This window comes from Pantoea sp. LMR881 (genome assembly GCF_027157825.1).
GTDB lineage: Bacteria > Pseudomonadota > Gammaproteobacteria > Enterobacterales > Enterobacteriaceae > Pantoea > Pantoea haifensis.
The window spans coordinates 2,248,776-2,306,446 of record NZ_JAPVOK010000002.1 but is presented as its reverse complement, the minus strand read 5'-3'; the positions used below and the strand labels follow the sequence as shown (position 1 = coordinate 2,306,446).

Genomic DNA, 57,671 nt, shown 5'->3' with positions numbered 1-57,671 from the left:
AATTGAAGATAACGGCAGCGGCGTCAGCGATGCCGATCTTCAGCGATTAGGGGAGCGTTTCTGGCGGCCACCGGGCCAGGAGAAAAGCGGCAGCGGCCTGGGGTTATCTATAGTGCGAAATATCGCGCAGCTTCATGATATGCAGCTTGCTTTTAGCCAGCGACAAGGCGGCGGGTTGTGCGTTACCTTGCGCTGGTCTGCTCACGCCCAACCAGCGGGCGCATTGGGTTAAATCTCGACCTGCGTTCCCAGTTCGATAACCCGATTGGGCGGGATCTCAAACTGATCGGGTGCGCGCAACGCATTTCGCTGCAGCGCCATGAACAATTTACCGCGCAGGCGTAAATACCACGGACGTTTACCCATAATCAGCGATTCGTGCGACATAAAGAATGAGGTTTCCATCATGCGGCAATTTAATCCTTCCAGCCCACAGCGATGGAATACCTCTTCCACGTTCGGTGTTTCACGCCAGCCGTAGCTTGCCACAACGCGCCAGAAGGTGGGTGAAAGCTGTTCGATGGTAACGCGACGCACATTATGTACGTAAGGTGCATCTTCAGTGCGCAGCGTTAATAACACTACGCGCTCATGCAGCACTTTGTTGTGCTTCAGGTTATGCAACATGGCAAACGGGATGACATTCAGTGCACGCGACATATACACCGCTGTGCCCGGAACCCGTACCGGTGGATTTTTTTCCAGCGACGCAATCATCGCCTCCAGCGAATTGCCGTGTTCATGCAGGCGACGCAGCAGGCGGAAGCGTTCACTTTTCCAGGTTGTCATGATGATAAACATCACTAATCCCAGACAAAGAGGCAGCCAGCCACCGGAGAAAATTTTAATCAGGTTAGCGGTAAACAACGGGACATCAATGCACAACAGCAGCAGCAGAATCAAACCGACCGCCAGCTTTTGCCAGTGCCAGTTTTTCAGCGCCACCGTACAGGAAAGGAATGTGGTCAGCACCATGGTACCTGTTACCGCAATGCCGTAAGCCGCCGCCAGATTGCTGGAGTGTTCGAAGCTGATGATCACAATCAGCACCGCAAAATAGAGTACCCAGTTAATCGTCGGAATATAGATCTGACCCGACTCCATTTCTGAGGTGTGAATAATGCGCATGCCTGGCAGATAACCCAGACGAACCGCCTGACGCGTCAACGAGAACACCCCAGAAATGACCGCTTGCGATGCAATAACTGTCGCCAGCGTCGCAAGGATTAGCAATGGGATCAGCGCCCATTCCGGTGCCAGCAGGAAGAACGGGTTTTTAATCGCCGCAGGATCGCTCAGCAATAACGCCCCCTGACCAAAATAGTTCAGCACCAGCGACGGTAACACCACGGAAAACCAGGCAAGGCGAATCGGCACTTTACCGAAGTGACCCATGTCAGCATAGAGTGCTTCAACGCCGGTTATCGCCAGAACCACAGCGCCAAGCGCGAAGAAAGAGATCGTTTTGTAGTGCAGGAAAAAGTGAGCAGCATGCGCAGGATTCAGAGACTGCAAAACATCGGGGTTTTTCATAATGCCACTGACGCCGAGCACCGCCAGCACAAGGAACCACAACAGCATCACGGGAGCAAACAGCTTACCGACAATGCCGGTGCCGTGTTTCTGGATCACAAACAGCAGCGTCAATACGGCAATGGAGAGTGGCACAATAAAAGGATCGAGCGAGGGCGCGGCAATTTCTAACCCCTCTATCGCCGACATAACGGAGATAGCTGGCGTAATCACCACCTCGCCATAGAAAAAGCTGCCGCCGATCAGCCCCATAATCACCAGTACTGCCGTGGCGCGCCCGGTCGTATTGCGGCCTGCCAGCGACATCAGCGTCAAAATACCGCCTTCACCAGCATTATCAGCACGCATCACGTAGCTGATGTATTTAAGCGATACCACCAGCACTAACAGCCAGAAAATCAGGGATAAAAAGCCAAATACAGCTTCGCGTTCCACACCGAAACCAAACTGACCAGAAAGACATTCACGTAAGGTATACAACGGACTGGTGCCGATATCCCCGTAAACCACACCAATAGCGGCCAGCGTTAATCCACCGAGCGACTGCTTATTTTCCGAGCTCATAGCGTTATCTTTTGTTGGAGTCTAAGAGGCACAAAATCCTCTCGCTCATGCCATCAAAAAGCGCACAGTATGCACGTATTCGCAAAAAAACCTATACCCTGAAACTCTCTGCCTTTAAGCCACCCGGCATTTTTACCTGTTAAAACAGGTAATTAATGTATGTTTTAACCTTGCTGAACCTTCTGAAACAAAAAAGCTGACAGCTATCAACGCTTTCACGCATCATAATCGATAAAGTGTGGTGCTCGCTGAAGCGTGGCGGCTCGACGATAGAAAGGACAATGATGTGATTATGGCTCAACCCCATCTTTTGGCAGAAAGAATTTCTCGCCTTAGCAATGCATTAGAAAAAGGTTTATATGAGCGACATCATGCAATTCGCCTCTGTTTGCTGGCCGCGTTGAGCGGTGAAAGCGTTTTTCTGCTGGGGCCACCTGGCATTGCCAAAAGCCTGATTGCGCGTCGCCTGAAATATGCTTTCCAGAATGCCCGCGCTTTTGAATATTTAATGACCCGATTCTCAACGCCTGAAGAGGTGTTTGGACCTTTGTCGATTCAGGCACTGAAAGACGAAGGGCGTTATCAGCGGCTGACCAAAGGCTATCTGCCTGATGCTGAAATCGTTTTTCTTGATGAGATTTGGAAAGCCGGCCCGGCAATTTTGAATACCTTGCTGACGGCCATCAACGAACGCCGCTTTCGCAACGGTGATTGCGAAGAAAAAATTCCTATGCGACTGCTGGTGACGGCGTCCAATGAGTTACCGGAAGCTGACAGCGGGCTGGAAGCCCTGTATGACCGCATGTTAATTCGTCTGTGGCTGGATAACGTGCATGAAAAGCAAAACTTCCGCAGCATGTTAACGCATCAGCAGGATGAAAATGCTAATCCGGTCGCGGATACGTTGCGTATCAGCGACGAAGAGTATTTACAGTGGCAGCAAAGCATCAGCCAGGTCGGTTTGCCAGATAATGTGTTTGAACTGATCTATCAGCTACGCCAGCAGCTGGAAAATCAGCCCGATGCGCCTTACATTTCCGATCGTCGCTGGAAAAAAGCCATCCATTTATTGCAGGCCAGCGCATTTTACAGCGGGCGTACCACTATTGCGCCGATTGATCTGATCCTGCTGAAAGATTGCCTGTGGCACGACGTCGCATCAATGCAGTTGTTGGATCGTGAAATCGATCAGCTGATGACGCAATATGCGTGGCAGCAGCAACCTATGCTTCTAAAATTGCAGCAAATTAAGGCGCGACGTTTGGCGTTGCAGCAGCAGCAAAGCGTTGCGCAGGCGATTACGCTGGAGAAACACAGCGGCATGTTCAGCCGCAAACCCCATTACGAACTGCCCGACACCCTGACTGACGAACAGCTTACACTGATGCTGCAACAGCCGCTGACACTGCACGATATACAGGTCAACCATATTGTCATTGCCCGCGATGCGCTTAATCAGTGGTTGCTAAAAGGTGGCGATATTCGCGGCAAACTCAATGGCATCGGCTTTGCCCAGACGCTGGATTTACAGGTGGATGCCCAGCACTGTTTAGCGGTGCGCGATGTCAGCCTGCAAGCTGCACGCCTGACGCTGCCGGGCGCGAGTAATAACAACGATCTGCCCACTGAAATCACTGACGCACTGGATGAGCTGGATACTCAACTGCGCGCGCAGCGTCACCTTTTCAGCCAGCATCAGCGATGTCTGTTTATCAGTGATGACTGGCTGGCGCGGATTGAAACCAGCTTGCAGGATGTTGCGGAACAGTTGAAACAGGCGCGTAAATGATTTCGCTGGAAACCCTCAGCACCCTGCTTTCTGTTGGCGAAGCCGAGTTGATTGAGGAGTTGATCCTTGCGCTGCTGGCATCGCCACAACTTGCTCTGTTTTTTGAAAAATTTCCCGGTCTGAAAAAAGCCATGCTGCGGGATGTTCCACGCTGGAAGGCGGAAATTAATGCTGAGCTAAAAGCGACGCCAGTACCGGAAAATCTGACGCAGGAGTTTCATCTTTTTCAGCGTGTGCAACTGTTAAGCCACGCTGATTTTAACCATCAGCTTACTGAAACGCTGGATCTGCTGGCGCGCCTGCCCTCACCTTTTATCGAAGAAGCAAACCGACTTATCCAGCACAACGACGCGCATCAACTCAGCAGTGCGCAACATACCCTGTTTTTACAACGCTGGCGGCTCAGTCTGACGTTACAAACCCTGACGTTAAACGAGCAGTTGCTGGAGCAGCAGCGCGAACGCTTAATGGCTGAACTGCAACAGCGTATGGCGCTCAGCGGTCAGCTTGCGCCTGTGTTAAGTGACAATGATGAAGCGGCGGCGGGTCGCTTGTGGGATATGAGTAAGGCCTCACGGCAACACGGTGATTATCAGCTGATGCTGCAATATGGCGATTTTTTAGCGCAGCAGCCCGAGCTGATGAAACTGGCACAGCAGCTTGGCCGCAGCCGCGAGGCGAAATCGGTGCCTGCACAAGATGCGCCAATGGAGGCCTTTCATCATCTGGTGCATGAACCGGATACTGTACCGGAAGAGGTCAGCGGTATTCATCAAAGCGATGATGTGTTGCGTTTGCTGCCACCAGAGCTGGCGGCGCTGAGCATCAACGAACTGGAGCTGGAATTTTATCGTCGGCTGGTGGAAAAACGACTCCTTACCTACAGATTGCAGGGCGATACCTGGCATGAAAAGGTCACGCTGCGCCCGGTGAATCATCAACAGCACGAAGAACAACCTCGCGGCCCGTTTATCGTTTGTGTGGATACCTCCGGCTCGATGGGTGGATTCAATGAACGCTGCGCCAAAGCTTTTTGTCTGGCCTTACTAAAAGTGGCTCTGGCTGATCGTCGGCGCTGCTACATCATGCTGTTTGCGCATGAAGTTATTGGCTATGAGTTAACCGGTGATGATGGCCTGGAGCAGGCTATTCGTTTTCTGAGCCAGCGTTTTCGCGGTGGTACCGATCTTGCCGCTTGCCTCTCAGCAGTAGTGAAACGCATGGAAGGCCCGAGCTGGCAAGAAGCAGATGCGGTTATTGTCTCTGACTTTATCGCCCAGCGTTTGCCGGAAGAGGCCGTTCGGGTCATCAAACAGCGTCAGCAACAGCATCAACAGCGTTTTCATGCCGTCGCGATGTCAACGCACGGTAAACCCGGCATTATGCGTATCTTTGATCACATCTGGCGCTTTGATACCGGCATGAAAAGTCGCCTGTTGCGCCACTGGCGTCGTTAATCCCTCAGGCAGCGGCAATCGCCGCTGCCGATACATTGCCTAATCCCGCGTTTTGCTGCACATTCTCACCTGTTCAATGAAGAAGAATCACAACGAGGATGAAATGGCCGAACACCTGCAACTGGATAATCTCGATCGCGGCATTTTAAATGCTCTGCTGGAAAACGCCCGTACTGCGTATGCTGAATTAGCAAAACAGTTCAACGTCAGCCCTGGCACAATCCATGTACGGGTAGAAAAAATGAAACAGGCTGGGATTATTCTCGGCACCCGTGTTGAAATCGATCCTCGCCAGTTAGGTTTTGATGTCTGCTGCTTTATTGGCATTATCCTGAAAAGCGCGCGCGATTATCCTGCGGCGCTGAGTAAGCTTGAAGCTCTGGATGAAGTCGTAGAAGCCTGGTACACCACCGGCCATTACAGCATTTTTATCAAAGTGATGTGCCGCTCAATTGATGCCTTGCAACAGGTATTGATCAACAAGATTCAGACGATTGATGAAATTCAGTCCACAGAAACGTTGATCTCACTACAAAACCCGATCATGCGTACTATCAAGCCTTAATTGTCCCCTGCTTTGTGCACAACCTTATCCTCCATGAATGCGCCGTCTGACAACGGCTGCGTTCGGATCAATTGATCTATTACCCCTGTTTTCCACAGGTGGATCACGGCTTGATCACAGCGTACAATGCTCGCCTTTAGTCCGGGAGAGCATGATGGCCGATATTACGTTAATCACTGGCAGCACGCTGGGCAGCGCCGAATATGTCGCTGAGCATTTAGAAGAAAAACTGCAGGAAGCTGGCTTTTCAACGCAGCTGCTACATGGGCCAGAACTGGATGACGTGCCGCTGGAGGGCGTTTGGCTGATTGTCTCTTCAACTCACGGAGCCGGGGAGTTGCCGGATAACCTGCAACCGTTTTACGACGCGATCAATGAAACTCAGCCCGATCTCTCCTCGGTGCGTTTCGGTGCGGTGGGTATCGGTAATCACGAATACGATCTGTTTTGCGGTGCGATCCGTAATATTGAAGCACTGCTGATCGTCTGTGGCGCACAGCGGATCGGCGATCGCCTGGAAATTGATGTGCTTGAGCATGAGATCCCCGAAGATCCGGCTGGCGAATGGGTTGTTGGCTGGAAAAGTGAGATCTGATCTGGCAGGGGATCGGGAAATAGTGACGATCCCCAGTGAATGATGCTGAATTTATCCTGCTGAAAGTCATTCTTCTGTGGATAACTACCCCTTTTTCCTGCGTATAACCGGTAGTTATCCAAAGAGTAACCCGTGTTTGTTTTTTGAGCTGTGGATAATCAGCTATTTTGATCTCAGCTTATACGGAACAGGATCACCGATCATTCACAGCAAACGATCCTTGATAAGCTGCTGTTTCAATTTAACTTTTCGCAGATATCCACAAGAGGACGCGATCCTAATAAGAGATCTAACAGAAAGATCATATACAGAATAAAGATCCTTTCTTTTTAAACCCTGACGATCCCACCGCTTTCACCCTGAGCTGAATTTAAGTAGAATCCACGGCCCAGGGACAACGATCCTGAACGTCCATTAACGAGGTACCACTTCATGTTTTATCAAGATCCTTTTGACGTCATCGTAATTGGTGGTGGTCATGCGGGTACAGAAGCCGCTATGGCTGCTGCTCGAATGGGTCAGCAAACCCTGTTACTCACCCATAACATTGATACGCTTGGACAAATGTCCTGTAATCCGGCGATTGGTGGTATCGGAAAAGGACATTTGGTAAAGGAAGTGGATGCCTTAGGCGGTTTGATGGCCAGTGCAATAGACCAGGCCGGCATTCAGTTTAGGATACTAAACGCAAGCAAAGGGCCTGCCGTTCGTGCGACGCGCGCACAGGCAGACCGTGTGCTTTATCGCCAGGCGGTACGTACTGCGCTGGAGAATCAGCCCAACCTGATGATCTTTCAGCAGGCGGTAGATGATCTGATTGTTGAAAACGATCGTGTTGTTGGCGCGGTGACCCAGATGGGACTGAAATTCCGTGCTAAAACGGTTGTGCTTACCGTCGGCACCTTCCTTGACGGTAAAATTCATATTGGCCTGGATAATTACAGCGGTGGCCGTGCTGGTGATCCTCCTTCTGTCCCGCTGGCAAAACGTCTGCGTGCTTTACCGCTGCGCGTAAATCGCCTGAAAACAGGTACACCACCGCGTATCGATGCGCGCTCAATCGATTTTAGCGTGTTAACACCGCAGCACGGTGATAATCCTGTGCCGGTATTTTCATTCATGGGTAACGCTTCAAAACATCCTCAGCAGGTGCCGTGCTGGATTACCCATACCAATGAAAAAACGCATGACGTTATTCGCAATAACCTCGATCGCAGCCCAATGTATGCCGGGATCATCGAAGGGATCGGGCCACGCTACTGCCCGTCGATCGAAGACAAAGTGATGCGTTTTGCCGATCGTAATGCACACCAGATCTTTCTGGAGCCAGAAGGACTGACCAGTAATGAAATTTATCCGAACGGCATTTCAACCAGCCTGCCGTTTGATGTACAGATACAGATCGTTCGATCAATGCAAGGTCTGGAAAACGCGAAGATCGTGCGTCCGGGTTATGCCATTGAGTACGATTTCTTTGATCCCCGTGATCTGAAACCGACGCTGGAAAGCAAATTTATCCATGGACTGTTCTTTGCGGGCCAGATTAATGGCACGACAGGCTATGAAGAAGCTGCCGCGCAAGGATTACTGGCAGGCCTGAATGCTGCCCGTCTGTCAGCAGACAAAGAGGGCTGGGCACCACGTCGTGACCAGGCTTATCTTGGCGTGCTGGTTGACGATCTTTGTACGCTGGGAACCAAAGAGCCCTATCGTATGTTCACATCCCGGGCTGAATACCGTTTGATGCTGCGTGAAGACAATGCTGATTTACGTCTGACTGAAACCGGCCGTTCGCTGGGACTGGTGGATGACGAACGCTGGGCGCGCTTCAACCAGAAGCTGGAAGCGATTGAGCAAGAGCGTCAACGTCTGCGTGACATCTGGGTTCATCCGAAATCAGAGAATGTGGCTAACGTAAATACCGTGCTCAGTGCGCCGCTGACCAAAGAAGCCAGTGGTGAAGATCTGCTGCGCCGTCCGGAACTGACCTATCTGAAGTTAATGACGTTAGAAGGCTTTGGACCGGCTCTGGCTGACGAGCAGGCTGCTGAGCAGGTTGAAATTCAGGTCAAATATGAAGGATACATTGCGCGCCAGCAGGAAGAGATCGATCGCCAACTGCGTAATGAAAACACCTTGCTGCCTGCCGATCTCGATTATCGTCAGGTAAATGGTTTATCAAATGAAGTGATCGCTAAGCTGAATGATCATAAGCCAACATCAATTGGCCAGGCTTCGCGTATTTCCGGTATCACGCCGGCTGCAATCTCTATTTTGCTTATTTACCTGAAAAAACAAGGGCTGCTGCGCAAAAGCGCCTGACCTGAAACGGGGCGAGGTGACTCGCCCCCGCTGACTGGACTCACGCTGTGATTAACAAACTCACCTCGCTGCTGCAAGCGGCCAATATTTCCCTCTCCGATCAACAAAAACAGCAACTCGTGGCCTACGTCATGCTGTTGGACAAGTGGAACAAAGCGTACAACCTGACCTCGGTACGCGATCCGCAACAGATGCTGGTGCGCCATATTCTCGACAGTATCGTGGTTGCGCCGCATCTGAGCGGTACTCGTTTTATTGATGTGGGAACCGGCCCAGGATTACCCGGCATTCCACTGGCAATTGTAATGCCTGATGCACACTTCACTCTGCTTGACAGTCTGGGCAAACGTGTACGCTTCTTACGCCAGGTACAGCATGAGCTTGGCCTCGAAAACATTACGCCAGTGCAGAGTAGGGTAGAGGAGTTTCCTTCAGAACCGCCTTTTGATGGCGTGATTAGCCGGGCATTTGCCTCACTGGAAGATATGGTGAACTGGTGTCATCATCTCCCTGCGCCGGAAGGCCGCTTTTTTGCGCTGAAAGGGGTACGTCCTGATGATGAAATCGCGACGCTGCCCGCAGGTTATAAACTGCACTCTGTTGTCGCGCTTAACGTCCCTGAATTAGAAGGTGAGCGTCATTTAGTGATCATTGGCCGCGAGTAAGCCTTTTAATAGTGTGGATTTAACGGTAAAGCCGATTTGGCTTAACAAAATGGCTGGCTAAAAATTAAGCATTCGATTTTTTGAATAGCCCTGATTTTTAATTAACGTTCAGCCAAATTAGGTTAAAAAAGCCGACGGAAATTATCCGAAAATTTCTGTTACATTTAACGTTTAATTCACAATTTTTTATCAGGAAGATCACTTGTTTTCGCGGTTTATGGAATAAGGATAGTCACGCCAGAAAATATATCGCAGTAATTACTCGGCGTGCGTAATATGAATTACACACTTTTAATGCACGCTTCGATGTCAATAGCATGTTTTTATCAAAAATAAGCTGCGACACAGCGATGATTATTTATAACTGATTGATTATTTATGTTATTTGTTGGTTTATTAAACGGCGGAATTTGTACGTTTGTAAAACCTGGCCTGGCGTGAATGCTTATAATGTGATCTATCGCACGCTTTAAAAGCAAGTCGCAGGTGGGATTTCAGAAGCCAGCGGGCAAATTCTTTCAGGACAATCTTTGAAAAAATAGCCCTCCAGAAAGAAATTTAAATAATTGTTCACCTTTTCGCTACTTAGCGATTGAAATCGCAGGTGCGGCCCGTATAATTTGCACGGCTTTTGCTGCTTGACTCGAATGAGTAAAGGCAGTCTTATACGACACGCGACATACCCCTGACGGGGCAGGAGAGTTACAGCGTCATGTCAGTGTCTCTTTACAGTGTGAAATTCGCCCGAACTGTGTTGTTCATTCAGTTGGTGACGATTGTCATCAGTGGCGCTCTCTTTGCCCTGAAAGATGTCACCTGGGGCGTTTCTGCTCTTGCTGGCGGAGCGGCAGCCTGGCTGCCAAACGTGTTGTTTTTGTTTTTAGCCTGGCGCCTGCAGGGGCAAACCCCAGCTTCGGGGCGAGTCGCGTGGAGCTTCGCTTTGGGTGAAATAGCCAAAGTGTTCGCGACCATTATTTTGCTCATTGTGGCGTTGGGTGTTTTCGGGGCGGTCTTTTGGCCTCTCGGGATAACCTGGTTATCGGTGCTGGTGGTTCAAATGTTGGCACCGGCGGTAATTAACAACAAAGGGTAAGAGGCATCATGGCTGCAGGAGAAATCTCTACTCCGCAAGATTACATAGGACACCACCTGAACAACCTTCAGCTGGACCTGCGTACTTTCGAGTTAGTGAATCCGCACGACGCTCCCGCGACGTTCTGGGTATTAAATATCGATTCCATGTTTTTCTCTCTGGTGCTGGGACTTATTTTCCTGGTGTTGTTCCGTAAAGTGGCGAAAAGTGTCACCAGCGGTGTGCCAGGGAAATTACAAGCGGCTATCGAACTGGTTGTCGGTTTCGTTGATAACAACGTGCGCGACATGTATCACGGTAAGAGCAAACTTATCGCCCCGCTGGCTCTGACTATTTTTGTCTGGGTCTTCCTGATGAACTTCATGGATCTGCTGCCTATCGACCTGCTGCCTTATATTGGCGAGCATTTCTTAGGCCTGCCGGCGCTGCGCGTCGTGCCGTCTGCAGACGTGAACATCACGCTGTCTATGGCGTTGGGCGTATTTATTTTGATTCTGTTCTACAGCATCAAAATGAAAGGCATTGGCGGCTTCGCGAAAGAGCTGACGCTGCAGCCTTTTAATCACCCGATCTTCATCCCCATCAACCTGATTTTGGAAGGTGTGAGCCTGCTGTCTAAACCGGTTTCTCTCGGTCTGCGACTGTTCGGTAACATGTATGCGGGTGAGCTGATCTTTATCCTTATTGCCGGTCTGTTGCCGTGGTGGTCACAGTGGGTGCTGAATGTGCCGTGGGCCATTTTCCACATCCTGATCATTTCGCTACAGGCTTTCATTTTCATGGTCCTCACGATTGTCTATCTGTCGATGGCATCTGAAGAACATTGATTTTTTTCTCAACACTTTCCCTATAGATTTCGAGTTGCAGCAAGGCGGCAACTGAACGAATCCCCGGGAGCATACATGAGTGTGTAATCGGGGTGAGAGAAGGCAGCCAACACCGCTGCAGCTCGAAAGATGAAGGGAGCATTTAACTGAAACAAACTGGAGACTGTCATGGAAAACCTGAATATGGATCTGCTGTACATGGCTGCCGCTGTGATGATGGGCCTGGCGGCAATCGGTGCTGCGATCGGTATCGGCATCCTCGGAGGTAAATTCCTGGAAGGCGCTGCTCGTCAGCCTGACCTGATTCCTCTGCTGCGTACGCAGTTCTTTGTTGTAATGGGTCTGGTGGATGCAATCCCGATGATCGCTGTTGGTCTGGGTCTCTACGTGATGTTTGCTGTCGCCTAAAGCCCTTTGTTCACTCAACGCACATGTGCACGAGTGAACGGATTCTGCCGCTTATCACTGATAACGGCAGAAAAGTTAAATACTTAATCTAGAGGCATTGTGCTGTGAACATTAATGCAACAATCCTCGGCCAGGCCATCGCGTTCATCCTGTTTGTCGCGTTCTGCATGAAGTACGTATGGCCGCCGATTATGGCTGCCATCGAAAAGCGCCAGAAAGAAATTGCTGAAGGCCTTGCTTCTGCTGAACGCGCGAAAAAAGATTTGGATCTCGCGCAGGCTAATGCGACCGACCAGCTGAAAAAAGCCAAAGAAGAAGCTCAGGTCATTATCGAGCAAGCGAACAAGCGTCGCGCGCAGATTATGGACGAAGCCAAAACCGAAGCTGAGAACGAACGTAATCGCATCGTTGCACAAGCGCAGGCCGAAATCGAAGCCGAGCGTAAACGTGCACGTGAAGAACTGCGTAAGCAAGTCGCGTTGCTGGCAATGGCTGGCGCCGAGAAGATCATCGAACGTTCCGTGGATGAAGCTGCTAACAGCGACATCGTTGATAAACTGGTCGCTGAACTGTAAGGAGGGAGGGGCTGATGTCTGATCTGATTACTGTAGCTCGCCCCTACGCCAAAGCAGCTTTTGACTTTGCTGTTGAGCATCAAAGTATAGAACGCTGGCAACAGATGTTGGCGTTTGCCGCAGAAGTGGCTCGCAATGAACAGATGGCAGATCTCCTTTCCGGTGCTTTGGCGCCGGAAGCTTTGTCTGCTTCGTTTAACGCAGTCTGTGGTGATCAACTGGATGAACCCGCACAAAACCTGATTAAGGTGATGGCGGAAAACGGACGTTTGACAGCGCTTCCGGCTGTACTGGAACAATTCATTCAACTGCGTGACGCTTATGAAGCGATTGCGGAAGTTGATGTGATTTCTGCCAGTACGCTGAGTGACGACCAGCTGACCAAAATCAGCACCGCGATGGAAAAACGTCTGTCACGCAAAGTTAAGCTGAATTGCAAAATTGATAAGTCTGTAATGGCAGGCGTGATTATCCGTTCGGGTGATCTGGTTATTGATGGCAGCGTACGCGGCCGTCTTGAGCGTCTGGCAGACGTCTTGCAGTCTTAAGGGGACTGGAGCATATGCAACTGAATTCCACCGAAATCAGCGAACTGATCAAGCAGCGCATTGCTCAGTTCAATGTCGTGAGCGAAGCTCACAACGAAGGTACTATCGTTTCTGTAAGTGACGGTATCATCCGCGTACACGGCCTGGCCGATGTGATGCAGGGTGAGATGATTGCCCTGCCGGGTAACCGTTACGCTATCGCCCTGAACCTTGAGCGTGACTCTGTAGGTGCGGTGGTGATGGGTCCGTATGCTGATCTTGCTGAAGGCATGAAGGTCAAGTGTACTGGCCGTATCCTGGAAGTTCCTGTTGGTCGTGGCCTGCTGGGCCGTGTGGTGAACACCCTGGGTGCACCTATCGACGGTAAAGGCGCGATCGACAACGACGGCTTCTCGCCAGTTGAAGTTATTGCACCGGGCGTTATTGATCGTCAGTCAGTCGACCAGCCTGTTCAGACCGGTTACAAATCTGTCGATGCGATGATTCCAATCGGCCGTGGCCAGCGTGAGCTGATCATCGGTGACCGTCAGACCGGTAAAACCGCGATGGCTATCGATGCCATCATCAACCAGCGCGATTCAGGCATCAAATGTGTCTACGTTGCGATTGGTCAGAAAGCATCAACCATCTCTAACGTCGTGCGTAAGCTGGAAGAGCACGGTGCACTGCAGAACACCATTGTTGTGGTTGCGTCTGCTTCTGAATCTGCAGCACTGCAGTATCTGGCACCGTACGCAGGTTGTGCGATGGGCGAATACTTCCGTGACCGCGGTGAAGATGCACTGATCGTGTATGATGACCTGTCTAAACAGGCTATCGCTTATCGTCAGATTTCACTGCTGCTGCGCCGTCCGCCAGGCCGTGAAGCATTCCCTGGTGACGTGTTCTATCTCCACTCTCGTCTGCTGGAGCGTGCATCACGCGTAAGTGCTGATTACGTTGAGCGTTTCACCAATGGCGAAGTGAAAGGCCAGACCGGTTCTCTGACCGCGCTGCCAATCATCGAAACCCAGGCGGGTGACGTTTCTGCGTTCGTACCGACTAACGTAATCTCAATTACCGATGGTCAGATCTTCCTGGAATCGAACCTGTTCAACTCCGGTATTCGTCCGGCAGTTAACCCAGGTATTTCGGTATCCCGTGTAGGTGGTGCAGCACAGACCAAGATCATCAAGAAACTGTCCGGTGGTATTCGTACCGCGCTGGCACAGTATCGTGAACTGGCTGCGTTCTCTCAGTTCGCGTCTGATCTGGACGATGCAACCCGTAAACAGCTGAGCCACGGTCAGAAAGTGACCGAGTTGCTGAAGCAGAAACAGTATGCGCCGATGTCTGTCGCGCAGCAGGGTCTGGTTCTGTTCGCAGCTGAGCGCGGTTACCTGAACGACGTTGAAATTGCGAAAATTGGCAGCTTCGAAGCTGCACTGCTGGCCTTCGCTGACCGCGATCACGCCGAGCTGATGCAGGAAATCAACCAATCTGGCAACTTTAATAACGACATCGAAGCGAAGCTGAAAGGCCTCCTCGACACGTTTAAAGCAACCCAGTCCTGGTAATGTCTGGCGGCTTGTCTGAAAAGACAGGCCGCAAGGCTTTGAGGAGAAGCTAATGGCCGGCGCAAAAGAGATACGTAACAAGATTGGAAGCGTAAAAAATACGCAGAAGATCACCAAAGCGATGGAAATGGTCGCCGCCTCCAAAATGCGTAAAACGCAGGAACGCATGGCGGCCAGCCGTCCGTATGCAGACACCATGCGCAAAGTGATTGGTCACCTTGCGTTAGGCAATCTGGAATACAAGCACCCTTACCTGCAAGAGCGTGACGTTAAGCGCGTCGGCTACCTGGTCGTTTCAACTGACCGCGGGCTTTGTGGTGGTTTGAACATTAACCTGTTCAAAAAATTGCTGGCAGATATGAAATCCTGGTCCGATAAAGGCGTACAGAGCGATCTGGCGGTTATCGGTTCTAAAGGGATGTCATTCTTCGGCTCTGTAGGTGGCAACATCGTGGCGCAAGTCAATGGCATGGGAGATCGACCTTCCCTGTCAGAACTGATTGGCCCGGTAAAAGTGATGTTGCAGGCTTATGATGAAGGCCGCATCGACAAGCTGTATATCGTCAGCAACAAGTTTAATAACACCATGTCTCAGACTCCGACCATTACCCAACTGCTGCCGTTACCGCCAGCGGAAGGTGAAGAAGAGATGAAGGCGAAGACCTGGGATTACCTGTACGAACCCGATCCGAAGGCGCTGCTGGATACCCTGCTGCGTCGCTATGTCGAATCGCAGGTTTATCAGGGTGTGGTGGAAAATCTGGCCAGTGAGCAGGCCGCACGTATGGTGGCGATGAAAGCTGCAACCGATAACGGCGGAAATCTGATCAAAGAGTTGCAGTTGGTTTACAACAAAGCTCGTCAGGCCAGCATCACCCAGGAACTTACCGAGATCGTCTCGGGGGCCTCCGCGGTTTAACCAGGTTTGGAATTAGGTAGAGGATTCAAGATGGCAACTGGAAAGATTGTCCAGATTATCGGCGCCGTTGTTGACGTCGAATTCCCTCAGGACGCGGTACCGAAAGTGTACAGCGCCCTTGAGGTTCAGAATGGTGATGCTCGTCTGGTGCTGGAAGTTCAGCAGCAGCTGGGTGGCGGCGTGGTGCGTACCATTGCTATGGGTACGTCTGACGGCCTGAAGCGCGGTCTGGAAGTGGCTGATCTGCAGAAGCCAATTCAGGTTCCGGTTGGTAAAGCGACCCTGGGCCGTATCATGAACGTGCTGGGCGAGCCGATCGACATGAAAGGCGAGCTGAAAGAAGAAGATGGCAGCGCAGTAGAGATCTCCTCTATTCACCGCCCTGCCCCTTCTTATGAAGAACAGTCAAACTCGCAGGAACTGCTGGAAACCGGCATCAAGGTTATTGACCTGATGTGTCCGTTCGCTAAGGGCGGTAAAGTTGGTCTGTTCGGTGGTGCGGGTGTAGGTAAAACCGTTAACATGATGGAGCTGATCCGTAACATCGCGGCTGAGCACTCAGGTTACTCGGTATTTGCTGGCGTCGGTGAGCGTACTCGTGAGGGTAACGACTTCTACCACGAAATGACTGATTCCAACGTTATCGATAAAGTTGCGCTGGTGTATGGCCAGATGAATGAGCCACCAGGTAACCGTCTGCGTGTTGCGCTGACCGGTCTGACCATGGCGGAAAAATTCCGTGATGAAGGCCGCGACGTTCTGCTGTTCATCGACAACATCTATCGTTATACCCTGGCCGGTACAGAAGTTTCTGCACTGCTGGGTCGTATGCCTTCAGCGGTAGGTTATCAGCCAACGCTGGCTGAAGAGATGGGTGTGTTGCAGGAACGTATTACCTCAACCAAGACAGGTTCAATCACTTCTGTACAGGCCGTTTACGTTCCTGCGGATGACTTGACTGACCCGTCTCCGGCGACCACCTTCGCCCACTTAGACTCAACCGTAACGCTGAGCCGTCAGATCGCTTCTCTGGGTATCTACCCAGCCGTTGACCCGCTGGATTCCACCAGCCGTCAGCTTGATCCGCTGGTTGTTGGTCAGGAGCACTACGATGTTGCTCGTGGCGTGCAGTCTCTGCTGCAGCGTTATCAAGAGCTGAAAGACATCATCGCCATCCTTGGTATGGACGAGCTGTCTGAAGAAGATAAATTGCTGGTGGCACGTGCGCGTAAGATTCAGCGTTTCCTGTCTCAGCCGTTCTTCGTGGCCGAAGTATTCACCGGTTCTCCGGGCAAATACGTTTCGCTGAAAGACACCATCCGTGGCTTTAAAGGCATCATGGAAGGTGAATTCGACCACCTGCCAGAGCAGGCTTTCTACATGGTCGGTTCCATCGACGAAGCGGTAGAAAAAGCGAAGAAACTGTAATAACGGTTTCCCGGGAGGAAAGATATGGCTATGACTTATCACCTGGATGTGGTCAGCGCAGAGCAACTGCTGTTCTCTGGGCTGGTACAGAAAATTCAGGTGTCAGGTAGCGAAGGTGAACTGGGTATTTTCCCGGCCACGCACCGCTCCTGACTGCCATTAAGCCTGGAATGATCCGTATCGTGAAACAGCACGGCGAAGAGGAGTTTATTTACCTCTCTGGCGGCGTGCTGGAAGTGCAACCGGGCAGCAGCACCGTTCTGGCCGATACCGCAATTCGCGGTACCGATCTGGACGAAGCGCGCGCGCTGGAAGCAAAACGTAAAGCAGAAGAGCACATGCACAGCAGCCACGGCGACGTGGACTATGCACAGGCTTCTGCCGAACTGGCGAAAGCCATTGCGAAACTGCGCGTGATCGAGCTGACCAAAAAAGCGATGTAATCCGGCTTTATGCGTCACGAAATGCCAGCCCCTCGGGCTGGCATTTTTTTGTTTATTTCCTCCAGACTTCAGCCGCATGGGCGGTGGCTTCTCTCGGTTCGTTTAAGCCTCGCTCCGCTGGGGCCGCTGTTTTGCAGCGTTCAAATCTTCTCCCGACAGGTTTGTCTTTCACCCGAATCCTTTACTTAAGTAAGTTCCGGGATTAAGAAGCCTTAACTTTTAGGCTCATCCCGCAGCGGGCGGCGTAAATGCTGTTAAAATCGTTTCCCGACCAGTTTGTTACTCATTTTCTGCCTTCCTGCAATCTGAATTATTGAGGCGATAAGATTAATGAAGCGGGAAGCGAGCCTAATTTCGGCTCGAGAAAAATGTAGTAATCTCAAGGCTAAACCGTGTAAGTTTCGAAAGTCAAAATTCAGTCAGGATGGTTATGTCAAACAGCGCAATGAGTGTGGTGATCCTTGCAGCCGGCAAGGGCACACGTATGTATTCCGATCTGCCTAAAGTGTTACATACGCTTGCAGGTAAACCGATGGTTCAGCATGTGATTGATGCCGCTAAGGGGCTGGGTGCACAGCATATTCATCTGGTTTATGGTCACGGCGGTGATCGGCTCAAAGCCACGTTAACCGAGAGCACGCTCAATTGGGTTTTACAGGCTGAGCAGTTAGGGACCGGCCATGCAATGCAGCAGGCGGCACCTTTTTTTGCTAATGACGAAGATATTTTAATGCTGTACGGCGACGTGCCATTGATTTCTGAGGCCACACTTCAGCAGTTGTGTGATGCAAAACCGCAGGGTGGCATTGGATTGCTTACCGTTGTGCTCAATAATCCCACCGGTTATGGTCGGATTGTGCGTGAAAATGGCACAATCACAGGTATCGTTGAACAAAAAGACGCCAGTCCTGAACAGCTTGCTATTACCGAAATCAATACCGGTATCCTGGTCGCTAACGGTGGCGACATGAAACGCTGGCTGGCGCAACTGACCAATAACAATGCTCAGGGTGAATATTACATCACCGACATCATCGCACTGGCACATCAGGAAGGTCGCTTAATTAATGCAGTGCATCCGGCACGGATAAGTGAAACGGATGGCGTAAATAACCGTCTACAGCTTGCTACGTTAGAACGGTCTTATCAGGCTGAGCATGCTGAAAAACTTCTGCTGGCAGGCGTAATGCTACGTGACCCGGCTCGCTTTGATCTGCGTGGAACGCTAACGCATGGCCGCGACGTTGAAATCGATACCAACGTTATTATTGAAGGTCAGGTAAAGCTGGGTAATCGCGTCAAAATTGGGGCGGGCTGCATTATCAAAAACAGTACGATTAGCGATGACTGCGAAATCAGCCCTTATTCGGTGATCGAGGATGCTAATCTGGCAGAGGCTTGCACCGTCGGGCCATTTGCTCGTCTGCGTCCGGGAAGCGAGCTGGCACAATCAGCGCATGTCGGTAACTTCGTTGAAATGAAAAAAGCGCGCCTGGGCAAAGGCTCCAAAGCGGGGCATCTCTCCTATCTTGGTGATGCGGAAATTGGTGCTAACGTGAATATCGGTGCTGGCACCATCACCTGCAACTATGACGGTGCGAATAAATCTAAAACTGTTATCGGCGATGATGTGTTTGTGGGATCCGATACACAGCTCGTGGCGCCGGTGACAGTCGCGGCGGGAGCCACCATTGCGGCAGGCACCACGGTAATGAAAGACATCACTGATGCAGCACTGGTTTATAACCGCAAAGAGCAAAATCATAAAGCTGGCTGGCAGCGTCCCCAGAAGAAGAAATGAATTTTACGTTCTGCCCTGCGCAGGCCGTTGCAGTAACAAAACTATAATCCCCACTCTCTACAAGGCTCGGGAACCGGCAAAGCCGGAAATCAGGTCGCATGACAACGAAAATGGCGAAGAGCCATGAAGTCAGGAAAACATTATGTGTGGAATTGTTGGTGCAGTAGCGCAACGCGATATCGCAGAGATATTGCTGGAAGGTTTGCGTCGTCTGGAGTATCGCGGGTATGACTCGGCCGGTTTGGCTGTGGTTGATCGTCAGGGGCACGTTACGCGCCTGCGCCGTTTAGGCAAAGTTCAAAAGCTGGCGGAAGCCGCAGAACAGCAGCCGTTGATTGGCGGCACCGGTATTGCGCACACGCGTTGGGCAACCCACGGTGAGCCGTCAGAAGCCAATGCGCATCCGCATATTTCTGAGCACATCATTATTGTTCACAACGGCATCATTGAAAACCACGAGCCGCTGCGCGAAATGATGATTGAGCGTGGCTATCATTTTGCCTCTGAAACTGACACCGAAGTGGTTGCACATCTGGTGCATTGGGAGCAAAAGCAGGGCGGCTCGCTGCGCGAAGTGGTACAGCGCGTTATCCCTCAGCTACGTGGTGCATATGGCATGGTTATTATGGACAGCCGCGATCCGTCACTGCTGGTGGCTGCTCGTTCCGGTAGCCCATTGGTTATCGGCCGTGGTGTAGGTGAAAACTTTATCGCCTCTGATCAGCTGGCGCTGCTGCCCGTTACCCGTCGCTTTATCTACCTGGAAGAGGGTGACATTGCTGAAATCACGCGCCGTGATGTCACGATCGTCGATCGCGCGGGCAAGCCAGTTGTGCGTACAGAAATTGAATCCAGTGTGCAATACGATGCGGGTGACAAAGGCCTTTATCGTCACTACATGCAGAAAGAGATTTATGAACAGCCGATGGCGATCAAAAACACCCTGACCGGGCGTTTTAGTCACGGCGAAGTCGATCTCAGTGAGCTGGGTGCGCAAGCCGAAACGCTGTTAAGCCAGGTTGAGCACATTCAAATTATTGCCTGCGGCACCTCATATAACTCCGGCATGGTTGCGCGCTACTGGTTTGAATCCCTTGCTAACCTGCCGTGTGATGTAGAAATCGCCTCTGAGTTCCGCTATCGCAAATCAGCGGTGCGTAAAAACAGCTTGTTAATCACCCTGTCTCAGTCTGGTGAAACTGCCGATACGCTAGCGGCGCTGCGCCTGTCGAAAGAGCTTGGTTATCTCGGAGCGCTGGCGGTGTGTAACGTCGCAGGTTCTTCGCTGGTACGTGAATCCGACCTGGCGCTGATGACCAAAGCAGGCACCGAAATCGGGGTGGCGTCTACCAAGGCGTTTACCACTCAGTTAACCGTACTGCTAATGCTGGTGGCGAAGCTGGGTCGTCTGAACGGCATGGCGGCAGAAACTGAACATAACATTGTGCATGGTTTGCAGGCGCTGCCAAGCCGCATTGAACAAATGCTGGCGCAGGACAAGCTGATCGAAAATCTTGCTGAGGGCTTCTCTGACAAACATCACGCTCTGTTCCTTGGGCGTGGCGATCAATATCCCATCGCCATGGAAGGGGCATTGAAGCTGAAAGAGATCTCCTATATACACGCAGAAGCTTACGCTGCGGGTGAACTGAAGCATGGTCCATTAGCACTGATTGATGCTGACATGCCGGTCATCGTGGTCGCGCCTAACAATGAACTGCTGGAAAAACTGAAATCGAATATTGAAGAGGTGCGTGCACGTGGCGGCTTGCTGTATGTATTTGCCGATCAGGATGCCGGTTTCAATGACAGCGAAGGGATGAAAATTATTCCCTTGCCACATGTAGAAGATGTTATTGCGCCAATTTTTTATACGGTGCCGTTACAGCTTCTCTCCTATCACGTCGCGCTGATAAAAGGCACTGACGTCGACCAACCGCGTAATTTAGCAAAATCAGTTACCGTTGAATAAAAAAGTGGGCCCCAGTGCGGGCCCGCTCCTTTTAATCACTGTCACATAACTGTCATATTTCCTACATTTAGCTGTCATCAAACTGTCCTATTTTCCCTCCTGCAGCAATCACTGACTCTTACTAAAATGGCTTTGAGCCTGAGATTAACTCCCTGGAGGGAACATGACACTGATGCGTAGCACCGTAGCCCGAATCCTCGCCGCCACCTTCGCAGTAAGCGCGGTATCTGCTTATGCAGCCACCGATCTCACTGGCGCAGGCGGGACGTTCCCGGCGCCGGTTTATGCCAAGTGGGCAGCAGAATATCAGCAAGCCACGGGTAGTAAAATTAACTACCAGGGTATTGGTTCATCTGGTGGCGTGAAGCAAATTATCGCCAAAACCGTTGATTTCGGCGCGTCAGATGCACCAATGAAAGACGAAGACCTGCAAAAAAATGGCCTGTTCCAGTTCCCAACCGTGATCGGTGGTGTTGTGCTGGCAGTTAACCTGCCGGGCATTAAATCGGGCGAACTGACGCTGGATGGCAAAACGGTGGGTGACATCTACCTGGGTACGATCAAAAAGTGGAATGATCCAGCGATTGCTAAACTGAACCCCGGCGTGAAACTGCCAGAAACTAACATCAACGTGGTTCGCCGCGCTGACGGTTCAGGCACCTCTTTCGTCTTCACCAGCTACCTGGCTAAAGTGAACGAAGAGTGGAACAGCAAAGTAGGTAAAGGCAACACTGTGAACTGGCCAACCGGTCTGGGCGGTAAAGGCAACGACGGCGTTGCAGCCTTCGTACAGCGTCTGCCGGGTTCAATCGGCTACGTTGAGTACGCCTATGCCAAACAGAATAACCTGACTTACACTAAGCTGATGGATGCAGATGGCAAAGCCGTCGCGCCAGATGAATCAACCTTCAGCAACGCAGCCAAAGGCGCAGACTGGAGCAAATCTTTTGCTCAGGATCTGACCTTCCAGAAAGGCGACAACGCCTGGCCAATCACCTCGACTACATTCATCCTGATGTACAAAGATCAGGCTAACTCTGCTAAAGGTAGCGAAGTGCTGAAGTTCTTCGACTGGGCTTACAAAAACGGTGACAAAACGGCCACCAGCCTGGATTATGCGACCCTGCCTGACAGCGTAACCGAGCAGATCCGTTCAGCCTGGAAAGCTAATATCAAAGACAGTTCTGGCAAGGCGCTTTACCAGTAAGTGAATGACCCTGACCGGACATCAGGTTCGGTCAGACCCTACGGGCGGCGTTATGCCGCCCTGATAACCTCTGAAGACTGAGACTTCTATGGCTGCAACGAAGCCGGCATTCAAAGCCCCAGGCAAGCAAGGTGACAGAGTATTCGGTGCGCTGGTAAAACTTTCCGCGCTAATCGTACTGTTGCTGTTGGGTGGCATCATCGTCTCCCTGATTTTCTCCTCCTGGCCGAGCATTCAAAAGTTTGGTTTTTCTTTTTATGGACCAAAACCTGGGATGCGCCAAACGAACAATTCGGTGCGCTGGTTCCGATTTACGGCACTATCGTTACCTCTCTCATTGCATTGATTATTGCCGTACCGGTGAGCTTTGGGATCGCGCTGTTTTTGACGGAACTGGCACCAGGCTGGTTGCGCCGCCCATTGGGCACCGCCATTGAACTGCTGGCGGCCATTCCCAGCATCGTTTATGGCATGTGGGGATTGTTTATCTTTGCCCCGCTGTTTGCAGAATATTTTCAAACACCGGTAGGCGAAGTGTTATCAGGCATTCCGATTGTTGGCGAGCTGTTTTCCGGCCCCGCTTTCGGTATCGGGATCCTTGCCGCTGGCGTGATTCTGGCCATCATGATCATTCCTTACATCGCCTCGGTAATGCGTGATGTGTTTGAGCAGACGCCCGTCATGATGAAAGAGTCCGCTTATGGTATTGGCTGCACCACCTGGGAGGTGATTTGGCGCATCGTGTTGCCGTTTACTAAAAACGGTGTGATTGGCGGCGTGATGCTTGGCCTGGGGCGTGCGTTAGGGGAAACCATGGCGGTGACCTTTATCATCGGTAACACCTATCAGCTCGACAGCGCATCGCTCTTTATGCCCGGCAACAGTATCACTTCTGCACTGGCAAACGAATTTGCTGAAGCGGAATCGGGTGTGCATGTCGCTGCACTGATGGAGCTGGGTCTGATTTTGTTTGTTATCACCTTTATCGTGCTGGCGATTTCAAAATTAATGATTTTGCGCCTGCAGAAAAGTGAAGGAGCGCGCTCATGACCACGATTGAATTGCAGGCGCGTGCTGAGCTGGAACAATCACGTCGTAAGATGCAGTCCTGGCGCAGCACTAAAAATAAAATCGCATTAACGCTGTCATTGCTGACCATGGCATTCGGCCTGTTTTGGCTGGTGTGGATTTTGTTCACCACGGTAACGCGCGGTATCGATGGCCTGTCATGGACGTTGTTTACTGAGTCTACTCCGCCGCCCAACACGGCTGGTGGCGGTTTAGCCAACGCCCTGGCAGGCAGTGGCTTGCTGATTTTCTGGTCCACGTTCTTTGGTACGCCGCTGGGCATTATGGCAGGCGTCTATCTGGCTGAATATGGGCGCAAATCCTGGCTGGCGGAAGTGATTCGTTTTATTAACGACATTTTACTGTCAGCGCCGTCCATCGTGGTGGGACTGTTCGTTTACACTATCGTAGTGGCGCAAATGCAGCATTTCTCCGGCTGGGCTGGTGTAATTGCACTGGCTCTGCTGCAGATTCCGATTGTGATCCGTACAACTGAAAACATGCTGCGCCTGGTGCCAGACAGCATGCGCGAAGCCGCTTACGCGCTGGGTACGCCTAAATGGAAGATGATTTCTGCCATTACGCTGAAAGCGTCGGTGTCGGGCATTATCACCGGTGTGCTGCTGGCGATTGCACGTATCGCAGGTGAAACCGCGCCGCTGCTGTTTACTGCCTTGTCGAACCAGTTCTGGAGTACCGACATGATGCAGCCGCTGGCTAACCTGCCAGTCACTATCTTTAAGTTCGCTATGAGCCCGTTTGCTGAATGGCAGAGCCTGGCCTGGGCTGGCGTACTGATTATTACCTTATGCGTGCTGTTGCTGAATATCATAGCGCGCGTGATTTTTGCCAAGGGCAAACACGGTTAATGCTGCCCTGCGCGGCACCGTTTAAGAGAGACGAGCAATGAGTATCGCGAATTCATCATCCGGTAAAATTCAGGTCCGTAATCTGAACTTTTATTACGGTAAGTTTCATGCGCTGAAAAACATCAACCTGGATATTGCTAAAAATCAGGTCACTGCGTTTATCGGACCTTCTGGCTGTGGCAAATCCACCCTGCTGCGTACCTTCAACAAAATGTATTCGCTCTACCCTGAACAGCGTGCTGAAGGCGACATCCTGTTAGACGGTGACAATATTTTGGCTTCGCATCAGGATATCGCTCTGCTGCGCGCCCGCGTGGGCATGGTGTTCCAGAAACCGACGCCGTTCCCCATGTCGATCTACGACAACATTGCTTTTGGTGTGCGTTTGTTTGAGAAGCTGTCGCGAGCGGATATGGATGAGCGCGTTCAGTGGGCATTGACCAAAGCGGCATTGTGGAATGAAACCAAAGACAAGCTACATCAGAGCGGTTACAGTCTCTCTGGTGGTCAACAGCAGCGTCTCTGTATTGCCCGCGGTATCGCGATTCGCCCGGAAGTGCTGTTGCTGGATGAGCCTTGTTCAGCACTTGACCCGATCTCTACCGGTCGCATTGAAGAGTTGATCACTGAACTGAAACAGGATTATACCGTGGTGATCGTCACACATAACATGCAGCAGGCTGCGCGCTGCTCCGATCACACTGCATTTATGTATCTGGGCGAACTGATTGAGTTCAGCGATACCGACACGCTGTTCACCAAGCCGGCACAGAAACAGACAGAAGATTATATTACGGGTCGCTACGGCTGATTTGACAGGAGATCGCCATGGATAATTTAAATCTGAATAAACACATCTCCGGTCAGTTCAATGCAGAGCTGGAGCATATTCGTACCCAGGTGATGATCATGGGTGGCCTGGTAGAGCAGCAACTCACCGACGCCATCACCGCGATGCACAATCTGGACGGCGAACTGGCTCAGCGCGTCATCGACGGCGATCAGAAAGTCAACATGATGGAAGTGGAGATTGATGAAGCCTGCGTGCGCATCATCGCCAAACGCCAACCAACGGCTATTGATTTGCGCCTGGTTATGGCCATCATCAAGACCATTTCTGAGCTGGAGCGCATTGGTGATGTGGCTGAAAAAAATCAGCCGCACCGCATTGGAAAAGTTTGGTCAACAGCATATGCCGCTGTTGGTGAGCCTGGAATCGTTAGGCCGCCACACGGTAGAGATGCTGCACGATGTGCTGGATGCCTTCGCACGTATGGATCTTAACGAAGCGATCCAGATCTACCGCGAAGACAAGAAAGTCGATAAAGAGTACGAAGGTATTGTCCGTCAGTTGATGACTTACATGATGGAAGATCCGCGCACTATCCCAAGCGTGCTGACCGCGCTGTTCTGCGCCCGCGCTATCGAGCGTATCGGTGACCGCTGCCAGAACATTTGCGAAATCATCTTCTATTTCGTCAAAGGACAGGATTTTCGTCACGTCGGTGGCGATAAGCTGGATGAACTGCTGTCCGGTGATGACGGCAGTAATAAACCGTCTTGATTGTGATCAAACCGTGCGTCGTCCTGACGTACGGTTTCGGTTTTCTCGTTGGACCCCGTTGTAACGCCTCTTTATACTTGCGGCACTCTTCTCTTCAGGTGCTGACTGATGCCCCAAATTTCTCAACCTAAGCAGAGCGCGACGCCTGCTAAAGCGATGCTGGCTGCCGTTAGCGGTTATGCTATGGATGGATTTGACCTGTTAATCCTCGGTTTTATGCTGCCCGCTATCAGCGTGTCGCTGGCGCTCGATCCGTCTCAGGCCGGTTCGCTGGTGACCTGGACGCTAATTGGTGCAGTCATTGGCGGCGTTGTATTTGGTCATCTGAGCGATCGCTTTGGCCGCATTCGCGTTTTGACTGTCACTATTCTGGTCTTTTCGGTTTTTACCGGACTGTGCGCAGTGGCGCAAGGTTACTGGGATTTGCTGATTTACCGCACGCTGGCGGGTGTCGGACTGGGCGGCGAATTTGGTATCGGCATGGCGCTGATAGCCGAAGCCTGGCCGTCAGAGAAGCGTAATCGCGCCTCAGCCTGGGTAGGCATCGGTTGGCAGTTCGGCGTATTACTGGCGGCGTTTATTACTCCGCCATTATTAAGCGTGATTGGCTGGCGCGGCATGTTCCTGGTGGGTTTGCTACCAGCCGTTGTCTCATTCGCTATTCGCCGCAGCATGGGCGAGCCGGAAGGGTATACGCAGCAGGTTAAGCATGTGCCGTCCCTCTCATTCCCGGCGCGGCTTAAGCTGCTGGTGCGCGATCGTGCCACCGCAAAAGCCAGCCTTGGTATATTTATTCTCTGTTCAGTGCAAAACTTTGGCTATTACGGCTTGATGATCTGGATGCCAAGCTATCTCTCTTCCAACTTCGGTTTTAGCCTGACTAAATCGGGCCTGTGGACCGCAGTAACGGTAGTGGGTATGACGTTCGGTATCTGGCTGTTTGGCGTGTTAGCAGATCGCTTTGCCCGCTGGAAAATTTTTCTGCTGTATCAGTTTGGCGCGGTGGCGATGGTGATTATTTATGCCCAGTTGCGCGATCCCACCGTCATGCTGTTTACCGGTGCGTTAATGGGCCTGTTTGTTAACGGTATGATTGGTGGCTATGGCGCGTTGATCTCTGATACGTTTCCGCCACAGGCGCGTGCTACCGCGCAAAACGTGTTGTTTAATCTGGGGCGCGGCGTTGGCGGTTTCGGCCCGGTAGTGATTGGCCTGCTGGCGAGCAAATTTTCATTCGTGGCGGCAATTACCTTGCTGGCACTCATCTATCTGCTGGATATTGTCGCCACGCTGTTTTTATTGCCGAAGAAGCAGAGCAGGGAAGATGCATTAGGCGCGATTGGCTAACATTCTGTGCGCTGTTCTCTGTGCCAGAGGATGGCGCACTGCACAATTCAAAGGAATTGATCTACATCGCGGTGGCGCATCGGGGAGTTGTTATAATCGGCGGCCTTATCAAAAAGGAAGATCGTCGTCTCCGGTGAGGCGGCCGGATTTCAAATCCGGTTAGGGCCGCCAGCGGTCCTGGGCAGGTTCGACTCCTGTGATCTTCCGCCAGCTTCCTGTTTCTCTTCTCACTGAATGTTACCTGTCTTCTGCCTTTATTCTTCCGGTAACCGCAATGTCATAAAACAAAAGGGCAACAAACGCTGCCCTTTTTGTATTTAGTGCGCCGTTTAGCGAACATACTGTTCTGATTGCTCGATAACGGCCAGCGCCAGTCCATTGGCGGGGTCCAGCCGGGTAGGCAGAAAATGCAGTTGCGTGTGCTGGAAAGTAAACCTCAGTGCGCTGGACTCTGCAACGCTACTTACGGCTTCGCAAAATTCAGGATTCGCATTCCATGGACAATCAATCACTATACTGGCTGGATTAAGTAACAACATAATTTGGCTGAGGGCCTTACCTAAAAAACCCCTGCCTGCGTCATTATTTCATTGACGACTCGCGGTGCACTGTCGCGGTTTTGCCAGGTTAATCCGGGATCTCGCTGGGCGAGCTGCTGTTTAATGGCAGGTTGGCTGATTAAAGTTTCAAGACAGCCCTGACGGCCACAACTGCAACGCGGCCCGTTTGGCTGAAGAATTAAATGCCCAACTTCACCTGCTGTCCAGCTGCTGCCGGTATAGACTTCGCCGTGCTGTACTAACGCACCGCCAATCCCTTCAGAAATTCGCAGATAAAAGTGGCTATTCTCGGCTGCCAGCCCCAGATGCTGTACAGAAAGCAGTGCGGCGGCTTTGGCATTATTCATAATGCGAAGGGGTAACCGTACATGTTTGCGCAGCGGGGTAAGCAGATCGACATCCTGCCAGCCAAGATGTGATGAAAAATGCATCCAGCCGCCTGGCGGATCGACAATGCCAGGAAAACCCAGCCCGATACCCAACAGGTCAGGATATTTACTCGCTAATTCGCGGCAGAGCACCGCCAGTTCAGCCAGGAGATTCGCTGGCTGGCTGGTGTCGGTACGAAGCGTTTTTTCAGCAATTATTGTGGAAAAGTAATCACAGACGCACCAGTGGATAAAGTTGCGCTCCACCATCACACCGGCGCTTGGCAACTTCTGCGGCCGTAGCGCGATTTCAATCTTTGGCCGTCCTGCAGCGGCAACGCTGACCGGGCCGAGTTCTTCAATTAAACCCTGTTCCAGAAAGTCATCAATAATCAGCGAAACGGTGTTTTTACTGAGCGATAATGTTTGCGCAAGATCCTGGCGTGATGTCACGCGCACCTTGCGCATTTGCGTCATTACCCGCTTCTGGTTATTTAGCCGTAATAGTGCCGGCCCTTTGCCGATGGCTTTCATAACGCATATACCTGACCAAAGAGAAGTGACTCAGTGTATCAGTGTCTGCGTATTGGTTATCTCACACTTTTGCGCCCTGTTTCACACAACACCGCAATGCCGGGCCTTGTTAAACAAAAAACTGCGGCAAAGCACGATCAATATTCGTCGCCGCGTACCCGGCTGCGATAACTTTCCCAGTCAAAGCGCACCCACAGACTATTGCCTAAGCGCATACGATCCATCACCCTTTCGCCCAGCAAAGCATTCATACCAGCATGATCAAGGTTAGAGAGCATGCCCGTAGGACGTTTAGATGAGGAGCGACGGTCAACTATTTGATTAATAATTACTTTCTCGTAACGCGACTCACTTTGCATACCAATTTCATCAATCACCAGCAGATCGACGCTACTGAGATCGTGTATCAGCCGCTCTTCAGTAATATCGCTGGTGCCGCTAAAAGTGCCCTTCATGCTCGACATTAAATCGGCAACGGTCACAATCAGCACACTTTTCCCGCGTAAGATCAGATCGTTACCAATGGCGGCAGCTAAATGATTTTTGCCTGTACCGGGACGACCGGAAAAAACAAAGCTGGCGATACTGCCATCAAATTCGGCTGAATACTGACGCGCCAGCTCAAGCGCCTTACGCTGGCCTTCGTTTTCGACACGATAATTGTCGAATGAACAGTTGATATGCAGCTCACGAATGCCTGAACGGCCCATAATACGCTGCATTTTCATGGCGCGGTTTTCACGCACAATGGATTCGGAGCGCAAACGGCCTTGCTCCTGATTCCAGGCCAGCAGATCTTCGCCTTTAGTAAATTTAGGCTGCGTGCCCGCAGGCATCATCCTTTTCAGACGGATAAAGAGATCGTTGGGCGTTTTCATTACTCACCTCGGAAACCATCGGGAATAGTACGATCGGGGTTTGGCAACTGTGTGATATCACGCTTCGGCTGTCCGCCGTGTACGGCACGATTCATTTGTAAGCTGCGCGCCAGCTTTTGCTGCCACTGAACGTGATGAAACAGACGGCCTTCCGCTTGCCAGTAGGCAACAAATGCCGCTAACTCAGTTGCGGTGACTGGCTCGCTCAGTGCCACACCCCAAATTGCAGCCTGACGCGAAAAATCAGCATCGGGTTGCCAGCCGTCATACATAGCAAATTTTCCAACCGGCGTATGAATAGCTGCTGGCGCATCGTCAAACAAGCTCTCGTCCAGCGTGACATCATTGGGTTGCTGCGCGGCAGCTTCCAGCGCCAGTAGTTGAGCCAGACGCTCAGGCGTGACGGCATACATTACAGGCGCGTAATCCTGTAACACGGCCAGTGTGCCCTGATCAGCTTGCTGCAAGGCGTTGAGCGGGTCTTGACGAAAGGCATCCAGGCCAATGAGCGTTGAGGTTAAAATTTTGACTGACATGACGAGACCTGAGATTAACGAACACCTTGCGCCGAAGCCGTTAACGCTTCGGCGCAGAAGTCCATATTGTACCTTTTTTAACGCTCAGGATCGCTCAAAAAGCGGATAATCAGTGTGACGTAACCGGTGACGGTTGAAGTTTAGCGGCTGCTGTTTTGGTCACGGGCGCGCTGACGATGTTGTTAACCGGGAGCGTTTGCCATAAATAGCGCACTGAGGCCAACCAGCACAGGCTGTAACCCAGCAATTCTGTACCCTCTTCAGCCATATTTTTAACCACCCTATTGTAGCCATCCAGCATCAGATGTTGCCACAAAGTGGTCGTGCCAAACAGGCGAGAGAAAACCAGCACGACCAGAAAGCCGCTGGCCATTACCGGCCAACTGCGATGTTGTAGCAGGGCTGCCAGGTTCTGCACGGTGAGCTTTGGCGACCGCATCGCGACGGCCAGACTGCCTGCCGTGACCGCCAGCGCAAACCACACCCAGCTTCCGTGATGAATAACATCAAACAAAAAATCCAGTTCACGGATCAGCATGCAGGTATAAAAACCGCCAACCAATGACAGCGCACCACGCTGTTCAGGGCGCTGACGCGCGGCAAGAAAAAACAGCGCAGCCGTGATCGCCAGTAATATCTCCTGGGTGGTTTCAGTAAAAGAAGTTTCATGCAGCGCATCGTTCATCCAGGTTACGTCGATATAAATCGGCGTAATCATCAGAGCAAGGAAAAGTGCTGCAAAGAGAAAAACCGCGATTTCGCGGCCAATAAGTGTCAAATTTTCGCGCATATTATTACCAGTATTATGATTAGCGCGCTTATTATATTTTATTCAAGGTTGCGCCTTTCTCATTTCATGCCGCGCTTCAAAAGCTGGCGCTTACGCCCAGGCTGTAAATGAACTTTTCGCCAGTATTAAGCGCATCAGTTTGTGAAAAAGAGGCAAAAGCCGCCAGATTATTGTTAAGCGGCATATGTGCCCCGACGCTGACATCGAGCCAGTTTTCCTGACGACCGCTTTCGCTCTCATCAGCCTGATAGCGCGTATTTTCATCCGCGAGTTGATGGCTGTAACTTAACTGTGCCCGGGGGCGTTATCCAGCCCATTCTGGAATTAACCCGCCAGCCAACGCTGGCCACTTGTTCCTGGCTGGGGCGATCGCTTAATTCGCATTGTGGGCAGTTAAGTGAAGCCTGATCGGCTGAATATTGCGCCACCGGTCCGGTGGTAACAGACTGACTGAGCTTCACATTCCAGCCTGCGCTATAGCGCGTACCCAGCGATGTGACACCGACGGTAGCGGGTTCGCTACGCAGCGTCAGCGGTGATGAACCCGGCGCATTGAGTGCCGCATCCCATAATCCTCGTTGTTCGTCAGTAAACGCCAACTGACTGAGAGAAATTTTCTCTGCCAGAAGGGTGTTGTAATCGAGATGGGGTGGCGGTTGCGGAATAGCGGACAGGGACGAAAAATCGTCCCACGCAAAGGCCGATTGCACGACGGTGAAAAATAATGTCCCAAAAAATAGCCGCACCGGATGGCGCTGGCCTGCACACTCTCTTTTTTGCAACATGAACACTCCAGACCAGGCTGAAGGAACGATAGGGCGTCTTGATTTACAGTCAGTTATTGCGCCTGTTGTTTAACTATTAACCCATTAATTTTAAGATCAAGGCCCGCGATAAAATTTTTCCAAAATAAGGAATAAGGCGATGCAACGATGTGGCTGGGTGACTCAGGATCCTCTCTATCTGGCGTACCACGATAATGAGTGGGGTATTCCGCAAACCGACAAGCAAAAGCTGTTTGAAATGCTCTGCCTTGAAGGCCAGCAAGCAGGCTTGTCATGGATTACGATACTGAAGAAGCGTGAAAATTACCGTGAGGCATTCGCCCAATTTGATCCGCAGATTATTGCTTTAATGGATGAGCAACAAGAGACGGCGTTGCTGCAAAACAGCGGCATTATTCGCCATCGCGGTAAAATTGCTGCCATTATTACCAATGCGAAGGCTTACCTGGCCATGGAAGCTCAAGGCGAGGATTTTGCGCGTTTCATCTGGAAATTTGTCGATAACGCGCCAATTATTCACCATTATGCTGATTATAAACTGGCACCGACAACCTCAGAGCACGCTGTTGCGCTCTCCAGAGCGTTAAAAGCACGTGGCTTTAAATTCATCGGCCCCACAATTTGCTATTCCTTTATGCAGGCATGTGGGCTGATTAGCGATCATCAAACCAACTGTTTTTGCCATCCTGATAACCTTTAGCTGCGAATTTTTAGAAAATAAGACGTTCCCTCAAAACTTTCCTCATCGTTAAGCGGCATAATCGTGCCGCTTTGGGGGACTTTTTCCCCTGCTTGTTGAATGTAAGGGTACGAATATGCAAAAGAAATTATTAGCGATCACCTTGTTACTCAGTGGCAGTCTGGCACTGCCAGGTTGTACTACCAATCCCTATACGGGCGAATCTCAGGCCGGTAAATCGGGGATGGGTGCGGGTTTAGGGGCGCTCGTTGGCGCGGGTGTGGGGGTGCTCTCCTCATCGAAAAAGGATCGCGGCAAAGGGGCGCTAATTGGTGCAGCAAGCGGTGCGGCATTAGGCGGCGGCGTAGGATATTACATGGATGTGCAGGAGGCTAAACTGCGTGACAAAATGCGTGGGACGGGCGTCAGTGTCACGCGCGAGGGCGATAGTATCGTGCTCAACATGCCGAACAACGTGACGTTTGATTCCAGCAGCAGCAGCCTGAAGCCAGCGGGTGCCAATACCCTGACCGGTGTTGCAATGGTGCTGAAAGAGTATCCAAAAACAGCGGTTAATGTGATCGGTTATACCGACAGCACCGGTACGCGCGAATTAAATATGCGTTTATCGCAGCAGCGTGCGGAAAGCGTTGCCAGCGCGTTAATTGTGCAGGGAGTAGCGAATAATCGTCTGCGTACGCAAGGTGCAGGACCGGATAACCCTATCGCCAGCAACAGCACCACAGAGGGTAAGGCGCAGAACCGTCGCGTCGAAATTACACTCAGCCCGCTTGGTTGATTTTATATCGCCCTCTGAAAAGAGGGCGCTCTGCCGATTTTTAACTCTCTTTCGGCGATTTTAAGTAAATAGTGCGCTGAAGTTTCCAATTATGAGTTTGCTCATAGAGCCAGGCGGTACTTTATGCTAGCTTGACCAAAAATTGATCGGTGAGTAATGCATCATGTCGTTAAAAGCCATTGCTGCGGTGTTAGGCTTGTCAGTGACGACGGTCAGTCGCGCATTAAATGGCTATGAGGATGTGGCTGAAGAGACACGTCAGCGCGTGGAAGAAGAGGCTCACCGACGTGGTTATCGTCCTAATGCCGCTGCGCGTCGCCTGAAAAGCGGTCGCGCGAATGCCATAGGGTTAGTTTATCCGGTGTGTGCGCCTCCGTTAACGGATAACCACTTCAGCGACATGCTACTGGCGCTTGATCAGCGTCTCACTCGCGATGAAATTGACCTGTTACTGCTTGCAGATAAACCGCAGGACAGCCAGCGCACCTTAAACCGCACGCTGCGTAGCCGCACGGTTGATGCCATCATTGTCACTCACACCACGCCTCAGGATCCGCGCCTACGTTTCCTGCAGCAAAAAGGCTTTAGCTTTCTGGCGATTGGCCGCAGTGATCTACCTGATACTTACGCCTGGCTTGATGTTGATAACTACGCGGGATCGCAACTCGCGGTTGAGTATTGCCTGCAGCAGAATATGCCAAAAATCGCCTGGCTTGGCGGTAACGAACCTTACACTTTTGTTCGCGATCGCCGTCAAGGCTATATCGATGCGCTGGGCGATATTCCACCTTTTGCGATGGCGGCGATTACACCTTCGCGCCGTGCCGGTTATCAGCAAACGTGTGCCTGGCTGGCACAGAAAAGGATACCGCAGGCAATCATTACGGATTGCAGTGCACTTGCAGAAGGCGCGGCGATGGCGCTACAGCAAGCGGGACGTTTGCAGGGGGTAAACCGGGTCATATTGATTGGCTGGGATGGCTTACCGCGAGATTCGATTCTCGATCAGCCCATTATTGCTATTCGTCAGGTGACGCATAATGAAGCTGGCGAAAGGGTGGCGGAAATGATGTTAGCGATGTTAGATGGCGCGCCGCTGGCGCAGTTGCAGACGCTTTGGCAGCCCTGGCTGCAGCTGCCCAGTGACGCATAACCCCTTTTTGCGCCAGCGCGCGGCTGTGCTAGTCTCTGCCTGATTCTTACTTAGCAGGGTAATTCATGAAAATCAGGCCGTCTCGCGCTACTATCAGCGATGTTGCTCACGCGGCACGAACCGGAAAAACCAGCGTATCTCGTTACCTGAACGGTGAACAACATCTTCTTTCTGCCGACCTGAAAGCACGGATTGAAGAAGCGATTGCCGATCTGCAGTATCGTCCCAGTCAGATGGCGCGTGGACTAAAGCGTGGCCGTACACGTCTTATTGGCTTGATCATTGCCGATATCACAAATCCTTATTCCGTTGATGTGATGTGCGGTATCGAAGCGGCCTGCCGTGAGCGCGGTTTTACGTTGCTGATGTGCAACACCAACAATGAAGTGGATCTGGAGCAGCATTATTTGCAACTGCTCAGCAGCTATCAGGTAGAGGGCATCGTGGTTAATGCCGTTGGGATGCGCGAAGAAGTCCTCAGTCGCTTGCAACAATCCTTGCTGCCCATGGTCCTGATCGATCGCAAAATCCCTGATTTCGCCTGCGACGTTGTAGGATTGAATAATGCCGAAGCGGCAGAGGTCGCGACGCGTCATTTGGTTGATAACGGCTACGAAGCCTTGTTGTTCCTGGAGTGAACCGCTGGGCAGTGTAAATACGCGGCGTGAACGCCTGCAGGCGTTTCGTCAGGTACTTGCTGTTCATCCCCATATTCAGCATGAAAACGCCGAAGTCTCGCTGCATCACGCTGCGGCGCTGGATGAAACCCTTAACGCTTTTTATCATCGCTATGCGGGAAAACGCAGGGCGATAATGGTGGCGAACGGTGCCATGACGCTGCAAGTTGCGCGTGCTATGCAGCGGATCAACCTGCGCTGGGGTGATGATATTGGCCTGCTTGGTTTTGATGAGCTGGAGTGGGCTGCACTGGCTGGCCCCGGTATTACAACCTTAAAACAGCCTACCTGGCAGATTGGTTATGCTGCGCTGGAGCGCGTCATTGCGCGCATTGAAAGCAACGACATCCCCGTGACAGAGCGCGTTTTTTCCGGCGAACTCATTATTCGCGGCTCCAGCCAACCCTTGCGCTGATTTTCAGACTCTTCCCTGCCTTTCCGTGCTCACTTCGTGAGCACGATCATAATTCCATGTTTTGCTACTTTGTTTTGGAACCGGTTCCATCTAACGTTTTTATATTCGTTATGGGGAGTATCCCGTCAGGAGCCGAGCATGAAAGCAGAAATCATCGTCGTTACCGCCGCTTATGGACACCAGCAGATCGCTGAGCTGGGCGGTCAGTTAGCGTTATTGCCCATCATTCAGCAAGCGGGCGCGGACGGCGTGGAGATCCGCCGTGAATTATTCGATGACGCCACGCTGGCGAACCTGCCTGCGCTGGCAGAAGCGGTTAAACACCATCAGCTGAAAACCAGTTATTCGGTGCCTGATTCCCTGTTTTGTGACGACGGCGGGTTAAATCCTCAGTTAAAGCACTACGTTGAAGAGGCTCGTCAGTTAAATGCTCAGCGATTAAAAATCGCGTTGGGCAATTTCACTGGCGATCTTGCCACTGAACAACTGCGTGCACTGCTTGCTGATTTTGATGGGCAGTTAGCGGTAGAAAACGATCAGACTGAACACGGCAAGCTGGCACCGTCGCAGCATTTTTTTGCTGCGGTAAGCGAGGCTGGCTTACCCGTTAGCATGACGTTTGACATGGCTAACTGGTGCTGGACGCAGGAAGACGCTGAACAGGCCGCCGTCGCGCTGGGTAAATATGTCAGCTATGTGCACGTCAAAGCTGCCGTGCCGCATAAAGAGAGTTTCCGCGCTATTGCGCTGGATGATGCTGACGATAGCTGGCGCACGCTGCTGGCACAGTTACCGGCAAGCGCACCGCGCGGCATTGAATTTCCGTTGGCAGGCAGCGATCTGACAGCGGTAACGCGTCATTACGTGACGCTGCTGCGCAACGTGTAAGGAGCAAACATGACAACGCATGAAAACGGCACGCTCGACGTAGTGACCATCGGTGAAGCGATGGCTATGTTTGTTGCGCGAGAAACCGGCGATCTCGCGGCTGCGGAAACCTTTGTTAAACGTGCCGCAGGCGCAGAATTAAACGTGGCGATCGGACTGGCGCGTCTGGGCTTAAAAGTGGGTTGGGTAAGCCGCGTCGGTGATGACGCCTTTGGCCGCTTTATTTGCCAGCAGTTAGAAAAAGAGGGTGTTGATCATCGTCAGGTAACGGTAGATAAGCGTTATCCGACGGGTTTTCAACTTAAATCTAAAGTTGAAGATGGATCGGATCCGCTGGTCGAATATTTCCGTAAAGGTTCAGCGGCCAGCCATCTCTCTGTTGACGATTTTGATCATGACTATTTTGGCTCTGCGCGGCATTTGCACTTAAGCGGCGTGGCGGCGGCACTTTCTGACAGCTCACTGGCGCTGCTGAAGCACACCGCTAAAGAGATGCGCGCGCGTGGTAAAACGCTCTCGTTCGATCCTAACCTTCGCCCGGTGTTATGGCGCAGTGAAGAAGAGATGCGTCACCAGCTCAACCTGCTGGCTGAATACGCGGACTGGGTGCTGCCGGGAGAAAAAGAGGGATTGATTTTAACCGGCTATAGCCAGCCAGAAGCGATCGCCGACTTTTACCTTGATAAAGGGGTAAAAGCGGTGGTGATCAAAACCGGTTGTGACGGCGCATGGTTCAAAACTGCTGAAGGTGAAAAAGGGCAGATTGAAGCCATTCCGGTCGACAACGTGGTTGATACCGTAGGCGCTGGCGACGGTTTTGCCGTGGGCGTCATTAGCGCACTACTGGAAGGTAAAACGTTGCCGCAGGCGATTCGTCGCGGCAACAAAATTGGTTCTTTGGCGATTCAGGTGATTGGCGACAGCGAAGGTTTGCCGACGCGTCAGCAACTGGGCGATGAGTAGCTCGCACCTCAAACGCAATAACAGAGGAGTATCCCATGAAAACGCAGACAATCGCGCCGAAACGCTGGTGGTTCATCATGCCCATCGTGTTTATCACCTACAGTCTGGCGTATCTGGACCGCGCGAACTTTAGCTTTGCTTCGGCGGCAGGCATTAACGATGACTTAGGCATCACGAAAGGCATGTCTTCGCTGCTCGGCGCCCTGTTCTTCCTTGGCTATTTCTTCTTCCAGATCCCCGGCGCAATTTATGCCGAACGCCGCAGCGTGAAGAAACTGATCTTCTGGTGTCTGATTTTATGGGGTGCCTGCGCCTCGTTGACGGGTGTGGTGAGTAATATCCCAATGCTGGCGGCGATCCGCTTTACGCTCGGCGTTGTCGAAGCCGCAGTGATGCCAGCAATGCTTATCTATATCAGTAACTGGTTTACTAAGTCAGAACGCTCGCGTGCAAATACCTTTTTGATTCTGGGTAATCCGGTCACGGTACTGTGGATGTCAGTCGTATCTGGCTATTTGATTGAGTCTTTTGGCTGGCGCGAAATGTTCATCATCGAAGGGTTCCCTGCCGTGATTTGGGCGATTGCCTGGTGGTTCATGGTGCAGGATAAACCTGCTCAGGCGCGCTGGATGAGCGAAGCGGAGAAAGCAGCATTACAGGCTGAATTGCAGAAAGAGCAGGAAAATATTAAAGCGGTACGTAACTATGGCGAAGCCTTTCGTAACCGCAACGTGATTATTCTGTGCATGCAATACTTTGCCTGGAGTATTGGCGTATATGGATTTGTGCTGTGGCTGCCTTCAATTCTGCGTAACGGCACGCAAATGGGCATGGTGGAAGCGGGTTGGTTATCAGCGGTGCCCTATCTGGCCGCGACTATCGCCATGGTCGTGGTGTCGTGGGCGTCAGATAAGACGCAAAACCGTAAGCTATTTGTCTGGCCGCTGCTGCTGATTGGGGCGCTGGCGTTCCTCGGCTCATACATGGTTGGCTCAAATAATTTCTGGATGTCCTATACGCTGTTAGTGATTGCCGGTGCGGCAATGTATGCCCCTTACGGTCCGTTCTTCGCCATCATTCCTGAAATGTTGCCTCGCAACGTGTCGGGTGGCGCAATGGCGCTCATCAACAGTATGGGTGCACTTGGCTCATTCATTGGTTCATGGATTGTCGGCTATCTTAATGGTGCAACCGGCAGCCCGGCCGCATCGTACATCTTTATGGGCAGCGCCTTGTTGATATCGGTCTGGTTAACGTTGATTGTCAAACCGGCACAGAACAAAACGCCGCCGCTGCACGGTGCGAAACACGCCTGAAAGCGTAAGCGTTAACACTTTTTTCCGGGCGGCCTGTGTGTCGCCCGTCACCTATTTACAGGGAGCAATTGATGAAACCATCTGTGATTCTGTACAAAAGCCTGCCTGACGATCTGCGTGCCCGCCTTGATGCGCACTGTACGGTCACTGAGATCAAAGATTTGTCGCCAGAAAGCCAACAGCAATATGCAGAAGCGTTACAGCAGGCGGAAGGTTTACTCGGCTCCGGCGGTAAAGTAAATGGTGAGCTTCTGGCGAAAATGCCGAAGCTGCGCGTCTGTTCCAGCGTGTCGGTCGGTTACGACAATTTTGATGTCGAGGCGCTCAGCCAGCGTCACGTTGTCTTAATGCATACGCCTACCGTTCTGACTGAAACCGTTGCTGACACCATGATGGCGCTGGTGCTGAGCAGCGCACGTCGCGTGACCGAGCTGGATGCGTGGGTAAAAGCGGGTAACTGGCAAAAAAGTATCGGGCCGGATCGGTTTGGGATTGATGTCCATCATAAAACCATAGGGATCCTCGGCATGGGGCGCATCGGCATGGCTTTAGCCCAGCGTGCACACTTCGGTTTCGGCATGAAGGTGCTTTATAATGCCCGACGCGAACATCAGGAGGCGCAATCGCGCTTCGGTGCACAGCGTTGCGATCTGGAAACGCTGCTGAAAGAGAGCGATTTTGTCTGCATCAGTCTGCCGCTGACTGAACAGACCCATCATATGATTGGCGCAGAGCAGCTTAAACTGATGAAACCGGACGCGATCCTGATCAATGCAGGGCGCGGGCCGGTGGTGGATGAGCAGGCGCTGATCGCTGCATTGCAGAATGGTACGCTTCACGCTGCCGGGCTGGATGTATTTGAACAGGAGCCGGTTTCGGCTGACTCGCCGCTGCTAAAACTTCCTAATGTCGTTACACTGCCGCACATTGGCTCGGCGACGCATGAAACACGTTACGGCATGATGCAGGACGCGGTAGAAAACATGATCGCCGCGCTGAGCGGTAACGTTGAGAAAAACTGCGTTAATCCCCAGGCGTTGAAATAATCCGCGCCCCTTCCCATTGCGCCCGCCAGTGGTGGGCGTTATGGTGGATCCCCATTCGTCATGACAACTTTTTAACCGCTATGGCCTTTTCTCAGTTCGGCGACAAATTTACGCAAAATTCCGGTATCTCACGCTTAATGGAAGATATGGGCGCAGGCCTGCGCACGCCCGGCACCATCATGCTTGGCGGTGGCAATCCGGCACAGATCCCGGCAATGAATGACTATTTTCAGCAGCTGCTACAGCAGATGCACGACGAGGGCAAGCTGAGCGACGCGCTCTGCAATTACGATGGCCCGCGTGGTAAAGCCGTCCTGCTTGAGGCACTGGCCGCACTACTGCGCGAAAATCTGGGGTGGTCAATCAGCGCGCAGAATATCGCCCTGACCAACGGCAGCCAGAGCGCCTTCTTTTACCTGTTTAATTTATTTGCGGGTCGTCGCGCTGATGGCAGCAAAAAACGGGTGTTATTTCCGCTGGCACCGGAATACCTCGGTTACGCCGATGCCGGACTTGATGAAGATCTGTTTGTCTCAGCAAAGCCGAACATCGAACTCTTGCCTGAAGGTCAGTTTAAGTATCACGTCGATTTCGAACATCTGCCGATGAATGATGACGTTGGGCTGATTTGTGTTTCGCGGCCAACCAATCCAACCGGTAACGTTATCACTGACGATGAGCTGTTAAAACTGGATGCGCTGGCACAGCTTCATGATGTGCCACTGTTAATTGACAACGCTTACGGCGTGCCATTTCCCGGCATCATCTTTAGCGATGCCCGACCGCTGTGGAATCCCAACATCATTCTCTGCATGAGCCTGTCGAAGCTGGGCCTGCCAGGCGCTCGCTGCGGCATTATTATCGCCGATGAAAAAACCATCAGTGCGATCAGCAACATGAATGGCATTATTAGCCTGGCGCCGGGCAGCATCGGCCCCGCGATAGCCTGTGAGATGATTCGTCGTGGCGATCTGCTGCGTCTGTCGGAAGAGGTCATTAAGCCGTTTTATCAGGAGAAAGTGGCGCAAACCATGGCAATTATTCGCCGCTATCTGCCTGAAGAACGCTGCCTGATCCATAAGCCAGAAGGGGCCATTTTTCTTTGGCTGTGGTTCCGTGATTTGCCCATCAGCACTGAAGCCCTCTATCAACGGCTGAAAGTACGCGGCGTGCTGATGGTGCCAGGCCACTTCTTCTTTCCGGGTCTTGAGCATGAATGGCCGCATACTCACCAGTGCATGCGCATGAATTATGTCCCGGATGCAGAGAAAATTGAGCGTGCGGTGCAGATTTTGGCAGAAGAAGTCGAAAAAGCCTGGCGCGATTAATCCTGCGTATCTGTTAACGATTGCTGGCACCACTGTGCCAGCTGTCGAATTGCCTGTTCCACCTCAGCGTTCCAGCCGAAACCAGCATTAAGCCGGAAGCAGTGATCAAAGCGGTGATCGGTAGCAAAAATATGTCCCGGCGCAATGCCTATTCCGGCATTGCGCGCTTTCAAAACAGCGAGCGCACGTTCAACGCCTTAAGTGGCATTTCTACCCATAACACATAACCGCCTTCGGGTTCAGAAACCCGTGTCCCGGCAGGAAATTCTTGCAGCACGGCCTGCCGCATCTTTGTAATCTGACTGGCCAGTTCTCGTCGCAGTTTGCGCAGGTGTGCATCGTAGCCGCCACTGCGGAGCAATTCAGCTATTGCGGCCTGTGACAGCATGGATGTTCCCATGGTTGAGGTGTATTTCAGTGACGCAATTTTGCGCATGTAATTCACGCTATGCACCCAACCGATACGCATGCCCGGCGCGACCGTTTTTGAAAAGCCGCTACAGAGAATGGCGTTAGGGCTGAAAGCGCGCATCGGAAACGGACGACGCTCACCAAAAGCGGTATCGCCAAAGATGTCATCTTCAATGATCACCACATCATTCTCGTCAGCCTGGCGCGCAATATAGGCTTTTTGCTCGTTGGGAATGCTTTTTCCCAGCGGATTATTGATATTACAAATAGTCAAAAACGCCTGCACCGCTTTGCGACGAAACAGTCCGGTTAGCTTTTCAACATTAACGTAACCTTCCTGACCCGCCTCAACCTCAATCACGCGCAGGTTAAGGTTATGCAGCATCTGTAACAGCACGAAATAGCAGGGCGATTCTACCGCGACAATATCGCCGGGTTTGAGGGTTGCGCGCAGCGACAGCGAAATAGCTTCAATACAGCCGTTAGTGATCAGGATATCGTCGGCACTGATATTGCAGCCATAGTCCACGGCGCGTCGGGCAATTTCCGTTTTAAGCAGCGCATAACCGGTGCCTTTGACCGTGTTGCCAAGCAGGGCGGGCTTACTGTAGCCCATCTGACGCATGAGCAGACCGATCTTCTTTACCGGATAGAGTGCGCTGTCGCCATTGGCCAAATCGAGTCTGACGCGACAGTCAGACCCCAGCATCGCCAGATGTAACTCTGTCTGCTCATCCAGCGGCGCAATATTACGTGGTTGCTCATTGATGACCGCCAGTGAATGTTTTTCCTGTAGTCGTGGCGCGACAAAAAAGCCCGATTTGGGCCGCGCAACCGCATAATGCTCATCTTCCAGCGTGCGCAATGTTTTCAGTGCCGTGGTCAGGCTGACATTGTATTGCGTGGCTAAAGTACGCACAGACGGCAAACGACTGTCCGGCGGCAGGGTACCGGTATGAATAGCCTGTTTAATCTGCTCTGCTATCTGGCGGTAACGACTACTTTGACTCTCCTGTCCCCCGATCACATCCGTCATCTGTTTTACCCCATATCGCGCTGATCTGTGCATATTCACCAGAGTACATTCAAAGTACTTTAAGCTGCATCTCTTAATTATTCATGACACCAGACGGTTATTTCTCCGTAGCCGCTGCGCGTCTGGCGATCTCAATGACCGAGACATTCATTCGCTAATTATACCGTGGCGTTTTTACGTGGAATCAGTGAGTTCCATGTCATTTTAAGCGATTTTATTAGCCAAAGGAAAAAGTGAAAAATGAATAATCTGTCCACCCTGATGAGCCAGATTGAAGGCTATCTCACGCCTGCAATCATTGACTCTGCTAATCGTTGTTCAGAACGTTTACTTGCGGCTTTGCCAGATTCACACCAGCTTAATAATAACCGTGTCCTGCTCGCTTACGGCGGTGGAAAAGACAGCAGCTATATGGTTGCTTATGTGCGTTATATTCAGGGACTGATTTGGCAGCAGCAGGGCAATACCTTTCGCCTGCGCATCAGTACCAACCGTCATGCCGCAATGAGCGACAGTGTGATGGAGAATATTGATCGCGTTTATCAGTCGCTGGCTATTCCGGGTGATGAATTTACCGAATGCCTGGTGGTTGATGGATTACAGATTCGCCCCTTCGAACGTCATCTGCCGATGCCGGACGCTGTACGCCAGCAAAATCGCAATGATGTGCTGATGAATGGACATCGCTTCCGGGCCGATGCACGCTCAACCTTTTGCAACGCCTGCAACCTCAGCATGGTTAATTCGTTTGGCCTGGCCGCTGATTATGATGGCGGCGTTGATGTCATTATTACTGGTGACTCACCACAGGAACAAACAGCATATGTCGCCTGGGCCCGCCATCTTTCACGCCTGTTTGATACGCCGGTAGCGGATAAACGCCGCGGCTTTAGTGGCTTTTTACACACCCTGGATGGCGTCGCTGAGCGTTATTTTTCCGATGTCTACGGCACCGATCAGGTGACGCCTGCACATCGTATTACGCATCAACTGGCGCGCGATCCGCTGTTTTTCAATATTTATCAAGATACTGCCTATGAAGCCGGTGCGCACTGGGCGCTACTCAACGATTTCATGCGCTTCCGCTTTGATGAATTGATGTTCAGCTTTTCTGAATCTGACTGTGGTAACCCAACGTTAATGGCACATATTCGCGGCCTGCGTGCAGAAACGCTGTTGCAGCGCAACTACGCCGAAGGCATTCGGGAATATGTGCGCTTTGCCCTTGGGTTGATGGTGCAAAAAGATTTCCCGTCACAGCTGATCGATGAGATGGCGGCACGTTATCAGGATGATGTTGCTATCGAACGTCAGCGGCAACGTGCGAGTAATTTCGCCAAACAGGCGTTTAATTTAAGTGAAGAGCAGTTAATTTGCATGATCTATTCACCTTTCATTGAAAGGGGTAAACAGCTCAACACCTGGTTGACGCAGCAAAATATTTCGCTGGATGAAACCGCTGTTCGCGCTCTTTTTTGAGCAGCAGCATCACGATACGACGCTCGTTCAGCAGTTATCGCAACGCTCAGGCATGACGATGGCGCAAATGCGTCACTGCTGGCAGAGCAAACAGGTCAGTTCGTTGCTGGACGGCAAGCACGCCGATCCGCTGTCGCGCGTGTTGCGTTTTGATCCGCACAAAGCGGTGATACAGGTCAATAACGGTGTTTTACAGGATACCGTGACCGAAGTGATCTCCGGGCGCTAAACCCGGTAAGGCGAAGCAATGAGAAAGATTTTTCTGCAGATTGGCGCCACCCGCGACGGACAAAATCCCTACTGCGATGTGGCGAAGCGCGACGGCTATTTTACCGTGCTGGCGGAAATGAGTGATTTTGTTGATTACCAGTCTCTGAGCCTGTCGCTGCCGTTTGATCTGATTGTACGCCTCGACCGCCCTGAAAATCCGTGGGATGTCATGCAGGCCTGTCTGCATGCCGGCATGCTCGAACATCCACGCGTCGTGCTGGCAGGGTTTGAAGCGTATAACGCCAGCGCCGGACGGGTGCGGGAAATGCTGGCCGGGCCGGATGCACCCGCCACCTTTATTCCGCTGGATAAATATGCCCAGCGCATGGCGTTAAAAAAAGCGTCGCCAGATTTTCCTCAACCTGAGTTTCGCTTTTTCGCTTCGCCGCTCAGCATTCTGGATGCGCAGGACGCGCTGATTTATCCCTGCGTGATTAAACCGGTGGATGGCGGTGGCGGGCTGGGTATCTGGCTAATCGAAGAAAAGAGCCAGCTGTCAGTGGTTGTGAATAAGCTGATCAATACCGTGAACTACGGCGGGCGGGGGTTTTCAGGCTTTATCGTTGAGTGCTGGCTGGCGGGCGATGAATATTCACTACAGGGCGTCGTGCATAACGGCGTGCCGCAGGCGTTAACCTGCTGTCAGAAAGTAGTAGAGCAGCATCGTGATAAAGAAGGCGCGATAGGCTTTTATGAATCGGGTCATGTTGCCTCTTCAGCCGAAATATTACCGCCTTCTTTTTCCCGCATGATGACCTTTTGCTGTGAAACATTTGGTTATCGTCAGGGCGCGTTTCACATTGATTTCATCGTCGTGGAGGGCGTGCCGCACTTTCTTGAGATGGGTTTTCGCCTTTCTGGTATGGGCGTGGTGAACCTGGTTCAGGAGGTGACGGGCATAAACTGGGCTGAAGTCAGTTTTCGTCTGGAAGCGGGTGAGCCTTTGTCGAAGCTGGTGTTTGCGCCACCGCGAGCGGTTGGACAGTTGCGTTTGCGCCAGCCGTTACAGCTACGTGCAGCAGAAAACTGGATAGCAGAGCATCAACAGGGGGCGCTGTTGCCGTCTCTTAATTTACCTGCGTTAAACGTGTCACAGCGATCGTCGTTATATGCCGATCTTACCCGTCATGCCGGCATTCTGGCCACCTTTCGCCTGGCGGCAAACGGGCGTGACGACATTCTCGCGATATTTAAGCAGATGACCGCGCAGTCGGTAAAGGTAGGGAGCGATATGTTATGTGCAGGATGATTCTGGCTCACGGCCAGTTTGATGCCGAAAAGGTTCTGGATGCCGCACGTGCCATGAGTTGCGGCGAAACCGCGAATCATGATGGTCCGATCAAAGCGCATCCAAACGGCTGGGGATGCCTGTGGATTGAGAATGGGCAGATTCAGACGCTACAGGGTACGGGTACGTTTGCTGAATCGCTGCCGGATATTGATATTGACCGTTTGCGCGGGCGTTTTCTGGCGGTGCACGTCCGTCACGCCACGCTGAGTAAAAACCATGGGGTGGCTTTTTCTCACCCACTGGAGCGTCACAGCGCAGGTACGCAGTGGTACATGATGCATAACGGTTTTTTACCCACGATTTACCGCCATCTTGGCCTGGCTGAATCGCGCTTTGACTCGGCGGAGTATCTGCAATATTTGGTTGAGCAGGTCACGCCAGCGGACTTCACACGTGACTATCTGCGTAACAAGATGGCGCAGGTGACGCCGGGCGGTAGCGCCGGGAATGCCATCTTCGTCACGCGTGAAAAAGCCTGGGCATGGCAATGGTATCCACACGACACACCGTATCCGCAATATTTCACGATGCATTGCCGCCAACAGGACGGCTGCACGTTTATCTCTTCTGAACCTGTTTCAACACTGGGCAGTGCCGATAGCTGGCGGCGCATGAGCAATCATGAACTTCATGAGATTCCTTTGTGGGAGTGAAATAGATGGCTATTTTCAATCAGATCCGCGTTATTAATCCCAAAATGTTCGTTGAAAGTACCTGGCTGGATGACATTGTGACTGCACGTGTGCCTTTGCTGGTGCTGCGTAATTTTCTTACACCCGAGGTGCGCGAAGCGGTCGTGGACGATCTTCAGTCTTGCCGTGAAAAAATCCGCGTCTCCCACTATCCGAATGGTGCACTGACCACGCTGGGCCCTTATCTGGCGAAGCACACGTCGGCACCTGAAAATTATTTTACCGAACTGCGTGATATTCAGCCTGCACTGCCGCCATCAATCAGCTGCCTGCGTGGGCAAATCTTTAACTGGATACAACATGCTCTGAAGCTGGAGAGCCTGCAAACGGCCCATGAGCCAGGCTTAGGCGATTACGCCGGTTCTATTGTGCGTTTTCATGCCCACGGCGTGGCGAATCCGCTGCATAACGACAATATCGTGCGTGATGCTGCTGGCACGAATCTGGCGGTAACGCACATTCTGCATCAACTCAGTTGTGTCGTCTGCCTGCAAGAGTGCAACGCTGGCGGGGCGCTGCGCATCTATAACAAGAAATGGTCACCCGAAGATGAACGCTTCAAAACGGCGGGTGAACTGGGCTATCAAAGTGGCGTAACGGATTGCAGCGAAACCTGTGAATTCTCACCGCGCAGTGGCGATATCTACCTGTTTAATCCGGCTTTTTATCACGAAATCGATCGGGTCGAAGGCGATACCCGCATCACGATGGGCTTCTTCTTTGGCCTGACCGACAAAAAAATGAAGCACGCGATTGCCTGGAGCTGATTCAGAGCTTGTCACATGAGGAGAGGGGAATGACAACATTTGGAAAAATCACTGCATTACTGGACGAGCAGCAAGCGGAGTACCGTGTGGTGGAACATGATGCCATCGGCCAGACTGATCTGATCAGTGACATTCGTGGCAATGCGCTGAATCAGGCTGCAAAAGCCATGGTACTGGAAGTCACGATGCCAGAAGGCGCGGAGGCGCGCTATCTGCTGGCGATTGTGCCGGGTGATTGCAAAATCAATTTTAAGCGCGCCGCGCGTGCAATTGGCGGCAAGAAGTCAAGCTTTGCGCCGCCAGAAATAGCGCAGACACTGACGGATTGCCAGATGGGCGCTGTTCCACCGTTTAGTTTTGATGAACGGTTGGTGCTGCGCGTCGATGCGCGTCTGCGTGATGTCGGTACGTTATGGTTTAACGCGGGTGTGTTAGAAAAATCGATAGCACTGGCGGTAAAAGATTATTTTCGTGTTGTAGGTGACAACTGTTGTGCAGATATCGCCACACCGATGGCGATTACCGCCTGACGGCGGCAGAAGGAGGACGTCATGTCCGTGAAAGATATGCTGTTAGCCCTTTGCGTTGTCGTGGCGTGGGGCGTGAATTTTGTCGTGATTAAACTGGGACTACAGGGCATGCCGCCCTTTTTACTGGCCGGGTTACGTTTTACGCTGGTGGCGTTCCCGGCGATATTTTTTGTGCGTCGTCCGGCAATTCCCCTGCGCTGGCTGGTGGTGTATGGCATCACGATCAGCTTTGGTCAGTTTGCGTTTCTTTTTCTCGCCATCAAGCTTGGCATGCCTGCCGGGCTGGCATCGTTAGTCTTGCAAGCACAGGCTTTCTTCACCCTGTTGCTGGGGGCGCTGTTTCTGGCAGAAAAACTGCGCTGGAATCATATAGCGGGGATCATTATCGCCACGTTGGGCATGTTTATGCTGGCAACGGCTGGTATGGAAGGGCAAACCACGGCGGGAATTACCCTGACAACCATGATGCTGACGCTGGCAGCGGCTTTATCGTGGGGACTTGGCAACATCACAAACAAAATCATTATGCGCAACCGCAAGGTGCCTGTTATGTCACTGGTGGTATGGAGCGCACTGGTGCCTGTTGGTCCCTTTTTCGCCTGTGCATTGTTGTTTGAAGGTAAAGCGGCCATCGTTTATAGCCTGCTGCACATCACGCTCCAAACCGTGATGGCGCTGATCTATCTGGCTTTTGCCGCCACTATCATCGGTTACGCTATCTGGGGCAATCTACTCAGCCGTTATGAAACCTGGCGCGTAGCACCGCTCTCGCTACTGGTGCCGGTGGTGGGTATTCTCAGTGCGGCGCTGTGTCTTGATGAAACGTTATCCGCGCAGCAGATGCTGGGCGCATCGGTCATCATTATTGGCCTGCTGGTGAATGTATTTGGTGGGCGGTTGAGCCAACGATTAGCGATGCGTATGCAGTCGTAGATAATAAAAAACGCCGCAAGGCTGCGGCGTTTTTCAGGATTATTTCAAAATTTCAATACGGCGTGGTTTCGCCTCTTCCGGAACAATCCGCTCTAAATCAATGCTTAACAGACCATTTTCGAGACGTGCATCGCGCACGATGATGTGGTCGGCCAGCTGGAATTTCCGTTCAAAATTACGCTCGGCGATGCCCTGATAAAGATATTTACGCTCGACCTGCTCTTCAGGGTGCGCACCGCGCACAATCAGCATATTGTCGTGAGAGGTAATATCCAGTTCGCTTTGCGCAAAACCCGCAACCGCAATCGTAATGCGATAGTGGTTTTCATCGACCAGTTCGACATTATAAGGAGGATAACCGCCATTACTCTGATTTTGATTAGATTCGAGCAGGTTAAACAGGCGATCGAAACCGATAGATGAACGATAAAGTGGGGACAGATCAAAATTACGCATTATAAGACTCCTGAAATTCAGCAAGTTTTGGCAACCTTCCACCATTGGACAGGTTGTTTGGTCTTTGCAGTGTCCCTTTCGGCGACCCGCTGTATGACCGTGCTATGAAAATGGGTGCCAGAAGAGGCGTTTCAAGGGGCAAAAGTAATTTTTTTCGCCAATTTGACGATATAGCATACACTCAGGGATACCTTTACTGACCAGAACGGACTTCACCGCAGAGTGTGGACGTGGTCAGGCAAGCAAACTCAGTCAGGCCAGTGCTGCGACTGAAGGGATGATGAATATGAAATTGATAAAAGCCTTACCGCTAGCGGGCGTTATCTGCTGCGCTGTTGTGACAAGCGGTTGTTCCAGTGTCATGTCTCATACTGGCGCGAGCCAGGGTTACTATCCCGGCACCCGTGCCAGCGCCGATTTATTAGTGGATGACAACACCAGCTGGGCGCTAAAGCCGCTGGCGTTAGTAGATCTGCCGTTCTCAGCTGTAATGGATACGCTGCTGCTGCCGTGGGATTACTATCGTAGCGATCATGATAAATCTCTGGATTCACCGCGTGCGCGCGTCTTGCAGAGTGAAAAGCTGGCACGCACGCAGGAAAATTTAGCTCAGGCACAGCCAATGCCAACTATCCAGCCGTCACCGTGAACAGTTGACGCCAGCCGTTAACTTCACGCATAAAAGCAATTTGTTTTCCGTCCGGCGAATATACCACCGCGTCGCCGGAGGGTGCTTCATCGCGACGATCGGTTAAACGCTGGCACATTCCGCTTGCCATGTCACAACGCATTACGCTGTTATCACTGATAAAAGCAATCGCTTTACCCTCTGGCTGCCAGCTAAATGCTGACTGAATACTGTTTGTCAGCTGCGTGATTTGCTGCGCTGCGCCACCGTTAGGGGAAACCGTCCACAATTGAATGACGCCCTGATCATCTGCTTTTAAAAAAGCAATTGCGCTGCCATCTGGCGATGCACGTAACCAGTGACGCGGCTGCTGTGCCAGGCCTGTAAAGGTTACGCGGCGCTGGTTTACTCCGGCAGGGGGCGCGGGTAATGTTTTACTGCTTCCTTCCAGCGGTGCGTCACCGGCACGTGCATAATCTTCAAGTGCCTCTGGCAGATCCACGATAAAGATATCTGGCTGTTTATCGCCCTGAGCTGTAAGCGTGTCGCCAATGAAAGCGATAGCCCAACGTTGCCAGCTGCCGTCTGGTTTTTGATAACCTTGCGAGCCGATCCAGCACTCTTCATAAGCACGATTGATCTCATCACTACCGCGTTCTGGTTGCGTTGTTGTACGGCTTACCAGCAGGCAAAAGTGGCTGCCGTCGTATTCACGCGGGTGCTGCTTCTGCGGCGTTACCGCATGCAGCGGCACGGCAATGCCAACGTTGCGAAGATCCTGGCTTACCTCTAATTCGTGCATTACATGATCGTTATAGGTAAAGCTGAGCCGCGACCCGTCTGGGCTAAAAACGTGCACATGGGAACCTCCACGCAGCGCACCGGGGGTAAAAGGCGGCGTAATATCACAGGCGTCCAGATTATGTGCTTCACCGTTTTGCACAATCACGCCGCGGCGATGATGAAAATCGTAATGCCAGATTTCATCGGGATGCTCAGGGCCATGAATGCAGACGTAACGCGGCGGCATATCAGGACTGACCGTTACCACACCCACGTGAGCGCCCTCTTTGGCTTGATAGAGCACTTCAACCGCGCCGGTAAACACATTGACGCGCTCAATGGTCTGGCTGGTAAACAGGGCGCCTGAGGGCCTGACGTCAAAGGCTAACCACTGACTGTCGGCAGTCCAGACGTTGATGTTAGTGAGTTGATGATGACGCTGGGCAAAAGTGATCTGTTTTTCGCGCATGAAGGGCAACCTGAGAAAAAAGTTGCCACACACGCTACGCCAAATGCGTTCAAGATGCAGCTTCGATTTGCGGACATGGGTGAGAAAAAAGTGGCGGCACTTTGCTGTTCAGTCATGCCGCCGCAGGGTTAAAGCACCAGCTCTTCGATAGCGTGCGCGACGCCATCTTCCATATTGGTTTTAGTCACGAACTGCGCAATTTCCTTTACAGATTCAATAGCATTACCCATAGCGACGCCAGTGCCTGCATATTCAATCATTGCCAGATCATTTTCCTGATCACCAATGGCCATAACCTCTTCCTGCCTGAGGCCAAGTTTTTCTGCCAGCATTTTCACACCCTGACCTTTGTTAACGCGGCGATCTAAAATCTCGAGGTAGTAAGGCGCACTTTTCAGGATGGTATAGGTTTCCCTGGCATGGTCAGGCAAACGTTCGATGGCTGAATCCAGCAATGCCGGTTTATCAATCATCATCAGCTTCGGAAAACGCATGTTGCGATCCATCTCGTCCACTGAACGATAGCGTACCGGGATCCCGGTCAGGCTGGCTTCATGGATGGTATATTCGCTGATATCTTTATTGGGCGTATACAAATGAGATTTGTCGAATGCCTGGAAATGCACGCCTGACTCGCGTGCCAGCTGCTCAACGTAGAGGTAATCATCAAACGTCAGCGTAACTTCCGCCACGCATTCGCCATCAATGGCACGCTGTACCAGTGCGCCGTTATTGCTGATACAGTACTGATCTTCCTGTAAATTCAGCTCCATCAAATAGCGTTGCACACCAACAAATGGACGGCCGGTTGCCAGCACAATCGAGACGCCTTGCTGACGTGCCCGGTCAAGCGCAGACTTCACGCCTGGGGTAATCAGGTGCTGTGGATTAAGCAGCGTACCATCCATATCGATCGCAATCAGTTTAATTGCCATAACGTCCTCATTGAGTCAGGGTTTGACTTAATGCTAGCGCGATTCAGCTCACATTGACCAGTTTATCGACACACTGACAGGCAACTTGCTTACGGCAAAAAAAAGCCATCATTGAAATGATGGCTAAACATCAGGAAGGCGTGCTGTGAAGTATCAATGGCTCATCCCATCTTTCTTCATCTCATTATTCTGCTTACTCATTGCATCTTTCTGCATGGCTTCTTTTTCTTTGTTCATTTTATCTTTCTGCATGGTATCTTTTTTCATTGCCATCTCATCTTTCTGCATCGCGTCTTTGCTCACAGAGTCAGCCGCATAAGCAGAGGCAACAGTCATTACTGAAATAAAAGTAGCAACAAGGATTTTTTTCATTTTTGCGTCCTGTTTTGAATATCATTAAGTTGGTGTTGGCACAGATGATTTACTCAAATAAATGAATAACGGATTCACGTTAATCTTTTCCGTCTGCATTATTCTTATTCCTTGTGAGTATCACTTCAAATCATGAAATAAAGAAAAGCCAGTCAACCCGGCATAAATCGATTATGAAAGACAGTTAATAAACAAGGGATACGTTAACATTACGTTAAATTATTATGCAGACTCTCCTTGTTTAAAAAGTGAAATTCGATTCATGACGTGAGGATGATTAAGTCTGTAGCCTGGTGTATCTGGCAAAATCAATGCTGAGATCACGTCATGCCCTACTTATCTGGCTTTCATCAAGAACAATAAAATCAGTATGGCGGAACTTTGTTTAGCAAAGCCTCCCGTAAACATAAACAAAATATGATAACTCACCGTGCGTTTTTACTTGTGTTTGACGGTAATATTCACGACATAAAAAGGGAGAAGCCGATGGATGCAGCCAAAAAAGTCTTGATCATTGAAGACGACAAGGGAATTGCGGAGATATTGCGTTTACATTTAAGCGATGAAGGATATGACATAACACACGCAGCAGAAGGTCATTTAGGGGCCGGGCTGCTGCAGGAGCAACAATGGGATGCATTAATACTGGATTTGATGCTGCCTGGAATTGATGGCCTGGAAATTTGTCGACGTGCCCGCGCCATGACGCATTACACACCGATTATTATTATTAGTGCCCGTACCAGTGAAGTACATCGTGTATTAGGCCTTGAGCTGGGCGCAGATGATTATCTGCCGAAGCCATTTTCTGTTTTAGAACTCATTGCGCGACTGAAAGCACTTTTTCGTCGCCAGAAAGCAATGAATATGAATTCCCGTATGGAAGCGGGAACATTGAATTTGGATACGCTTATCATCGATCCGGTGGCGCGTGAGGTATGGCTTCACAATAACCTTGTTATTCTGACCCGACGCGAATTTGATCTGCTCTACTACTTTGCTAAACATCCGGGGAAAGTATTTTCCCGCCTCAATCTGCTTAACCAGGTCTGGGGTTATCAACATGATGGCTATGAACACACCGTCAATACTCACATTAATCGCTTACGATTGAAGATTGAAGTTAATCCTGCTGAACCCCTTTTCATTAAAACAGTTTGGGGTAAAGGCTATAAGTTTTCAGTACCAACGCATTTAGTGAAAAATAATGAAACGCCTGACACTTAGCCAACGTCTCGCATTGGTTTTTGCTGGCTTGCTGTTGGGCTGTACCTTGCTGTCGGGTTTGATGCAAATCCACATAAACAGGCAATACAGTAGCGTGGTGATACAACGGCTCAACGCCGGACTCGCCGGACATATGGTTAACCGTTACGGTGATATGATCCTTGAAAAGGGCACAGACCTGCCTGTGCTACAAGCCATGTTCAATGATTTTATGATATTGAATCCACGTGTAGAAGTTTACTTGATTGATTCATCTGGGAATATATTAAACGATACCATTCCGCCGGGGCGGCTCAAACGTAACCGGATCGATATCAAACCCATACAGGCTTTTCTGAACGGGACTGCACTGCCAGTTTATGGGGATGATCCCCGCTTTTTGCCAAAGAAAAAAGTTTTCAGTGTCGCGCCTGTAATGCGTAATGGCGCGATTTGCGGTTATTTGTATGTGATTTTACAAGGCGCTAATTATCACTTACTGGCGCAAAAGCACAGCTCGATACCTTTCTGTATACCTCAATCTGGTCATCACTGCTTGTTGTACTTTTTGGTCTGACTGCGGGTGCGGTAGCTTTCAGTCTGGTTACGCGGCCAGTACGACAGCTTACGCAGCGCGTGCGCAAGCTAAGCAGTAAAGAAATGGCGGAAATACAAAGCATGGCGAAACTTCCGCTGCCGCCGCCTGGCGAAAAAGATGAAGTCAGTTTGTTGCAGGGGGCGTTTGTCAGCATGGCGCGGCATATCGCCTTTCAATGGGAGAAACTGGCTTACCAGGACCAGCTGCGCCGCGAGTTTGTGGCAAATATTTCTCATGATCTCCGCACGCCGCTGACCACGTTGCACGGCTACCTTGAAACGCTGCTGTATAAATCACACAGCCTGAAAGCGGAGCAGGGACAGCATTATCTGCATATCGCGTTATCGCAGAGTCAAAAAGTTAGCACGCTGGCACAGCAGCTATTCGAACTGGCCCAGTTAGAATATGGCGTAATCAAACCCAGCTGCGAAGTTTTCAGCCTGTCAGAGCTAACTTATGATGTGCTGCAAAAATTTGAGTTAATGATTGACGCAAAAAAATTCGTGTAGAAAGCGATATCAACGAAAATTTACCGCAGGTTCATGCCGATATTTCCATGATGGACCGGGTACTCACTAACCTGCTTGATAATGCTATCAAGCACACGCCTGTAGCAGGCACGATCGCGATTGGTTTATGCCAGACAGAGCGCGCTATCGAAGTCTGTATCAAAGACAGCGGTCCCGGTATTTCTGACGCGCAACGCGCAACGTTATTTGAGCGGCCCTCAGCACTTTCACATGCCAGCACCGGGACAAACAGTGGCGGGCTTGGACTCATGGTGGTTCGCAGGATTTTGCAATTACATCAGAGTGATATCAGCCTTGATGAAGGCTCAGGAGGGGCGTGCTTTCGCTTTTCAGTGCCGCGCCAGGCATAAAAAAACCCTTCCGCGAAGGGAAGGGTTTTTAGCGATTAAATATCGATGTTGGCCGCTTTCAGGGCGTTCTCTTCAATGAATGCGCGGCGCGGCTCAACCGCATCACCCATCAACGTAGTGAACAACTGATCGGCGGCAATCGCATCCTTGATAGTGACGCGCAGCATACGACGGCTGTCTGGATCCATCGTGGTTTCCCACAGCTGTTCCGGGTTCATTTCACCCAGTCCTTTATAACGCTGTACTGACAGGCCGCGACGCGATTCTTTCACCAGCCACTCTATAGCCTGCTCAAAGCTGGCTACCGGCTGACGGCGTTCGCCACGCTCGATAAACGCATCTTCTTCCAACAGGCCACGCAGCTTACTGCCGAGCGCGCAGATTTTACGGTATTCCGGTCCCTGAACGAACTCTGCATCCAGTGGGTAATCGGTGTCGACGCCGTGAGTACGCACGCGCAAAATTGGCTCAAACAGATTCTGCTCGCGGTTTTCACGGACCTGAGCAAAATAGGCGCTGCCATGCGCTTCACGGTCACTCAGATAAGCAACCAGACCGTTCAGCCAGTCAGTGACATCAGCTTGCTGACTGAGGTCGCTAAGCGTTGGATGATAAATCAGTGCACGCAGCAGCGCGACGGGATAGCGGCGCTCCATACGTTTGATCATCTTCTGCGTGCTGTTGAAATCAGCCACCAGCGTTTCCAGCTGCTCGCCGCCTAATGCCGGTGCGCTGGCATTGGTATGCAGCGTTGCACCATCCAGTGCGATAGCGATTTGATACTGATCCATCGCTTCATCATCTTTGATGTACTGCTCTTGCTTGCCTTTTTTCACCTTATAGAGCGGCGGCTGTGCGATATAAACGTGGCCACGCTCAACGATTTCTGGCATCTGGCGATAGAAGAAGGTCAACAGCAGCGTGCGGATGTGTGAGCCGTCGACGTCCGCATCGGTCATGATGATGATGCTGTGATAACGCAGTTTATCTGGATTGTACTCGTCACGGCCAATGCCGCAGCCGAGGGCAGTAATCAGGGTTGCGACTTCCTGCGAAGAGAGCATCTTGTCGAAGCGCGCTTTCTCAACGTTAAGGATTTTCCCTTTCAGCGGCAGAATCGCCTGGTTTTTACGGTTACGGCCTTGTTTAGCTGAGCCGCCCGCAGAGTCACCCTCCACCAGGTAGATTTCTGACAGCGCCGGATCGCGTTCCTGACAGTCAGCCAGTTTGCCTGGCAGGCCAGCCAGATCCAGTGCACCTTTGCGGCGGGTCATTTCACGCGCGCGACGCGCGGCTTCACGGGCACGTGCAGCATCAATAATTTTCCCGACAACGATTTTCGCATCGCCTGGATTTTCCAGCAGGTATTCAGCCAGCAGCTCGTTCATCTGCTGCTCGACCGCGGATTTCACTTCAGAAGAGACCAGTTTATCTTTGGTCTGTGAAGAGAATTTTGGATCCGGAACTTTAACCGATACCACGGCAATCAAGCCTTCACGCGCATCATCGCCCGTGGCGCTGACTTTGGCTTTTTTGCTGTAACCCTCTTTGTCCATGTAGGCATTCAGGGTACGTGTCATTGCCGCACGGAAGCCCGCAAGGTGAGTACCACCGTCGCGCTGTGGAATATTGTTGGTAAAGCAGTAAATGTTTTCCTGAAAGCCGTCGTTCCACTGCAATGCGACTTCCACGCCAATTCCGTCTTTCTCGTTGGAGAAATAGAACACAGTGGGATGGATTGGCGTTTTGTTTTTATTCAGGTATTCAACAAACGCTTTGATACCACCCTCATAGTGAAAATGGTCGTTTTTACCGTCGCGCTTGTCTTCCAGACGAATCGACACGCCCGAGTTGAGGAACGACAGCTCACGCAGGCGTTTAGCCAGGATGTCGTATTCAAAATCGGTTACGTTAGTAAAGGTTTCATGGCTTGGCCAGAAGCGCACGCGCGTACCGGTCGCTTCGGTATCGCCCGTAACAGCCAGCGGTGCCTGCGGCACGCCGTGCTGATAAATCTGCTGATGCACTTTGCCTTCACGACGAATGGTCAGCTCCAGCTTTTCCGACAGGGCGTTAACCACAGAAACCCCAACACCGTGCAGACCACCGGAAACTTTATAGGAGTTATCATCGAATTTACCGCCTGCGTGCAGCACGGTCATGATAACTTCAGCGGCGGAAACGCCTTCTTCTTCGTGAATACCGGTCGGAATACCGCGTCCATCATCCTGCACAGAAACGGAATTATCAGCATGGATGGTCACCACAATATCACTACAGTGGCCAGCGAGTGCTTCGTCGATTGCGTTATCCACGACTTCGAATACCATGTGATGCAGACCGGTGCCGTCATCCGTATCGCCGATATACATGCCCGGGCGTTTGCGTACCGCATCAAGCCCTTTCAGGACTTTGATACTTGAGGAGTCATAAGAATTCGACATCAACGTTTCTCGCTCATTTAATCTTCAGGTTGAACCGCTATTTTACCCTGTTCCACGCGGAACATCTTGCCCTTTTCGTCGGTCATGTCGATTACATGCTCAGCAGAAATGGCGCTGACAAAAACTTGCGCTTGCGTGGCTTTTAACCGCTCCGCCAACAGGCGACGGCGGCTGTCATCCAGCTCAGAAGCAAAGTCATCAATCAGGTAAAGACAGCGGCGTCCGCTTTGGCGCGTCAGGAACTCGCCCTGCGCCAAACGTAATGCACACATCAGCAGTTTTAACTGGCCGCGTGAGAGTAAATCTTCTACCGGCGTCCCTTCGGCACGAATGCGAAAATCTGCTTTGTGCGGGCCGCTGGCGGTATAAGTTAAGGCACGATCGCGCTCGAAATTACGTTCAAGTAATTCAGCGTAATCACTTTCTTTGTCCCAGCCGCGTTGAAAAGAGAAGGCTAAGTCAAACTCCGGCAAAAACTGTCCGCACGTGGCGGTAATTTCAGCGGAGATTGCGGCACTGTACTCGGCGCGCCACTGGCTGATCTGCTCAGCCAGCGGGACCAGTTCCTGATCCCATGGACGCACCTGGCTGTAACGTGAAACCTGGCGCAGGGCGGCGTTTCGTTGCTTTAACAGGCGTCGCAAATTGCTCCAGGCGTTGA

At 51.5% G+C, this 57,671-nt stretch carries 46 protein-coding genes, 1 tRNA gene and 9 pseudogenes (2 of these 56 cut by a window edge); 43 read left to right on the top strand and 13 right to left on the bottom strand.

Going from position 1 to position 57,671, the window contains the following annotated elements:
- Positions 1 to 232, top strand: a pseudogene (qseC, locus tag O3W44_RS12625) (quorum sensing histidine kinase QseC) (it extends 1,141 nt beyond the left edge of the window).
- Here qseC and kup read toward each other — a convergent pair.
- Positions 229 to 2,097 (bottom strand): low affinity potassium transporter Kup, encoded by a 1,869-nt coding sequence (kup, locus tag O3W44_RS12620; RefSeq protein ID WP_269293331.1) that lies wholly within the window; start codon positions 2,095 to 2,097, stop codon positions 229 to 231. The pseudogene qseC and the gene kup overlap by 4 nt on opposite strands.
- A 292-nt stretch (positions 2,098 to 2,389) precedes the next feature.
- On the opposite strand from kup, the gene ravA reads away from it, so the two are divergent.
- From ravA to O3W44_RS12500, 24 genes and pseudogenes are all read left to right on the top strand, one after another.
- Positions 2,390 to 3,886 (top strand): ATPase RavA, encoded by a 1,497-nt coding sequence (ravA, locus tag O3W44_RS12615; RefSeq protein WP_269293330.1) that lies wholly within the window; start codon positions 2,390 to 2,392, stop codon positions 3,884 to 3,886.
- Complete coding sequence (gene viaA / locus O3W44_RS12610) at positions 3,883 to 5,343, top strand: ATPase RavA stimulator ViaA (protein ID WP_269293329.1); 1,461 nt, start codon at positions 3,883 to 3,885, stop codon at positions 5,341 to 5,343. The genes ravA and viaA overlap by 4 nt, the downstream gene beginning before the upstream one ends.
- A 103-nt stretch (positions 5,344 to 5,446) precedes the next feature.
- A complete protein-coding gene (gene asnC / locus O3W44_RS12605) occupies positions 5,447 to 5,908 on the top strand; it encodes a transcriptional regulator AsnC (protein ID WP_269293328.1) in 462 nt (153 codons plus the stop codon).
- A gap of 154 nt (positions 5,909 to 6,062) precedes the next feature.
- Positions 6,063 to 6,503, top strand: a complete 441-nt coding sequence (gene mioC / locus O3W44_RS12600; RefSeq protein WP_269294434.1) for an FMN-binding protein MioC — start codon at positions 6,063 to 6,065, stop codon at positions 6,501 to 6,503.
- A gap of 432 nt (positions 6,504 to 6,935) precedes the next feature.
- Positions 6,936 to 8,825, top strand: a complete 1,890-nt coding sequence (mnmG, locus tag O3W44_RS12595; RefSeq protein ID WP_269293327.1) for a tRNA uridine-5-carboxymethylaminomethyl(34) synthesis enzyme MnmG — start codon at positions 6,936 to 6,938, stop codon at positions 8,823 to 8,825.
- Between the two features lie 47 nt (positions 8,826 to 8,872).
- Positions 8,873 to 9,490, top strand: coding sequence for a 16S rRNA (guanine(527)-N(7))-methyltransferase RsmG (gene rsmG, locus O3W44_RS12590; protein ID WP_269293326.1), 618 nt, complete (start codon positions 8,873 to 8,875; stop codon positions 9,488 to 9,490).
- A gap of 712 nt (positions 9,491 to 10,202) precedes the next feature.
- Positions 10,203 to 10,583 (top strand): F0F1 ATP synthase subunit I, encoded by a 381-nt coding sequence (gene atpI, locus O3W44_RS12585; protein ID WP_269293325.1) that lies wholly within the window; start codon positions 10,203 to 10,205, stop codon positions 10,581 to 10,583.
- 8 nt (positions 10,584 to 10,591) lie between these two features.
- Positions 10,592 to 11,410 (top strand): F0F1 ATP synthase subunit A, encoded by an 819-nt coding sequence (atpB, locus tag O3W44_RS12580; RefSeq protein WP_269293324.1) that lies wholly within the window; start codon positions 10,592 to 10,594, stop codon positions 11,408 to 11,410.
- 168 nt (positions 11,411 to 11,578) lie between these two features.
- Complete coding sequence (gene atpE, locus O3W44_RS12575; protein WP_003849523.1) at positions 11,579 to 11,818, top strand: F0F1 ATP synthase subunit C; 240 nt, start codon at positions 11,579 to 11,581, stop codon at positions 11,816 to 11,818.
- Positions 11,819 to 11,922: 104 nt separating this feature from the next.
- Entirely contained in the window at positions 11,923 to 12,393 is a 471-nt protein-coding gene (atpF, locus tag O3W44_RS12570; RefSeq protein WP_269293323.1) for a F0F1 ATP synthase subunit B, read from the top strand.
- A 14-nt stretch (positions 12,394 to 12,407) separates the two neighbouring features.
- Positions 12,408 to 12,941 carry a F0F1 ATP synthase subunit delta gene (gene atpH, locus O3W44_RS12565; protein WP_269293322.1) on the top strand — a complete coding sequence of 178 codons (534 nt, stop codon included), beginning with the start codon at positions 12,408 to 12,410 and terminating at the stop codon, positions 12,939 to 12,941.
- 14 nt (positions 12,942 to 12,955) lie between these two features.
- Entirely contained in the window at positions 12,956 to 14,497 is a 1,542-nt protein-coding gene (gene atpA / locus O3W44_RS12560) for a F0F1 ATP synthase subunit alpha (protein WP_269293321.1), read from the top strand.
- A gap of 52 nt (positions 14,498 to 14,549) precedes the next feature.
- Positions 14,550 to 15,416 carry a F0F1 ATP synthase subunit gamma gene (gene atpG / locus O3W44_RS12555; protein ID WP_269293320.1) on the top strand — a complete coding sequence of 289 codons (867 nt, stop codon included), beginning with the start codon at positions 14,550 to 14,552 and terminating at the stop codon, positions 15,414 to 15,416.
- Positions 15,417 to 15,446: 30 nt separating this feature from the next.
- The gene (gene atpD / locus O3W44_RS12550) at positions 15,447 to 16,844 is read left to right on the top strand and encodes a F0F1 ATP synthase subunit beta (RefSeq protein WP_269293319.1); all 1,398 of its coding nucleotides are present in this window, start codon (positions 15,447 to 15,449) and stop codon (positions 16,842 to 16,844) included.
- Positions 16,845 to 16,868: 24 nt separating this feature from the next.
- Positions 16,869 to 17,287, top strand: a pseudogene (locus tag O3W44_RS12545) (F0F1 ATP synthase subunit epsilon).
- 430 nt (positions 17,288 to 17,717) lie between these two features.
- Positions 17,718 to 19,088 (top strand): bifunctional UDP-N-acetylglucosamine diphosphorylase/glucosamine-1-phosphate N-acetyltransferase GlmU, encoded by a 1,371-nt coding sequence (glmU, locus tag O3W44_RS12540; protein ID WP_269293318.1) that lies wholly within the window; start codon positions 17,718 to 17,720, stop codon positions 19,086 to 19,088.
- Positions 19,089 to 19,230: 142 nt separating this feature from the next.
- Complete coding sequence (glmS, locus tag O3W44_RS12535) at positions 19,231 to 21,060, top strand: glutamine--fructose-6-phosphate transaminase (isomerizing) (protein WP_269293317.1); 1,830 nt, start codon at positions 19,231 to 19,233, stop codon at positions 21,058 to 21,060.
- A 163-nt stretch (positions 21,061 to 21,223) separates the two neighbouring features.
- Entirely contained in the window at positions 21,224 to 22,267 is a 1,044-nt protein-coding gene (gene pstS, locus O3W44_RS12530; RefSeq protein WP_269293316.1) for a phosphate ABC transporter substrate-binding protein PstS, read from the top strand.
- 88 nt (positions 22,268 to 22,355) lie between these two features.
- A pseudogene (gene pstC, locus O3W44_RS12525) lies at positions 22,356 to 23,317 on the top strand (phosphate ABC transporter permease PstC).
- On the top strand, positions 23,314 to 24,204 hold the full coding sequence (pstA, locus tag O3W44_RS12520) for a phosphate ABC transporter permease PstA (RefSeq protein ID WP_269293315.1): 891 nt from the start codon (positions 23,314 to 23,316) through the stop codon (positions 24,202 to 24,204). The pseudogene pstC and the gene pstA overlap by 4 nt, the downstream one beginning before the upstream one ends.
- A gap of 37 nt (positions 24,205 to 24,241) precedes the next feature.
- Entirely contained in the window at positions 24,242 to 25,015 is a 774-nt protein-coding gene (gene pstB / locus O3W44_RS12515; RefSeq protein ID WP_269293314.1) for a phosphate ABC transporter ATP-binding protein PstB, read from the top strand.
- 17 nt (positions 25,016 to 25,032) lie between these two features.
- A pseudogene (gene phoU, locus O3W44_RS12510) lies at positions 25,033 to 25,768 on the top strand (phosphate signaling complex protein PhoU).
- Between the two features lie 108 nt (positions 25,769 to 25,876).
- Entirely contained in the window at positions 25,877 to 27,115 is a 1,239-nt protein-coding gene (locus tag O3W44_RS12505) for an MFS transporter (protein ID WP_269293313.1), read from the top strand.
- 115 nt (positions 27,116 to 27,230) lie between these two features.
- Positions 27,231 to 27,325 (top strand) — tRNA-Sec (locus tag O3W44_RS12500).
- A gap of 119 nt (positions 27,326 to 27,444) precedes the next feature.
- On the opposite strand, the pseudogene O3W44_RS12495 reads toward O3W44_RS12500, so the two are convergent.
- The 5 genes and pseudogenes from O3W44_RS12495 to O3W44_RS12475 all read right to left on the bottom strand — a co-directional run bounded on the left by O3W44_RS12495 (position 27,445) and on the right by O3W44_RS12475 (position 31,566).
- Positions 27,445 to 28,577 (bottom strand): annotated as a pseudogene (locus O3W44_RS12495) (ROK family protein).
- A 137-nt stretch (positions 28,578 to 28,714) separates the two neighbouring features.
- Positions 28,715 to 29,455, bottom strand: a complete 741-nt coding sequence (dnaC, locus tag O3W44_RS12490; RefSeq protein ID WP_269293312.1) for a DNA replication protein DnaC — start codon at positions 29,453 to 29,455, stop codon at positions 28,715 to 28,717.
- On the bottom strand, positions 29,455 to 29,991 hold the full coding sequence (dnaT, locus tag O3W44_RS12485; RefSeq protein ID WP_269293311.1) for a primosomal protein DnaT: 537 nt from the start codon (positions 29,989 to 29,991) through the stop codon (positions 29,455 to 29,457). Before dnaT ends, dnaC begins: the two co-directional genes overlap by 1 nt.
- 109 nt (positions 29,992 to 30,100) lie before the next feature.
- Positions 30,101 to 30,781, bottom strand: coding sequence for a hypothetical protein (locus tag O3W44_RS12480; RefSeq protein ID WP_269293310.1), 681 nt, complete (start codon positions 30,779 to 30,781; stop codon positions 30,101 to 30,103).
- Positions 30,782 to 31,041: 260 nt separating this feature from the next.
- The gene (locus O3W44_RS12475; RefSeq protein WP_269293309.1) at positions 31,042 to 31,566 is read right to left on the bottom strand and encodes a hypothetical protein; all 525 of its coding nucleotides are present in this window, start codon (positions 31,564 to 31,566) and stop codon (positions 31,042 to 31,044) included.
- A gap of 139 nt (positions 31,567 to 31,705) precedes the next feature.
- Here O3W44_RS12475 and O3W44_RS12470 point away from each other — a divergent pair, with 139 nt between their 5' ends.
- The 9 genes and pseudogenes from O3W44_RS12470 (at position 31,706) to O3W44_RS12430 (ending at position 40,830) form a co-directional block, all read left to right on the top strand.
- Positions 31,706 to 32,266 carry a DNA-3-methyladenine glycosylase I gene (locus O3W44_RS12470; protein WP_269293308.1) on the top strand — a complete coding sequence of 187 codons (561 nt, stop codon included), beginning with the start codon at positions 31,706 to 31,708 and terminating at the stop codon, positions 32,264 to 32,266.
- Between the two features lie 115 nt (positions 32,267 to 32,381).
- On the top strand, positions 32,382 to 33,044 hold the full coding sequence (locus O3W44_RS12465; RefSeq protein WP_269293307.1) for an OmpA family lipoprotein: 663 nt from the start codon (positions 32,382 to 32,384) through the stop codon (positions 33,042 to 33,044).
- Positions 33,045 to 33,207: 163 nt separating this feature from the next.
- Entirely contained in the window at positions 33,208 to 34,197 is a 990-nt protein-coding gene (locus O3W44_RS12460; RefSeq protein WP_269293306.1) for a LacI family DNA-binding transcriptional regulator, read from the top strand.
- Between the two features lie 65 nt (positions 34,198 to 34,262).
- Positions 34,263 to 35,289, top strand: a pseudogene (locus O3W44_RS12455) (LacI family DNA-binding transcriptional regulator).
- A 138-nt stretch (positions 35,290 to 35,427) separates the two neighbouring features.
- Complete coding sequence (locus tag O3W44_RS12450) at positions 35,428 to 36,177, top strand: sugar phosphate isomerase/epimerase family protein (protein WP_269293305.1); 750 nt, start codon at positions 35,428 to 35,430, stop codon at positions 36,175 to 36,177.
- Between the two features lie 9 nt (positions 36,178 to 36,186).
- On the top strand, positions 36,187 to 37,140 hold the full coding sequence (locus tag O3W44_RS12445; protein ID WP_269293304.1) for a sugar kinase: 954 nt from the start codon (positions 36,187 to 36,189) through the stop codon (positions 37,138 to 37,140).
- Positions 37,141 to 37,175: 35 nt separating this feature from the next.
- The gene (locus O3W44_RS12440; protein WP_269293303.1) at positions 37,176 to 38,456 is read left to right on the top strand and encodes an MFS transporter; all 1,281 of its coding nucleotides are present in this window, start codon (positions 37,176 to 37,178) and stop codon (positions 38,454 to 38,456) included.
- Positions 38,457 to 38,527: 71 nt separating this feature from the next.
- A complete protein-coding gene (gene ghrB / locus O3W44_RS12435; RefSeq protein WP_269293301.1) occupies positions 38,528 to 39,502 on the top strand; it encodes a glyoxylate/hydroxypyruvate reductase GhrB in 975 nt (324 codons plus the stop codon).
- A gap of 80 nt (positions 39,503 to 39,582) precedes the next feature.
- Positions 39,583 to 40,830 (top strand): valine--pyruvate transaminase, encoded by a 1,248-nt coding sequence (locus O3W44_RS12430; RefSeq protein ID WP_269293300.1) that lies wholly within the window; start codon positions 39,583 to 39,585, stop codon positions 40,828 to 40,830.
- On the opposite strand, the pseudogene O3W44_RS12425 reads toward O3W44_RS12430, so the two are convergent.
- A pseudogene (locus O3W44_RS12425) lies at positions 40,827 to 42,277 on the bottom strand (aminotransferase-like domain-containing protein). The gene O3W44_RS12430 and the pseudogene O3W44_RS12425 sit on opposite strands and share 4 nt — an antisense overlap.
- A gap of 240 nt (positions 42,278 to 42,517) precedes the next feature.
- Between O3W44_RS12425 and O3W44_RS12420 the strand changes: the two are divergent.
- The 6 genes and pseudogenes from O3W44_RS12420 to O3W44_RS12390 all read left to right on the top strand — a co-directional run bounded on the left by O3W44_RS12420 (position 42,518) and on the right by O3W44_RS12390 (position 48,239).
- Positions 42,518 to 43,985: pseudogene (locus O3W44_RS12420) on the top strand (hypothetical protein).
- Between the two features lie 18 nt (positions 43,986 to 44,003).
- Positions 44,004 to 45,275 (top strand): ATP-grasp domain-containing protein, encoded by a 1,272-nt coding sequence (locus tag O3W44_RS12410; protein ID WP_269293297.1) that lies wholly within the window; start codon positions 44,004 to 44,006, stop codon positions 45,273 to 45,275.
- Positions 45,263 to 45,970 carry a class II glutamine amidotransferase gene (locus O3W44_RS12405; protein WP_269293296.1) on the top strand — a complete coding sequence of 236 codons (708 nt, stop codon included), beginning with the start codon at positions 45,263 to 45,265 and terminating at the stop codon, positions 45,968 to 45,970. The genes O3W44_RS12410 and O3W44_RS12405 overlap by 13 nt, the downstream gene beginning before the upstream one ends.
- A gap of 5 nt (positions 45,971 to 45,975) precedes the next feature.
- Complete coding sequence (locus O3W44_RS12400; protein WP_269293295.1) at positions 45,976 to 46,776, top strand: 2OG-Fe(II)-dependent halogenase WelO5 family protein; 801 nt, start codon at positions 45,976 to 45,978, stop codon at positions 46,774 to 46,776.
- 29 nt (positions 46,777 to 46,805) lie between these two features.
- Positions 46,806 to 47,306 carry a YbaK/EbsC family protein gene (locus O3W44_RS12395; protein WP_269293294.1) on the top strand — a complete coding sequence of 167 codons (501 nt, stop codon included), beginning with the start codon at positions 46,806 to 46,808 and terminating at the stop codon, positions 47,304 to 47,306.
- 21 nt (positions 47,307 to 47,327) lie between these two features.
- Positions 47,328 to 48,239, top strand: a complete 912-nt coding sequence (locus O3W44_RS12390; protein ID WP_269293293.1) for an EamA family transporter — start codon at positions 47,328 to 47,330, stop codon at positions 48,237 to 48,239.
- A gap of 39 nt (positions 48,240 to 48,278) precedes the next feature.
- Here the strand turns inward: O3W44_RS12390 and ibpA are convergent, their stop codons facing one another.
- Positions 48,279 to 48,695, bottom strand: a complete 417-nt coding sequence (ibpA, locus tag O3W44_RS12385) for a small heat shock chaperone IbpA (protein ID WP_269293292.1) — start codon at positions 48,693 to 48,695, stop codon at positions 48,279 to 48,281.
- A 286-nt stretch (positions 48,696 to 48,981) separates the two neighbouring features.
- Between ibpA and O3W44_RS12380 the strand changes: the two genes are divergently transcribed.
- On the top strand, positions 48,982 to 49,344 hold the full coding sequence (locus O3W44_RS12380) for a YceK/YidQ family lipoprotein (RefSeq protein ID WP_269293291.1): 363 nt from the start codon (positions 48,982 to 48,984) through the stop codon (positions 49,342 to 49,344).
- Here O3W44_RS12380 and O3W44_RS12375 read toward each other — a convergent pair.
- From O3W44_RS12375 to O3W44_RS12365, 3 genes are all read right to left on the bottom strand, one after another.
- Entirely contained in the window at positions 49,325 to 50,575 is a 1,251-nt protein-coding gene (locus O3W44_RS12375) for a DUF3748 domain-containing protein (protein ID WP_269293290.1), read from the bottom strand. The genes O3W44_RS12380 and O3W44_RS12375 overlap by 20 nt on opposite strands.
- A 128-nt stretch (positions 50,576 to 50,703) precedes the next feature.
- Positions 50,704 to 51,510 carry a sugar-phosphatase gene (gene yidA, locus O3W44_RS12370; RefSeq protein WP_269293289.1) on the bottom strand — a complete coding sequence of 269 codons (807 nt, stop codon included), beginning with the start codon at positions 51,508 to 51,510 and terminating at the stop codon, positions 50,704 to 50,706.
- A 153-nt stretch (positions 51,511 to 51,663) separates the two neighbouring features.
- Positions 51,664 to 51,882 (bottom strand): pentapeptide MXKDX repeat protein, encoded by a 219-nt coding sequence (locus O3W44_RS12365; RefSeq protein WP_269293288.1) that lies wholly within the window; start codon positions 51,880 to 51,882, stop codon positions 51,664 to 51,666.
- 486 nt (positions 51,883 to 52,368) lie between these two features.
- Between O3W44_RS12365 and O3W44_RS12360 the strand changes: the two genes are divergently transcribed.
- Together O3W44_RS12360 and O3W44_RS12355 are read left to right on the top strand one after the other, a co-directional pair.
- Entirely contained in the window at positions 52,369 to 53,109 is a 741-nt protein-coding gene (locus O3W44_RS12360; protein WP_269294433.1) for a response regulator transcription factor, read from the top strand.
- Positions 53,090 to 54,566 (top strand): annotated as a pseudogene (locus O3W44_RS12355) (sensor histidine kinase). Before O3W44_RS12360 ends, O3W44_RS12355 begins: the two are co-directional and overlap by 20 nt.
- 35 nt (positions 54,567 to 54,601) lie before the next feature.
- Here O3W44_RS12355 and gyrB read toward each other — a convergent pair.
- Complete coding sequence (gene gyrB / locus O3W44_RS12350; protein WP_269293287.1) at positions 54,602 to 57,010, bottom strand: DNA topoisomerase (ATP-hydrolyzing) subunit B; 2,409 nt, start codon at positions 57,008 to 57,010, stop codon at positions 54,602 to 54,604.
- Between the two features lie 17 nt (positions 57,011 to 57,027).
- Positions 57,028 to 57,671, bottom strand: the 3' portion of a protein-coding gene (gene recF, locus O3W44_RS12345; RefSeq protein WP_269293286.1) for a DNA replication/repair protein RecF. Its footprint extends 442 nt past the window's final position; 644 of the gene's 1,086 nt are visible here — the last part of the coding sequence; its start codon lies off the right edge, out of view; the stop codon is at positions 57,028 to 57,030.

Coding starts and splice junctions, on each gene's coding strand:
- kup (WP_269293331.1), bottom strand. CDS start 2,097: ATGAGCTCGGAAAATAAGCAGTCGCTCGGTGGATTAACGCTGGCCGCT.
- ravA (WP_269293330.1), top strand. CDS start 2,390: ATGGCTCAACCCCATCTTTTGGCAGAAAGAATTTCTCGCCTTAGCAAT.
- viaA (WP_269293329.1), top strand. CDS start 3,883: ATGATTTCGCTGGAAACCCTCAGCACCCTGCTTTCTGTTGGCGAAGCC.
- asnC (WP_269293328.1), top strand. CDS start 5,447: ATGGCCGAACACCTGCAACTGGATAATCTCGATCGCGGCATTTTAAAT.
- mioC (WP_269294434.1), top strand. CDS start 6,063: ATGGCCGATATTACGTTAATCACTGGCAGCACGCTGGGCAGCGCCGAA.
- mnmG (WP_269293327.1), top strand. CDS start 6,936: ATGTTTTATCAAGATCCTTTTGACGTCATCGTAATTGGTGGTGGTCAT.
- atpI (WP_269293325.1), top strand. CDS start 10,203: ATGTCAGTGTCTCTTTACAGTGTGAAATTCGCCCGAACTGTGTTGTTC.
- atpB (WP_269293324.1), top strand. CDS start 10,592: ATGGCTGCAGGAGAAATCTCTACTCCGCAAGATTACATAGGACACCAC.
- atpE (WP_003849523.1), top strand. CDS start 11,579: ATGGAAAACCTGAATATGGATCTGCTGTACATGGCTGCCGCTGTGATG.
- atpH (WP_269293322.1), top strand. CDS start 12,408: ATGTCTGATCTGATTACTGTAGCTCGCCCCTACGCCAAAGCAGCTTTT.
- atpA (WP_269293321.1), top strand. CDS start 12,956: ATGCAACTGAATTCCACCGAAATCAGCGAACTGATCAAGCAGCGCATT.
- atpG (WP_269293320.1), top strand. CDS start 14,550: ATGGCCGGCGCAAAAGAGATACGTAACAAGATTGGAAGCGTAAAAAAT.
- atpD (WP_269293319.1), top strand. CDS start 15,447: ATGGCAACTGGAAAGATTGTCCAGATTATCGGCGCCGTTGTTGACGTC.
- glmU (WP_269293318.1), top strand. CDS start 17,718: ATGTCAAACAGCGCAATGAGTGTGGTGATCCTTGCAGCCGGCAAGGGC.
- glmS (WP_269293317.1), top strand. CDS start 19,231: ATGTGTGGAATTGTTGGTGCAGTAGCGCAACGCGATATCGCAGAGATA.
- pstS (WP_269293316.1), top strand. CDS start 21,224: ATGACACTGATGCGTAGCACCGTAGCCCGAATCCTCGCCGCCACCTTC.
- pstA (WP_269293315.1), top strand. CDS start 23,314: ATGACCACGATTGAATTGCAGGCGCGTGCTGAGCTGGAACAATCACGT.
- pstB (WP_269293314.1), top strand. CDS start 24,242: ATGAGTATCGCGAATTCATCATCCGGTAAAATTCAGGTCCGTAATCTG.
- O3W44_RS12505 (WP_269293313.1), top strand. CDS start 25,877: ATGCCCCAAATTTCTCAACCTAAGCAGAGCGCGACGCCTGCTAAAGCG.
- dnaC (WP_269293312.1), bottom strand. CDS start 29,455: ATGAAAACGCCCAACGATCTCTTTATCCGTCTGAAAAGGATGATGCCT.
- dnaT (WP_269293311.1), bottom strand. CDS start 29,991: ATGTCAGTCAAAATTTTAACCTCAACGCTCATTGGCCTGGATGCCTTT.
- O3W44_RS12480 (WP_269293310.1), bottom strand. CDS start 30,781: ATGCGCGAAAATTTGACACTTATTGGCCGCGAAATCGCGGTTTTTCTC.
- O3W44_RS12475 (WP_269293309.1), bottom strand. CDS start 31,566: ATGTTGCAAAAAAGAGAGTGTGCAGGCCAGCGCCATCCGGTGCGGCTA.
- O3W44_RS12470 (WP_269293308.1), top strand. CDS start 31,706: ATGCAACGATGTGGCTGGGTGACTCAGGATCCTCTCTATCTGGCGTAC.
- O3W44_RS12465 (WP_269293307.1), top strand. CDS start 32,382: ATGCAAAAGAAATTATTAGCGATCACCTTGTTACTCAGTGGCAGTCTG.
- O3W44_RS12460 (WP_269293306.1), top strand. CDS start 33,208: ATGTCGTTAAAAGCCATTGCTGCGGTGTTAGGCTTGTCAGTGACGACG.
- O3W44_RS12450 (WP_269293305.1), top strand. CDS start 35,428: ATGAAAGCAGAAATCATCGTCGTTACCGCCGCTTATGGACACCAGCAG.
- O3W44_RS12445 (WP_269293304.1), top strand. CDS start 36,187: ATGACAACGCATGAAAACGGCACGCTCGACGTAGTGACCATCGGTGAA.
- O3W44_RS12440 (WP_269293303.1), top strand. CDS start 37,176: ATGAAAACGCAGACAATCGCGCCGAAACGCTGGTGGTTCATCATGCCC.
- ghrB (WP_269293301.1), top strand. CDS start 38,528: ATGAAACCATCTGTGATTCTGTACAAAAGCCTGCCTGACGATCTGCGT.
- O3W44_RS12430 (WP_269293300.1), top strand. CDS start 39,583: ATGGCCTTTTCTCAGTTCGGCGACAAATTTACGCAAAATTCCGGTATC.
- O3W44_RS12410 (WP_269293297.1), top strand. CDS start 44,004: ATGAGAAAGATTTTTCTGCAGATTGGCGCCACCCGCGACGGACAAAAT.
- O3W44_RS12405 (WP_269293296.1), top strand. CDS start 45,263: ATGTGCAGGATGATTCTGGCTCACGGCCAGTTTGATGCCGAAAAGGTT.
- O3W44_RS12400 (WP_269293295.1), top strand. CDS start 45,976: ATGGCTATTTTCAATCAGATCCGCGTTATTAATCCCAAAATGTTCGTT.
- O3W44_RS12395 (WP_269293294.1), top strand. CDS start 46,806: ATGACAACATTTGGAAAAATCACTGCATTACTGGACGAGCAGCAAGCG.
- O3W44_RS12390 (WP_269293293.1), top strand. CDS start 47,328: ATGTCCGTGAAAGATATGCTGTTAGCCCTTTGCGTTGTCGTGGCGTGG.
- ibpA (WP_269293292.1), bottom strand. CDS start 48,695: ATGCGTAATTTTGATCTGTCCCCACTTTATCGTTCATCTATCGGTTTC.
- O3W44_RS12380 (WP_269293291.1), top strand. CDS start 48,982: ATGAAATTGATAAAAGCCTTACCGCTAGCGGGCGTTATCTGCTGCGCT.
- O3W44_RS12375 (WP_269293290.1), bottom strand. CDS start 50,575: ATGCGCGAAAAACAGATCACTTTTGCCCAGCGTCATCATCAACTCACT.
- yidA (WP_269293289.1), bottom strand. CDS start 51,510: ATGGCAATTAAACTGATTGCGATCGATATGGATGGTACGCTGCTTAAT.
- O3W44_RS12365 (WP_269293288.1), bottom strand. CDS start 51,882: ATGAAAAAAATCCTTGTTGCTACTTTTATTTCAGTAATGACTGTTGCC.
- O3W44_RS12360 (WP_269294433.1), top strand. CDS start 52,369: ATGGATGCAGCCAAAAAAGTCTTGATCATTGAAGACGACAAGGGAATT.
- gyrB (WP_269293287.1), bottom strand. CDS start 57,010: ATGTCGAATTCTTATGACTCCTCAAGTATCAAAGTCCTGAAAGGGCTT.